Origin of the sequence: Pantoea sp. S62 (assembly GCF_016658625.1) — a bacterium.
Classification (GTDB): Bacteria; Pseudomonadota; Gammaproteobacteria; order Enterobacterales; family Enterobacteriaceae; genus Pantoea; species Pantoea vagans.
This window is the reverse complement of the sequence record NZ_JACVVI010000012.1, coordinates 57672-115342: the sequence shown is the minus strand read 5'-3', so window position 1 is coordinate 115342 and position 57671 is coordinate 57672. Positions and strand designations below refer to the sequence as shown.

Below are 57671 nucleotides of genomic sequence, written 5' to 3'. Positions count from 1 at the left end.
TTTCAGGTTCGCATCAGAAATCGGCTTTCAGAACCACACGGTAATTGGCTTTACCGGCGCGGACGTGATCCAGCGCTTTATTGATGTCTGACATCGGGAAGAACTCAACCTGTGGCGCAATATCTGCACGCGAAGCGAGTCGCAGCAGCGAACGCAGCTGGCCTGGTGAGCCGGTTGATGAACCGGTTACCGCTTTGTCACCCAGGATCAGATCAAACGCGCTGACTTCAATCGGCTTCATCACGGCACCCACGGTGTGGAATTTACCCTGAGGCGCCAGCGCGGCGAAATAAGGTTTCCAGTCCAGGTCGACTGCCACGGTGCTCAGGATCAGATCAAAACGACCCGCCTGCTTCTTCAGAGCTTCAGGATCACGGCTGTTAACCACTTCATCCGCACCCATATCCAGAATCGACTGCTTCTTATCCGGCGTTGAGCTGAAGGCCACGACTTCGGCACCCATCGCGTGCAGGAGTTTGATCGCGATATGGCCCAGACCGCCGATACCGATCACGCCAACACGGCTGGTCGCCGTAATGTTGCTCATCAGCAGCGGTTTAAATACGGTAATACCGCCGCACAGCAGCGGACCGGCGCTGGCCGCATCCAGTTTTTCCGGCAGCGGGATAACCCATTGCCAGTCGGCGCGCAGCTTCTCGGCAAAACCACCCTTATTCATGATGGTTGGGATGCTGCCCTGCTGACAGTTAACCTGCTCGCCGTTGATACAGGCATCGCAGTGCTGACAGCTTTTTGCTGTCCAGCCGATTCCTACACGCTGGCCGATTGAGAGACCTTTGCTTTTAGCCGCTTCGCCAAGGGCAGAGATGCGGCCGATCACTTCATGTCCTGCAATCACCGGGAACTGAGAGATGCCCCACTCGTTATCGATCATCGACAGATCTGAGTGGCAGACGCCACAATATTCGACCTGGACTTCGACTTCTTCGGCTGCCAGTTCGGCGGCATCGTACTCATAGAGTTCAAGGGCCTGGCCAGCCTGCATGGCTGCATAACTTTTGATTTTCATTAGTACCTCTGCGTGGTTAATCACCGACAAGTGTAACAACTGAAAGCCTGCCTTGCCTGGCCGTTACGCTTACACCGCACTTTTTTGTCTTTTATGCTGATAAATCAGCCTTTAACCTGCGCCCCGGAAAGCGTTTGTAACACTTTGAGCTGCGCGACCGCTTCCTGCATCGCATCCATTCCCTGCGTCAGTTCACGCAGGCTGCCGAGATGCTTCGCAATGTCGGCGCGCTCATGTCGGGTCTGCTGATTCATGGCCGCCAGCGTATCGGCCGCGCTGATACTGCGCTCCGCCATCTGTGCAGCCGTCTGCGCCGAGTCACTCGCCACCAGCCGGATACGTGAGATGGTGGTGACCGCCTCGCCAATGTTACTCGCCGTGGCTTCGGCCTGCTCTTTCGACGAATGTGCCAGACGACGAACTTCACCCGCGACTACCGCAAAGCCGCGGCCAGCCTCGCCTGCGCGTGCTGCTTCGACGGCGGCATTCAACGCCAGGATGTTGGTCTGGAAAGCAATATTGCTGATGCCATGTGTAATCTCATTAATGCCATTCGAGATTTTTTCCAGATCGTCCAGCCCTTCATCCAGCCGGCCCTGCGCCTGCTGACTCTCAGTGGCGATGTTGCTGATGTTACGGATACTGCTTTCTGCAAGGCTCAGCGTTTCTCCCTGGCTGTGCGTCGCCGTTTCGAGTACCGGTAGCGCCTCCATCAGCGGCGTCAGCGCCTGCTGATAGTTGATAACCCGATCCAGCACCCGCGTCTGAATGGTGTTCAACGCTTCCCAGCGGCGTAACGCGCGCTGCGCGTAATGGGCCGCATAGCCGGCATACTCCACCGGGAACTGGCTCATCGCTTTGACGTCATGATTGAAAAACACCAGCGCAGAAAGCGTCTGGTTGATAGGCACGCCCAGGATTTCACCAAAGCTGGAAAAACCGGCGGCGGCAATCCCTTTGAAGAAATGAGCATTGTGCAGCTTATCGGCATTACCGACACGACGCAGGATACAGTCGTTCATCAGAATCGCCGCGGGTTTGCCGTGCCGGGCGGTAAAAGCCTGCCATTCCTGCTGTGTCGCCTGTTTAAAGTCTTTTTCTTCCATCAGGAACAGCCGATCGCCAAACTCAAGGTCACAGAAAAACTGCACGCCACCCGATTCAATTTTGGCGATTGAGCGAATAAAGTATTCGCCGCCGACTTTGACACCAAAGGTCAGCCCCTTCAGGCGTTCAGTCAGCTGCGCCTCGGTGCAGTTAAGATGCTCACACAGCGACGCCACAAACGGCTGCTGCTGTCCCTGGCGGTTAAACACGGAAGTGACCGTACGCGCAATCGGATCGGCTTCAGCAATCAGCCAGCTCTGCTCGCGTGGCGTGAAGTTCTGGCTTTTGAACGGTGCAAAGGATTTTCCTGCTGCTATCTGGCAGAACACGATGACGGCCTTGCCCTGCAGCACCCTGCCACCCGCACCAATCCAGGTGCCATCAAAGGTAATTTTGCCACCGGCTGAACCGCCAATCGCCAGGCACGGGAAGCGCCCGCTGTTATACCAGGCCTGCATCAGAAAGCCTTCTGACGCCGACAGGCCGTCGCAGTAAATCATCGCAAAAGTCCGATCGGCCGAGAGCGGCATCCGCACCTGTAACCGCATCAGCTCCTGCTGGATGGCGGTGATACGCTGACTGGCGGTCTGCGTATCGGCAACATGCAGATCGACAATGTGCGTTTCATGGCTGGCGATCAACGTGTCGGGCAGCCAGAGATAGCTTCCTTCCGGGCCATTGCCATCACAGTAGGTGCTTTGCGATCGGCTGCTGCTCAGCGCACCATTGGAGCAAAGCGTCAGTACCGTCAGATCGGGGGTGTTAAAGCGCTGCCAGGCCTGGCTGACCCGCTGAAAATCGGCTTCAGGCGGAACAAATGTCATCAGAATGCCGCCCGCGCGCGAGCTTAAACCAATGGAGGAGAGTGACTCTGGCAATGCACGACAATCCCAGGTGCCATTCGCTGGCTGGCTGCTACGCCTAAGACGGGCAACAGGCAGGCGTCTTTTGATCGTCTTAATGATCGACATATTATTATTTTCACTTTTATATGAGTAACTTGCGCTTAAATTCGCGCTTTCTGGTGTGTAGAAGGAGGGCTAAATGCAGGTCCGTTCGCGTTCAGAACTCGGCGCTGAGTGCCGGGTTCATCATTGAGTGGCGCGCTCAACGCCATTGGGTTATCGCCACCAGCGGGAAAACCTTTAGCGATTGCTGCAGTTGGTTTAATGAATGAAGTTGTTACATTTTAGTAGCATAAAATAAGCCGGGACAGGATTCTGGCGGGCAGATGTAAAGCTGTGCTGGTGACTGATGATTACTTTTTGCGATGCAGACTCATCCGTTTTTAAGGACCTGGGTCTCTTTTATTGTGGCTGTCGGAAAAAGAGAGCGCTTAGAGGTTTATTCTGCCGCCTCCACGCATCTCTCTTCATCGGGCGACTTCACCACTAAAAAATGAGCAGCGCTCTAATCATTATGCACTCTGCTCCTGCCAGTGCCGCTCGCAGCGCTCCCGTGCTTCCGCAGGCAAATCGCGTAAATCGGGCAGCGTATCGCCGGAACCGTAGCCCATTGATCCCGTCGCTTCCTGCTGTTCATCCTGCGCGGCGAAGCTGATTTTTTCCTCCAGTTTCTGCCAGCCATCGCCCTGCTGTCGTGAGATCACAGCAAAAGTGGGCGTCTGTGCATCATCGCCGTAGATTTCATATTTCTGCTTCTGCTCGTCAGAACCAAACTCAAGCGTGTCGATTAATGTCGCGTCGCTCATAGCATTCTCCTTTTTCGTCAGGCCTTTAAGCGTAGTTCATCGGTCTTTGCCCTGCTGCGGCGAACGGGCAGCCGAAGTTTAATCTCTGACTTATCAAGGTATTAACGCTGTGCATTTGCATAAACGAAGCGGTCGACTAAGCTTCCTGGTGTGACTAGCTAGTCCTTTTTATCTAATGGAACATTGATATGAGGTCTTCCTATGACACAACAGAAATACAGAGGTGGTGCCGGTAATTTTGCCAACGATCCAGAACGTGCGAGTGAAGCTGGCAGTGCAGGAGGCAAGGTCAGTGGGGGCAATTTCAAAAACGATCATGAAAAAGCCAGGGAAGCCGGTCGGAAAGGAGGCAAGATTAGTCGCCGTCCTTCTAAGTAATTCTGAATAAAGCGCTTTAGGACGTTTTACGCCATGGAGTGGCATCTCTTCTGAATGAATTCACGACGATGTTCATCCCTTATCTCTCTCAGCCATTAAATACTTTTACGCTATTTCACCTCTCCGTTATTCGTGACCCGAATAGCAGGTCTGACGGAACGCTTTATTTTCAGTCGCAGGAGCCGTAATTTCAGCCCGCCGGTCCTGTCCGACAGACGAGCTGAGAGGGTTATTTTGCGTCACGATGCCGGGTCAGGTAGTGCTTCACCAGCACAAAGAACAGCGGAACGAAAAACAGAGCCAGCACGGTACCCGCTAGCGTGCCGCCAATGATACCGGTACCGATGGCGATGCGGCTGTTGGCACCGGCACCGGTCGCCACCGCCAGCGGGATCACCCCGGCGATAAAGGCCAGTGAGGTCATCATAATCGGTCGCAGGCGGGTTCGCGCCGCCAGCAACGCCGCAGCACTCAGCGAACTGCCCCGACGCACCGCATTCTCGGCAAATTCGATAATCAGTATCGCATTTTTGGACGTCAGCCCGACCGTGGTCAGTAACGCCACCTGGAAGTAGATATCGTTGCTTAATCCGCGCAGCGCCACGGCCAGCACCGTACCCAGTACACCGAGTGGCACCGCTAACAGCACGGAGAACGGCACCGTCCAGCTCTCATACAGCGCCGCCAGACAGAGGAAAACCACCAGAATCGAGATCGCATAAAGCGTGGTCGACTGCCCGCCGGCCTGCTTCTCCTGCAGCGAAAGTCCGCTCCACGCACCCGTCGTGCCTGCCGGTAGTTCATTCGCCAGCCGCTCAATGGTGTTCATGGCATCACCAGAGCTGAAGCCTTCGGCGTTCTGTCCCTGGATTTCATAGGAGGCAGAACCGTTGTAGCGGTTAAGACTTTCCGGCCCCATGGTCCAGCGGGTCGAAGCAAATGCGGAGAACGGCGTCATGGTGCCTTCACTGTTACGGATGTACCACTTATCCAGATCCGATGGCGCAGAGCGATACTGACCATCGCCCTGCAGATAAACGCGTTTCACCCGGCCACGATCGATAAAGTCATTAATGTAGGCTCCGCCCCAGGCGCTGGTCAGCGTGTCGGTCACATCATCCAGCTGAAGTCCAAGCGCCACCGCTTTGCTGGTATCGATATCAATCTGCAGCTGCGGTGTCTGTGGCAGGATATTCGCCCGCACACCGATCAGATCCGGGCTTTGTGCGGCGCTCTGTAACAGCTGATCGCGCAGGCTGCCCAGCTGCTCACGCGTAGTGCCACCACTGGCCAGCAGCTCATAGGTGAAACCATTATTCTGCCCCAGCCCCGGCACCGACGGCGGCGTCAGCGCAAAGATCTGTGCATCCCGAATCGATGCAAGCGCATAGGTGGCGCGTCCGGCAATCGCTTCAGCAGAGTTCTCACTGCCGGGTCGCTGGTCCCAGTTTTTAAGCTTGATAAACGCCATACCGGCATTCTGCGCTGCGCCGCTGAAGTTAAAGCCGTTGATGGTAAAGACCACATCAATGTTCTGTTTCTCCTCCGTCAGAAACCAGTCAACGATCTGCTTATTGACGGCCTCGGTGCGGCTGGCCGTAGCGCCCGCCGGCAACGTCGCCTGAAGCATAATGCTGCCCTGATCTTCAGTCGGCAGGAAACTACCCGGCAGTCGGGTGAACATGACAAACAGTACCACGCCCATTGCGGCGTAGAGTGACACCATGATGAGCGGACGACGCAACGTTCTCACCACTTTGTGACGATACTGACGCTCGGTGGCAGCATAAAAGCGGTTAAATCCGCCAAAGAAGCCTTTGCGATGGGGTGCTGTTGGCCGCAGCAGCATGCCACATAGCGCAGGCGTCAGGGTCAGCGCCACCACCACAGAGAAGGTCATGGCGGCTATGATAGTCACGGAGAACTGCCGGTAGATCACGCCAGTTGAGCCTGCGAAAAAGGCCATAGGCAGAAAGACAGCGGAAAGCACCAGCGCAATAGCCACCAGCGCACCGGAGATCTCTTTCATCGACTTTTCCGTTGCCTCACGCGCCAGCAGACCTTCGTCATGCATAATGCGCTCGACGTTTTCCACCACCACGATCGCATCATCCACCAGCAGGCCGATGGCCAGCACCATCGCAAACAGCGTCAGAGTATTGATGGTATAGCCGCACAGCGCCAGCACGCCAAAGGTGCCAAGCAGAACGACCGGCACCGCCAGCGCCGGTATCAGCGTGGCGCGGATGTTTTGCAGAAACAGGTACATCACCACCACCACCAGTGCGATCGCCTCGATCAGGGTGATGACCACATCCTCAACGGAGATTTTGATGAAATCGGTGCTATCGAGGGCATAGGCCACTTCGTAACCTTCCGGCATAGAATGGCGATATTCTTCAACTTTGTTTTTGACCAGCGTCGCCGTGGCCAGCGCATTCGCACCCGGAGCCAGCATTACGCCGACCCCCGCCGCAGGATGCCCGTTGAGTCGGGTGGTCATGTCATAAGATTCGCCGCCCAGCTCCACCCGCGCCACATCCCCTACCCGCACGATGGCACCGCTTTTATCACTTTTAACAATGATGTTGCGGAATTGCTCAGGTGTCTGAAGTCGCGACTGCGCTCTGACCGTGGCGGTAAGTTGCTGATTGTCAGGCGATGGCAGGCCACCAATTTTACCGGCTGAAACCTGAATGTTCTGCGAGCGTATCGCCGCAGACACGTCGGAGGGCTGCAACGCAAAGGCGTTAAGTTTGAAGGGATCGAGCCAGATGCGCATCGCATACTGGCCGCCGAACACCTGGATGTCACCGACGCCTTCGGTCCTGGCCAGCGGCTCCTGCATATTGCTGACCAGCCAGTCGCCGATATCGGTGCTGTTGCTTTTGCCTGTCGTGTCATACAGCCCCATCACCAACAGGAAGTTCGACTGCGATTTGGTCACGGTGACGCCAAGCTGCTGCACCTCGCTGGGCAGACGGGAGAGCGCCTGCTGTACCTTGTTCTGCACCTGCACCTGCGCGGTGTCCGGATCGGTGCCCTGACTGAAGGTGACGGTGACCGACACATTCCCCTGCGAGCTGCTGCTGGAGGTAAAATAGAGCAGATTATCCAGCCCGGTCAGCTGCTGCTCAATCACCTGAGTGACGCTGTTCTCCAGCGTCTCCGCAGAGGCACCGGTGTAAGTTGCACTAATATTCACCGAGGGCGGTGCAACATCGGGATATTGTTCAACCGGCAGCAGCGTAATAGAGAGCGCGCCAAGCAACATAATTAAAATGGCAACAACCCATGCGAAGACGGGGCGATAAATAAAAAAACGAGAAAACATCAGCGGGATCTCTTCCTTTGGGGCGGGAGCAAGACCTGCATTCCTGCAGGTCAACAAACTGCGTTCATTATAGGTTGTAACATCCGGTTAAACATCCTGACGTTATCTTTTCCTGTACCGGGCCGATTGCGACGCTGTGCCGCCAGTTCGCTTTGTAGCAGCCAGAACGGGTCACTTCCGGCGTAGTTGCCAAAAGCCTCGGTGTGGAACGCATCTGATGATGCAATGAGCAAAATGGTCATCCCTGACTATCCTGAAATAAAGGATATTAACCAGGAGAGAACAATGAAATTTTTCTACTTCGTTTCGCTTATCGCCTCTGCTCTCTATTTACTGATCTTCCTGCCCAAACTCCGCACCCGCCGTGAACCTATTGCCTACTGGGGATGCTGGATTTATCTGGGAGCTAACGCGATTTTCTGGGCGGTTTATGTCGTGCGGCACTACATTTAGCGTGGAATTTAAAGCAAAGCGGTAAATAATCATGTTTCTTACGCCATGCTGCTGATAGGTAAGGCTGGCGCGGGCAACAGGATAAGTTTTCAGTCGCAGGTAGTTGCCGGTGATCGCTTTAAGCTTGTCAGCCTTTCTTCCCACGTAACAGGAGAATTTCTCCTCGGGTTCCGTTGTGGGATATAGTGGCTGCACTATCGTGAACACACCTCTGCAAAACAGGTAATAACGGCAATGGCTCTGATCCCCAAAAACTATTCGCGGCTGGAAAGCGGCTACCGTGAGAAAGCACTTAAAATCTATCCGTGGGTGTGTGGGCGCTGCTCACGAGAATTTGTTTATTCAAATCTGCGCGAGCTGACGGTTCACCATATCGATCACGACCACACTAATAATCCGGAAGATGGCAGCAACTGGGAATTGTTGTGTCTCTATTGTCACGATCACGAGCACTCAAAGTACACTGAGGCTGACCAGTATGGCACCCGCGTGGTGGCTGGCGAGGATGCACAAAAAGATGTGGGTGAAGCGACCTACAATCCGTTTGCTGACCTGAAGTCGATGCTGAATAAGAAGAAGTAACCGCTGAATGTTGAGCCTGTCAGGACAACAACGAGCTGACAGGCTCAGCCCCGTTCCGGACCTGCCGCATAAAAATCGCCCTGCAACTGGCAGGCCCGCGTTGCGCTATCCAGATCCAGACAGAGATCGACATCCTCCTGAAATCCGCGCTGTTGAAGTTCCAGGGCTGAAGCGCATTCGCGAAGAGATAACAGATTCAGCTGCCGCCAGGCGGCAACCGCGCCTGCTGCTTCAGGGGAGCAACGGTCACGCCCGATGGCTGCAATAATGCCACCGGCTGCAGCATAGTCCTCTATGGCCGGGCGAAGCGTGCCATCGGGCCAGCGCTCTCCACAGGGGATAACCAGAATACGCCCGAAGTTGCGACAGGCCTTTGCTGTCTGCGTGAGATTCCTGAAACAGCCGCTGAATACAGTGACGCCCGCAACCCTATCACGGGCCAGGAATGAAATCGCTGATCCATTGGGAGACGGCAGAACCAGCTTCTCGCCCTGTTCTATTTTCTGAATCGAGGCCGGAGAGAGACTAAAACCGCCTGCGTCAGACAGTCTGTCGTAGCTGGCGAGTCGTGCGCCGATGTTGTTTGCAAAACCGATGGCAGATGCATCTTTCCATGGATAAGGATAAACCTGTGCTCCGTTATCGACCGCCAGGCTGACACAGGTAGAGAAGGACATCACATCGACGATAATGATGCACTCCACGTCTTTTGCCGCGTAGCGGACAGCAGCATCGCCCCACTCAAGACGAACGTTAAATCTCTCCTGATCCCACCATTGCATATCTCATCCTCCGTTACAGCCAGTCAGGTGTGCGCCGCTCAATCCACGACACGCCATTGGCGGGTCATCCCCAGTTAAGTTATCAGCAGAGTTAAAGTACATTGAAGTTATTACCGACACTAAAAATTGAGGGCCAGTAACCTGGCCTTGTATAGTTAGTCAGGGCTTCAGACTTTTCAATAATAACCAGAGCGCAGAATGATGATTTCAAAAGAGAATGCAGAACACTATAGCTGGGGGGACGGGTGTGATGGCTGGTATCTGATGAACCGCAAAGATATGTTAGTCATTCATGAAAAAATGCCGCCCGGCACCCGTGAAAAAAGACACTATCATGCTTCATCCCGGCAGTTTTTCTTTGTTCTTCAGGGCGTGCTGTCGATGGAACTGGAGGGCGAAGTGCATGATATCAGTGCGCAACAGGGAATCGAAATTCCGCCACACGCTAAACACCAGGCCAGAAATAACAGCGATGCGCCAGTAGAATTTATTGTAATTTCTCATCCGACAACACGAGGCGATCGTACTGACCTCTCCTGATCGGCCAGCAGCGCCGGGCAATGGCGCTGTCTCATGATGTGTACAGATACCGGCTGAACGATAGTTTAAATACCAGAACGGCTTATTAATTTGTGCGGTAATAACGACCCGTTATATTTACCCAACTCCCGCTACGCTAATAATGCCGTTGTGAATATTCTTTTTTTTAGCGTACAGATGGAAATATTAACCGTAATGACTTTACCTGCAAGAAATCAAATTATTTAGATACCACAGAATCGCCACCGCATTATTATTCTTTTATAACAATACGTTACTTAAAATCCATTTATTGCCAGTCATAACAGCTTTGCTGTTCCTGATAAATTTCCCAGGGGATCGCACACGGCCGTCTCGTTTATTATTGCGTGACCCTCACGCTTATTTCATACCAGAAAAACAGAGCGCACGGCCACACCGAAACATTTTGAGAAAAAATTTCGCTGAATAATAGCCAGAATCCACGTTGCTGTTCCTTTTTATGTACCAGGCTTAGCCAATAACAATAGAGACAATGTGGAGCATTATGAAAGAGCAAAATCGCACAAATGGCATCGCCCCTTATGGTGGTGCCGCCGGTGGCTGGGGCGCACTAAAGGCGGTTGCCGATGCGATCCGTGGCCAGATGTCAGTAAAGCAGGATGTGATTGCCCTGTTTAAAGTTAATCAGCCGCAGGGCTTTGACTGTCCGGGCTGTGCCTGGCCCGACCCGCAGCATGCCTCATCCTTTGAGTTCTGCGAAAACGGCGCAAAAGCCGTCTCGTGGGAAGCCACCAGCAAGCGCACCACTCCGGAATTTTTTGCTGCTCATACCGTGACCGAACTGTGGGAGCGCAGCGCACTGCATCTGGAGGGCGAGGGACGGCTGACCCATCCCATGAAGTACGATCCCACTACCGACACCTATCAGCCCATCGAGTGGGAGACGGCGTTCCAGGAGATTGGTGAGCATCTGCGTAGCTATGAGGATCCCGATAGCGTGGAGTTTTATACGTCGGGCCGCGCCTCAAATGAAGCGGCGTTTCTGTGGCAGCTCTTCGCCCGCGAATATGGCACCAACAATTTCCCCGACTGCTCAAACATGTGTCATGAACCGACCAGCGTCGGACTGCCGGAGTCGATTGGCGTCGGCAAAGGTACGGTAGAGCTGGAGGATTTTGACCACTGCGATCTGGTGCTCTGCATCGGTCATAACCCTGGCACCAACCATCCACGCATGCTCGGCACGCTGCGGGAAGTCTCTAAGCGCGGTGCCACCATTGTGGCGATCAACCCGCTGCGTGAGCGCGGGCTGGAACGCTTTACCTCGCCGCAGAGTCCGATTGAGATGCTCTCAATGAGCTCTACTGAGCTGGCTTCGACCTATTACAAAGTGCGGGTGGGCGGCGACGCGGCGATGCTCAAAGGCGTGATGAAGATCCTGCTCACCCTGCACGAGGAGGCATTGAGCCATGGCAAACCCGGCGTCATCGATGAAGCGTTTATTAACGAGCACACCGAAGGCTTTGATGCCCTGAAAGCTGACCTGGAAAGCACCGACTGGGCGCACATCCTCAAAGTCTCCGGCATGGCGCGTGAGGAGATCCAGCATATCGCCCGGCTCTACGCCAGCGCTGAACGGACCATCATCTGTTATGGAATGGGCATTACCCAGCATCAGTACGGCACGCAGAACGTCCAGCAAATCGCGAACCTGCTGCTGATGCGCGGCAACATCGGTAAGCCGGGTGCGGGGATCTGTCCGTTACGCGGTCACTCCAATGTTCAGGGTGACCGCACAGTGGGCATCACTGAGATCCCGCCGCAGTCGCTTCTGGATAGCATTGAAAAGGTCTTTGGTTTCCGTCCGCCACAGGAACATGGTCACGGCGCTGTCGAGGCGATCAAGGCGATGCGCGATGGTAAAGCCAAAGCGCTGCTCTGTCTGGGCGGTAACCTGGCAGAGGCAATCTCCGATCCACAGGTGACATTCCCGGCCATGCGTAATTTAGATCTGGTAGTGCATATGGCCACCAAGCTGAATCGCTCACACCTGTTACTCGGAAAACATAACTATCTGCTGCCGGTGCTGGGCCGGACTGAGACCGATGTTCAGGCGACCGGCGCGCAAAGTGTGACCGTTGAAGATTCCATGTCGATGGTACACGCCTCGCGCGGTTCGCTGAACCCGGCTTCACCCCATCTGAAATCTGAACCGGCGCTGGTCGCCTCACTCGCTAAGGCAACCCTGCCAGACAGCGTGGTTGACTGGTCAGCCATGGTCGCCGATTACAGCCGTATCCGTGATGCCATTGAAGCCGTGTTCCCGGCTTTCGAAAACTTCAACGAGCGGATTAAGCATCCGGGTGGTTTCCGGCTCCATAACGCCGCATCAGAACGCGTCTGGCTCACGCCTTCCGGTCGTGCGCAATTTAAAGTAATGCAGGGCATCAACGAAGATCCCCGCTCGCTGAAGTGCCATGATCTGGTGCTCACCACCCTGCGCAGTCACGATCAGTACAACACCACGCTGTACGGACTGAATGACCGCTATCGTGGCGTGACGGGCCGCCGCGATGTGCTGTTTATCAATGCGGAAGAGGCGGAGAAACGAGAGCTGCGGGTGGGTGACCGTGTCGATCTCATGGCGCTGGATCCGGAGGGTAATCCCACCTCGCGTCAGATGAAAAACCTGACCATCGTGATTATTGATATGGCACCTGGTTCAGTCGGCGCTTACTACCCGGAGGCCAATGTGATGGTTCCGCTCGATAGCCACGATACCAAAAGCGGCATTCCCGCCTATAAAAGTATTCCGATTGCTATGACGCGCGTAACCGACGAGACGCACACCACCTCAGGTATTCTTCGCTAGTCTGACTTGCAAGAGAGTTAATATTGCCAGCGTGGCCGGTGTTCCGGTCACGCTGTTTTTGCTTGTCGGCCTGCCGGCACCCTTTTTTCGGCCCTCCAGCTGTTTTATCACCCGTAAAGCACCCCGCGCGAAGTAACCCGAACGGCAGCATCGTATACACTGATGTGCTGAAAACAGCTCTATAAACGATCGTCTCTTTTTTGCCTGCGCTGACGTTCAGCGCCCTACCGGAAGACTGCCATGTTTCACCTGATTTTCAGCTTACCCAGCTGGTATGTTATTGCGCGCGTCATCATTCCCTTATCCCTGCCACTGGCCATCAAGATCCTGCTCTCCGCACTGGTTTTACTGGCCTCACAATATCTGCTGGTAAGCCGCTTTACGTCGGGCGGTATTTTCTCCGCCGAAATGCCCCGCATTATTATCATCCTGTTTAACTGGGCGTACAGCACCGTGCTGCTGCTGGCGCTGCTCCAGATGCTGATGGATGCGGTCATGCTGATCGCGCTGCTGTTGCGGCATCCGCTGGAGCTGGTGCCCGGTGTTCGCTATCTGGCTGTGGTGCTGGCGATGGTGCTGGCTGCCGTTGGGGTACAGCAGGCGATACGCGTGCCGCCAGTCAAAGAGGTAACACTGGTCCTGCCCAACCTGCCCGCTGAGTTCGAGGGCTATCAGTTGTTGCAGCTGACTGACCTGCATATCACCCGGTTGTTTAATGCGGCCTGGACCGCCGCGATGGTTGAGCGCGCGATGTCTCTCAACGCCGATCTGATTGTGGTAACGGGCGATGTGATCGATGGCAGCCTGGAACACAGGCGGCATGACGTCGCGCCGCTGCGTGGGCTGGCAGCCCGTGATGGCGTATGGGCGATTACCGGTAACCACGAATATTTCTTCCATCAGACAGTCTGGACGGCCCACCTGGCGTCACTGGGGCTGCAGCCGCTGCTCAACAGCCATACCGTCATCCAGCGCGGTGCGGAAAAGCTGGTGATTGCCGGTCTGCCAGATGCCTCCGCACCCGGCAGAAATGCAACCGGCCCCGACCTGGCCCGCGCGCTGGCGCAGGCACCTGAAAACGCACCGGTGATCCTGCTGGATCATCAGCCGCGCAATGCCCGTCAGAACGCGGCGCAGGGCGTGGATGTGCAGCTTTCAGGACATACGCATGGCGGGCTGATTATCGGACTGGACCGGCTGTTTGCTAAACCCAACGCCGGGTTTGTGTCCGGGCTTTATCAGGTTGGCGGAATGCAGCTCTATGTGAATAACGGCACGGCACTCTGGCCGGGCATGGCGGTCAGGCTGGGCCGCCCCTCCGAACTGACGCGGATTACGCTGCGCCGCCAGCGGTAATCGCGTGACGAAATTACGTCAGGAAAGTGCGGTTTTCGCAGGTGTGCATAAGCTTGAGTGAGACAAAGGAGATCACCATGACGATGTTATGTACCGCCTGCGGGACGGCTTATCCCTCTGATGCCCCGAATCAGCACTGTAAAATCTGTGAGGATGAACGTCAGTACGTTCCGGCTGCGGGTCAGGGCTGGATCGCGTTTGACGCGCTGCGCACCAGCCACGCGAATAAGTGGACGGCCCACAGCGATGCGTTGTTAAGTCTTAAAACGGTGCCTGAATTTGCCATTAATCAGCGTGCCTTTTTGCTGCGTACGCCGCACGGCAACGTGCTCTGGGATTGCATCGCTAACCTTGATGACGCCACGTACACGCTAATCGCGGCGCTGGGCGGCATTGATGCTATCGCAATTTCTCATCCGCACTACTACACCACCATGCAGGAGTGGGCAGAGGCGTTTAATGCGCCCCTGCATCTGCATGCCCGAGATCGACAATGGATTGTCCGGGAAAGCCCGTATATCCGGTTCTGGGAGGGGGATTCACTGGCGCTGATGCCGGGTGTAACGTTGTTACGGCTGGGCGGCCACTTTCCAGGTGGCAGCGTGCTGCACTGGGACGAGGGCGAAGGGGTGATGCTGGCGGGTGATATCATTCAGGTCACGCCGGGTGCGCATGGCGTGTCGTTTATGTGGAGCTACCCAAATATGCTGCCACTGTCAGCCGCCACAGTAGGCGACATCCTGCATCGACTTGATGACGTAACATTCAGTCAGCTTTATGGCGCGTTTGAAGGTCAGGAAATTCGTGAGCAGGCGAAAGAGAAAGTGATGCGGTCGGGAGAAACCTATCTGGCCTGTCTGCAGGATCATCAGGCGTAGCAGGCGTTGAGAGAATAACAGCCGCCCACAGGTGGCGGCTGTTTTAACACTATTATGCTGTCTGGAACACCGCAACCATGGTACGTAACTGTCCTGCGCGTGCGGCAAGCTCATCAGCAGAGGAGGCCGACTCTTCCACCAGCACGGCGTTCTGCTGCGTCACCTGATCCATCTGGTTCACCGCAATATTGACCTGCGAAATGCCACTGCTCTGCTCCTCAGATGAAGAAGAGATATCACGCATCAGCTGAGAGGTCTGTTCAATGGCACTGACGCTCTGCTTCACTTTGTCGCCTGCGTTCTGCGCCATCGCAATCCCTTCCTGCGCGTGACAGACCGACTGCTCAATCAGGCTCTTGATCTCTTTTGCTGCACTGGCTGAACGCTGGGCCAGCGCCCGCACTTCGGATGCGACAACCGCAAAACCTTTGCCCTGCTCACCGGCGCGCGCTGCTTCAACCGCTGCGTTTAGTGCCAGAATATTGGTCTGGAAAGCGATGCTGTCGATCACGGAGGTGATCTCTTCAATCTGACCCGAACTGCCGCGGATTTTGTGCATGGTCTGCATTACGGAATCCATCGCCGCGCCGCTTAACAGTGCCGCCTGCGTCGCTGATTCTGCGCGATCAGAAGCAAAGCGGGTGTTATCCGCATTCTGCTGAATAATTGATGCCAGCTGTTCCATACTGGCCGCTGTTTCAGCCAGTGAAGCCGCCTGCTGTTCAGTGCGCGACGAAAGATCACCATTGCCTCGGGCAATCTCTTCTGAAGAGTTGGCAATGGTGGCGGCGTTAACTTTGATATCCGAAACCAGCTGGGCAAGACGCTGCTGCATCCGCATCAGCGCATTCAGCAGTTCAGCCATTTCATTACTGCCGGAAATCGTCAGCTGTGCTGTCAGATCGCCCGCCGCGACGCGACTGGCCACTTCGACCGCTTCTTTGACCGGGCGGGTCACAGAGCGGGTGATCATAGCTGCCAGCAGGATGGACAGCACGGCAATCGCCAGCAAACCCGCCAGCAGCAGATACTGTGCCTGACGACGCGTATCAATCTGCGATTGCAGTAACGCCTGCAAACGGGCGCTGCTCTGGGTACTCAGCATGCCGTAGCGGTTGATCGCCTCAGTTAAGACCCGTACATATTCAACCGGGGTAATGCTGACCTGTCCGGTTACAATGGCACCCTCAGCCAGCTGTAATGCACTCAGGGCCTGCTGTTTCGCATTCTCCGCCAGGTCACCAAAGGTCGTCTTAAGATCGGGTTCAATCATGAACACCTTATCCATATTGCCGCTGAACTGTGATAAGGCCGTTTTGCCATTATCTATCTGAAATGCCAGACGACTGCGATCGGCATCCGATGCTTTACCGCTGGCAATTAGCGAAGCACCATTGCCGCGAATCTGACCCAGGGTTTCAGTGAGCAGCGGCAGACGGCTGTAAATACTGACGATCAACTGATAGGTGTTTAAATCGGCATCCAGCGAGAGCTGATAAAAATCCAGTACATCCTGACTGGTGTCCAGGAGCACCTGGATCAGATGAGTATGCCGCGTCAGGCTGCTCGCCAGGGTCAGCCGGCCGCCATTGAGATCTTCCTGCAGTTGACGCCACTCCTGATTAACCTGCTCAAGGCGCTTTAATGGCTGAGCCTGCTCATCGCTCTGACGCAAATCGGCAGCAATGCTGTCAGATAAGCTATTGATCTGTGAGACCAGGGCCAGGCGCGGCGGATTATCCATTTTGTTCTGGCCAATCGCTATAGCGCTTTCCGCCCGATGGCGCTGCAGCAGGTTCAGCAACTGCAGGACTTTTTTCTCAACCGGAATACCGGTGAGTTCGACTTTTTTGGTATCAATAAGCTGGTTGCCTGTCTGAATAAACAGAAAGGTAGGTAAAATAAATAACACCAGTGCAAAGGCTCCCAGTAACAGGAATTTTGCTGGCAAATTAATCCGGTCGAGTATTTTTTTCATTCTTTTCCGCTCTGATGTGTGGGGCGTGCAGGTGAGTAGTGCACAAAATTTCTCGTGTCATATTATTTTTACCCTTTCTTTGACATAGCCAGAGACGCCTCATGCAGCGCAATAACGCTATGAAGAAAGGGGTTTGGTATGAAATTTCAGAAATGCATATCGCAGCAGAAAGGAGTATAGATTGCGGTGCGTTATTTTACAGTGAATAAAATGACGATATTTACTGCAAGTTTCACCTAAGCTAAATCTCAAGATATTTATAAATATCAATAACATAAAATAATAATTCACATATCAGCATTTTTAGTCGTAAGCCTGACTTCAGCATCACCGTTATGAAAATAAAGAAATTCAAGTTAATGCATCTATCGCCGATAACAGACATCCGCACTGTATCGAATCAATCTCCATTACGCTATTAACCCTGACGAACTCTTTTCTTGTATATATCGATACAGTCTCACCTCACTCTAAAGAGTTAATTTGATCAGCATATTTTAAAAATGAAATCGATTTCATTTCATTTTTATTTAAATAAAAATTATTCTTATTTCGCTCATAAAAGATAAAAAAAAGCCCCCACAGTGTGGAGGCCAGGATTTTACTGCTCAGCGATTAGAAACTTTCCCAGTTCGCCTGAGTCATGTCGACGGTGTGGCGATCAGGCTGCTTCGCCTGCAATACCGGACGGCGTACACCAGCGGGCTGTTGCGACTGCGCGGCACGCTGGTTGCTCTCCAGTGTAAAGGTCGCTACCAGCCCTGACAGCGTCTCTGCCTGCTCCTGCAGGGATTTAGAGGCGGATGAAGCCTCTTCTACCAGTGAGGCGTTCTGTTGCGTCACCTCATCCATCTGGCCAATCGCCTGATGAACCTGCTCAATGCCTTTGCTCTGCTCAGACGTCGCCGCGGCGATTTCATTGACCAGATCGGCTACCTGCTGAATCGCCTGACGGACATTTTCACTGTTTGATCCCACGCCGCTGGCCTGCTCTAAACCGTGCTCCACCTGTGAAACAGACGTTGAAATAAGGTCTTTGATTTCACGTGCGGCAGATGAGGAACGCTGCGCCAGATTACGCACTTCAGACGCGACCACAGCAAAGCCGCGACCATGTTCACCTGCACGTGCTGCTTCGACTGCCGCATTCAGTGCCAGGATATTGGTCTGGAAGGCGATGCCTTCGATCAGCCCGGTAATCTCAGAAATTTTGGCAGAGCTGGCACGGATTTCATCCATGGTGTTGAGCATCTGCTTCACTGACGTGCCATTCTGGATCGACATGTCATTGGCGTTATTCGCCAGGCTGCTGGCCTGATGCGCGCCTTCTGAGTTCTGACGAACCGTTTCGCTCAGCGTCGCCATGCTGGCTGCTGTCTGCTCCAGTGATGCCGCCTGCTCTTCAGTACGCGCAGAAAGATCTTCGTTACCTGCAGCAATCTGCGTGGATCCGGCACTGACCGATTGCGCGGCGTGACTGACCGAAAGCAGCGTGCCGGAAACGCGTGACAGCAACTGGTTAAACGCCATCGCCGTTTTGCCGATCTCATCCTTACTGCTGACTTCCGCGGTATGGGTCAGGTCAAGCGTATGACTCACCTGCGTCATGGTGTTGACGATGCCTGAGAGGCTCCTTTTAATGCCAAGGATCACCTTAGCGGAGAAACCGGCCAGCAGCAGAACAAGCAGCAGCGAACCACCAGACATCGCCCACAGCGTCTGCGAATAAATGCGCTTGTTCTCAGCCCTGAGCTGTTCGCCAATATCAATATTCAGCTGAATCTGACGGGTGAAATCCGCTTCCATTTTACGGGCAGCAGCACCCACACCATTATCACTCTGGAGTAACGGAAGCGTGACAGCATCATTATGGGCGCGTGATGCGGCAAGAAATTCCGGTAATGCGCTGCGAACCGCATCCAGATTTTTATAGGCCTGCTCGGTCATCGCCTTATCTTCATCACTGGAGATGTCATTCGCCATGTAATAATCATTCAATGACTTAACCTGCTGAAGCAGATTTTCAATGCGCTCTTCCGCAGCAGGGAGTTTTGTCGCATCGTTAGTGCTCTGGTGGCGATAAAGAGCAATCCCTATCTGATTAGTCACACTGATCGATTTGTTGAGATCGCGAATGCTGGGTATCGCATTCACCTGTACGTATTCAAAACGGGATTGAAAGCCCGAAATCACTGATAAAGAAATAATCACCAGTGCAATCAGTGACATTGCAAGCAGTGAGAAAATCAATACCAGACGCTGTGTAATAGTCATAAACGTCCCCTGGAGAGAAAATAAGTGTGAACCTGGTTTGAACTGGATTATTTTTATCGGCTTTCGTCTGCAGGGCTTTAATCGATCGTGGAGGATATATTTTTTTATTTTTTCTTGCGTCTGTAACAGAGTGAACTACCTCACGATGTTCTCTGTTATCGATCCCCTTTCATCTTTCCCCTTTCATCTTTCCCCTTTAACAATGCATGCCGACAAAAATCTGCCTGCCTGCTTACACGCTGTTTACACAACCCGATGGTCAGGATCAGGCTTGAAATGCTGTCAGTTGGGATCTGATGATTAGCCTGCTAATTCAACAGGATCGCTGACGATAATTATTGTTAAGAGGCACATTAACACCATGAGAGAGGGCAACAGATCCTGCAAAATCAGTGCTGCGAATAACAGGCGTTGCCGGGGACGAAAATTCGAAATGTGGGCGTGTCATCAGATTAACTGATACGTGTGAACGTAGCCGGATGAACCCTGGCGGTACATCTCTGAGATTTTAGCCATTTGTGTCAGGGCCAGATTAAATCAGGGAATTCACTGGCGGAATGCTGATTCTGGTCTATGCTCACTGGCCCGACCAGGCTTAAGTCTGTCGCGCAGCAATAATGCTTACAATAAAAAGGTAGTTCTCATGGATTTAGCCACATTTGAAACCAGAACCGGTCTTTGGCCACACATGCAGTTTACGGATGTTGAATATGAAGAGTGCAGTGCTGGCTTTGAAATCTACGCCATTGATGTCAGCCGCCAGACGAAGAGCAAGCTGTTTATCTGTCGCGTCACAACTGAACAGCAGGCAGCGTCGCTGACGGCGCAGTTCAAAGAGTGGCTGCCAAAGTTAAAGCTTAAAAAGCGTAAAGTTGCGCTCAACCTGGCACGCATGGCCTGCGAGAAGAGCTATCCCACTAATCCTAACTATCAGGATCGGTCAGATATGGGTCGTCATTCGCCCAGGCTCTGAAGCCATTCAGTCAGCATCTGCCAGAGCAACGTGTCTGAAATACCTGCACTGTGGTGTTATTTCCGTTCTGCGGCGCGTGTTAACCGCGCGCCGCAGGCATCTGAAACAGGCGACACTCTCCAGGCTCAACAGAGATATCACTGAAGGTTGTGATATGCATCTCGATCCAGGTATTTGCGGCTCGCAGTGTATGTGGTGCGTTGCGCTGTTGCAGCTCCGCCACAAAATCCCGGGTGCTGACGGTAAACTGACCGGCATCATCCTGTCTTGTCGCCTCTCTGAACGCCTGCCAGATCTCATCATCCTGTGACATCACATTGACTCCACAACGGCTTTTTTTTGAAATAGCACTGTATTTATGAACAGTATAATTAATCCGTCAGGCGGTCAAGTCTGCATTCACATGCTTTGGATGCCGGAATTATGGCCATTAATAGCCGTAGCCGCAGGCAGATCAGGACTTTAATCCTAATCTTAGTAATCGTTTTCATATCCAATTAACTGACTGATACTGCTCATTATTTTATATTATAAGCATTTTAATTATTTGATATCTAACTAAAAAAAGCGTTAACCGCAGCGGAAATAACAGCGGTTTTGCCCTATCTTTAAATGGCTCTGCAACGAAATCCACTTCTGTTCCAGAGTGATCTGACTCCTACCCTTGCCCCCTTTTACAGGGGGCACTTTTTCAGATACCGCAGATGTCGACACGCAGTTAACTCTGCAGGCGGGTAATGTTTACGCGTACCAGTTAAACCTGCTGAAGACGTTAAGATTGCGACTGGAAAAGTGGTGGATTTGTAACCTGATAATTCAATGGCTGTGCTGATATTATCAAAAGCCCAAACCAGTTGATTGAATATCAGGACAATTTTCTGAAATATCAGAGAAACTGATTTTTACCCGCTTAATAATCCCGCCAGAACAACATGGTAAGGAGAATATAAAGCGCGTAATAATCAGGCACAACCCGAATGACCGGCGCCTCACCAGGGATGTCGTGACGTTAAAATAATGCGCTATATCCGCTCTTCGCCCCCGCTTTTGCGGGGGCTTTTCTTTTATCTCAGCTTATTCGCCGGTTTATTATTGAGACGCCATCTGACATGTGTGTGCTTAATGCCTGAAGTATTACCCTGCCCTATGCCCGGTTTGATGCCGCAAGCAGAACGATATATTGGCCGCAGTTATGCCCTTAACCATCAATATTTATGTGGTATGGTTAATCAGTAACTTCCTGTCATGTGAGTCTGCTTATGCTCTCCACCCTGATTTACCGTAGCCAGCTTGCGGGTTCGGTCTCGCCAGAGAAGCTTAAAGCGCTGGTGGAGCGCGCCAGTATTAAAAACGCTGAAGCTGAAGTCACCGGGATACTGCTCTATGACGGGCAGCACTTTTTTCAGGTGCTTGAAGGGAGCGTTGAGAATGTTCACACGGTTTTTCAGCGTATTAGTCGGGATGATCGGCATTATAATCTGATTGAACTGATGCGAGATTACGCCCCTGCACGTCGCTTTGGTCATGCCGGTATGGCCTTGTTTGATTTACGTGACTATCAGAAACATACCGTTGTAGAAGCCCTGCTTAAACGGGTCACCCTGACTGATGAGCGAATCAGACATGACCGGGTAGTGAAGTTTTTGCGTTCTTTTGTCGAAGGCAGAGATAAAGAAACGTTTATCGGGATTGCCCCTGCCAGCGAGTGGACACTGACTGCGCCTCTTACCGTCAGTGCCCGGCCACCCCTGCAGCCTGCAGCGGATCAGCGCTGTGAATTTGCGCTTCAGCCTATCGTAGACGCTGCGAATCGCCGGATTGTCTCCTGCGAAGCCCTGATACGCGGTCTTCAGGGCGCACCACCCGCAGACTACTTTTCACAGCTGCCGGAAGGCGAGCGTTATCAGGCGGATCTCCATTCCAAAACCTATGCGTTTCAGCTGGCCAGACATCTCGGTCTGCGGGAGCAGACGATCTCCGTCAACCTGCTGCCTATGTCGCTGGTGGTGATCGACGATGCGGTTGAACATCTCATTCAGCAGATCAGGCAACAGGGATTGCGCCCTGAGCAGGTGGTGGTTGAGGTGACTGAAGATGAGGTCATCTCCCGCTTCGATGCCTTTCAGTTTGCTGTGCGCCAGCTGAAAGCAGCCGGAATCAGCCTGGCCCTTGATGATTTCGGTGCCGGTTTCGCAGGCCTGTCGCTGCTGGCCGATTTCCAGCCTGACAAAGTTAAGATCGATCGCAAGCTGATTACCGATATTCATCGCAGCGGCCCGCGTCAGGCGATTGTGCTGGCCATCCTTAAATGCTGTCAGGCGCTGGAAATCACGGTCATTGCGGAAGGCGTCGAGAAAATTGAAGAGTGGCTCTGGCTGGAAGGTGCCGGGGTCCGTTATTACCAAGGCTTTCTGTTTGCCCGCCCTGCCCTTAATGCTCTGCCTGCTGTTAGCTGGCCTGCACGACGCCCGTGATTTCCCCGGCAGAAATACCTCCCTGCCTGCCCTTTTGCTCATAGTTTGAAGCGGCTCACACCGCTTCGCTGCAAAAAGCAAAAGCTGTGCCATGCTTGATCCATCTGACAGCCTTCTGGCAGGACAGATATTCATCAGGTCCCTGGATAACAACCGGAATTGGGAGAATCACCATGAACGAAGATCGCATTGGCGGCAACTGGAAGCAGTTCAAAGGTAAGGTCAAGGAAAAATGGGGTGATCTTACGGATGATGATATGACCGTTGTAGAAGGGAAGCGCGATCAGCTGGTCGGTAAAATTCAGGAACGCTACGGCTACGAGAAAGACCGTGCCGAAAAAGAAGTAAAAGAGTGGGAAGATTCCAACAAGTACCACTGGTAAAGCGTTCTTAATCGCCGGGCGTCTCTGCGCCCGGCACCTGCCCGTCAGCCCTTCTCTCCGTCTGTTCATTTACTCTCTGACACCTCTGTACCTGTTGCAGGGACAGATTATGGAAATGATTGTTTCTTTATTTATTCCTGGCGCGCATAATGCGGCCATCTTTCCCGATCATGGGATTGCAACACTTCCCGGATATCAACTATGCCTCACCACTCTACCGACACCGTATGTGGTCTCGTCGGTGTTCTTCCTGAAACCCTGCGTCGCTGGCGCCGGGCCGGGCTGATCACACCGCCTGGCCCTGCTGGCTATTCAGATCAGCAGCTCACGCGCGCGCTCTGCGTTCGTGAAATGACATCAGGAGGCCATACGCTGTTTGATATCCATGCTGCCCTTAACTGGCCCAGCGTCACGCTGCCCGGCGGCTGGGCCTGCCGGGAAGAGGATATGTTGCAACTGCTGGCGAACAATCCGGACGCAGATGTTGAACGTGAACTGCAGATGATGAATACCGACTACTGTGGTGATGACTATGTTAATCGCTATCTGCGGCCGCTCAACCTCTGGCTGCGTTCTGACCTCAGCGAAGGAGCAGCCCAGCGTCAGCAGCGTTTTCATAGTGCCATCATCGGCCAGTGGGAGCGCCTGTCGCTGGCCGCACGGCGACGCAGCACCGTACCACTGTTTCTTGAAGCGGTCAGCGTAACGGATGAAACCGAGATCTGGATGGAGGCGATACGGCTCAACGGACAGGGCTTTCGGGTTGAAGTCGCAGCGGCCGCATGCGGTGTTCCCGCTGTAGCGCATCGCCGCTTTGAGCATCATCTGATGTGGTGTGGCGATGGTATCAGTGCATCGATGAAGGCGGCATTTCACGCCAGCCTGGAGGCGGGTGATCCTGTTATGCTGACCGGAACAAATACTGGCGTGCAATCGCCCATCTGCCCGATGTCTGCCAGCGCCTGACGCGGTTGACCTTCTTCCCTGCCAGCTAGTTAAAAGGGCGGAAACAGCCTTAGCCGCTTCCGCCTTGTTCACATTACTGATGTTCCAGCGTTCGTGGTCCGCCGATCGCAATCGGGATACGACGCGGTTTCTCGCTCTCCGGTATTTCCTGGATCAAATCAATGCTGAGTAAACCGTCCGCCAGGCTGGCGCCGGTCACCTTCATGTGCTCCGGAATCGAAAAGCTTAGCTGGAAATCGTGCCGGGAAATGCCGCGATGGATCCAGCTGCTGTTCTCCTGCCGAGCTTCGCCGGACGACTCCCCGGATGCATCATCCCGTTGACCTGCCACGGAAAGCCGGCCGCCACGTAGTTCTATCTCCAGCTCATGCTCTTTCCAGCCGGGTACGCTGACGGTCAGCGCGTAGCGGTTATCCTCAACCCGCTGCAGATCGTAAGCGGGAACTGACGTCACCGGCTTGTCGCCAGTCAGCTGGCTGAACAATTTATCGATACGGCTAAAACGGTCTGAAAAGACAGAATCCGTCAGCGAAGGAAAAACAGAAAACTGTTGTACAGACATGGTGATAATCTCCTGAACAGGTTCATCCAAAAGTTCATCTGACCGGTATGATATTCCCGATCATCGCTAAAATAGGGATCGGTTGTCCGCTTTCAAGTAGCTTAATAGATTTTTTTTAACGTGACTATACGGCCGGTTATCACAGAAATACATTTCAGGGTATTAACTGAGCCGTTACTTTTTGCTCTGAGGCGCAAGAGTGAAATGCGGATGGCAACCCGCCAGTAATAACAGCAGTTCATATTCACCCTGACTGAGTAGCGTCGGATTACCTGCCGCTTCTTTGGTTTGCCAGACTCTCAGGCTAAGATCAAAACGCTCAGCGGCGCTCTGTTGTGAGAGGCCAGCGGCAAGACGAAGTTCACGTACATTACTCTGGACAACCACAGGCGGCTTGGGGGGACGATTAACCAAACAAACACTCCTTCAACATGATTAAAAACGCAAAAGCACAGCGCTTCGCCAGCAATTAAAGCGAAGCGGCCTGAAAGCGCTCACAGCGAAAAGACCAGAGAATAATTGACTATTTTGCTTAAATGTCAAATTTCAGATTCAACAATTAAGCGAAATTTTTCTGTAAGCGAAGCGGCATATTTCGTCCTCGCAGTACTTTTCCTATTTCCTTAGAATGCTTTATTTCTTCCGCCAGGAATTATCCTGTTATTTGACTTAAGGACCATTCAGGGATTAATCCGCTACCTCAATGCCGCTTTCTTCATCAGGATAGATGTTTAGCCTGAGGTTCCTGTTCAGGCTGCATCATTGAAACCAGAGGAGGATAATAAATGAAAAATCCCATCCAGCGTCGCTCACCCGACGATCTGTCGCATGTGGAAATTCGTGAGCAGTGGCAAATCACCTACTGGACTCAGGAGCTGAGGACAACCCAGGAAAGGCTGACACGCGCGATCCGAGAAAGCGGCGCGCGGACCGAACAGGTGCGTGACTGGCTGGAACAGAACCCGCCCCCACGCCGCCCGGCTCAATCTCTGAATGGCATCAAACGTTAAGCTGATTGCTGACAGAAACGCTGTGTTAACGCCGGCCTTGCGGTGGATTGGCCTGCATCAGCCGGGAGCACGCTGACAGGTCATCTCTGCCGGTCCGGGTTTCTGCCCGGCTTTTGCGTTGTGTTTGAAGAGGTTATCCCGCTGAGTAGTCTGCGCATACCGATCCTGCCTCCGGCATCATGACTGTTCCCCCTGAAAACCAACTTAGAAATAATAGTAACCATCCTGAATGCTTATTGATTTTCTGCCCGGGAATAAACCTTAACAGCGCTGCTGCGCCGGGCTGAAAATATAAAAGGTAAATAATCAGGCACCGCTTCGATTAAATTTTCGAATCGTAAATATCGCCTTTATGCGTTAAAGAAAATATTAAGAGACACCCGCCGCATAGTCCCTTATCATCAGGATGAAAATAAAAAAATACGCTATATTTCCTGCCGCCCGAATGAAATTTCGCTCCGGACAGTTTTCTTTTTTCGCTCCGTAATCAGCCGGTGCGGAGGTTACACACACATGCTCAAGAATCTAAACGGCGACAATGAACGCCGAAGTCGTGCTTTGCAGGCACTGCGTGACCCTGACGAAAGTCGCGATGACGTTCTGCGAAAATTTGTCCGGTTAGCCAGTCAGGCCCTGGGCATCCCGGGAAGCTTTATCTCTGTGCTGGATGACGAGTTCCAGACCGTACGGGCGTCACATAACTTTGATCTGCAACGTTCAACGCGTGGGGATTCACTCTGCCGTCATGTGGTAGACAGCGACAGCGCAGTGATCGTCCCGGATACCTATCACGATGCGCGTTTCGTGACGCATCCGCTGATCACCGGCTCACCTTTTATTCGCTTTTATGCCGGTGTGCCTCTGAAAACCCGCGACGGCATTATTCTGGGCACGCTCTGTGTTACCGACACCGAGCCGCATGCTTTTGCCGTTGAGCAGGTGACGACATTAACGCTGCTCTCCACGCTGGTCATGTCCTTTCTTGAAGCCTGGCATTCCGCTGGTTTTTGCGATCCGGTGACCGGATTGCCTAACCGTCAGCGCCTGATACGTGATTTACAATATCTGGCCGTGGCTGGTGACACCACGCCACGCCGTCTGGTGCTGATTGATTGCATCGACATGTCACGTGCTTATGAACTGGCCCGCACCATGGGAATGAATCCGGTTGAAAGCCTGCTGAAGGATATGGCTACCCTGCTGCCGCTGCGCCTGCGCCCGGCGGTGGGTGAAATGATCTACACCGTGGCCACAGGGCGGTTTGCCATTCTGACCCGTGCTGATAGCAGACTGAGTGCAGCCTGGGTCGCCGGTCGCCTGGAGGGTATCAGTGCAGACATGGATGAGGGGCTGTCAGTTGCACTGACGCCTCATACCGGTGAGGCGGCCTTTGTTGCCGGCAGCATGTCAGCGTCGGAAGTGTTACGCCGCGCGGTCAGCGCGCTGAATGAAGCTGTCGGGCGCGGACTGCCCTCTCAGCGTTTTGATATTGAGGCGGAAACACAGCGCTCAGAAGATTTCCTGCTGATGACCGATCTGAAAACCGCTTTGCGCGATAACATCGGGCTTTATATGGTCTATCAGCCTAAGATTTGCCTGCAGAGTGGCAAACCGGTGGGCCTGGAAGCGCTCATCCGCTGGCGACATCCCAGCAGAGGGGAACTTTCACCTGCCGCCTTTATTCCACTGGCTGAGCAGACCGATCTGCTCTCGGTGCTCACCGCCTGGATTATCGATCAGGCCGTTGAACGTCTCAGACGACTGCGTAATAACTGTATTCAGTTGCCACTGACCATCAACGTCAGCGTACGCGATTTTGCATGCGAGGGATTTGCATCCGCGCTGGAAAGCAAAATGCTGAAGTCTAAGCTTCCGACTTCGCTGCTGGGCATCGAATGCCTGGAGACAGAACGTATCCTGGAAAGCCCCACCGCCCTTCGCGGACTGGAGATGCTCAGAGAACGGGGATTCACGATTTCACTCGATGATTTTGGCGCAGGCTACAGCAATATCAGCTATCTGCGCCGTATGCCGCTCGATGTTATCAAGCTGGATCGCTCTCTGATCAGTGAACTCTCTTCAGATACGGCTTCACGCATTATTGCCCGCAGCATTATCGCCATGCTCAAAGAGCTGGACTATACGGTGGTGGCAGAAGGCGTTGAGTGTCCTGACGCCGTGACATCCCTGACAGAATATGGCTGCGATCAGGCTCAGGGCTATTTCTATTCCAGGCCATTAAACGAAGAGGCGCTGGATCACTGGCTTCACTGGAAATTGCGTGGTGAGTGTCATTAAACCTGCAGGCTATACCTGTGTTGAACATTGCGCTTATGTCACTGCTGAGCTGCGGATTAACTTTCCGCTAAAGCCACAAGGCCGCCCTGATGGCGGTCTTATTTATGATGCACTGAAATGAGCTTCTCTGCGGAGATCCAGCAGCATTATTACCATTAAGGTAACTGAATTCAGATCTGCCAATTTGCCGCTTCGCTTAGTGCCACCTGCTCTGGTGCAGTCTGTGCGACAGTAACCAAGTAAAGGTGAAACATTTTTTGAACAATGTTAGCGTGTCCGCAACAATCACGTAAAACGGAGCTGCACATGCTTACCACCATAATCTATCGCAGCCATATTTCAGATGACTTTCCGGTCAGAACCCTTCCGGAAATGGTCGACAACGCCAGCAAAATCAATACTACCCACGATGTAACCGGTATCCTGTTATTCAACGGCACCCATTTCTTCCAGTTACTTGAAGGCCCGGAAGCGGGCATTCAGGCCGTTTATCAGCGAATCTGTGCCGATCGCCGGCATCATAATGTGGTGGAGTTAATGCGCGACTATGCGCCTTCCCGACGTTTTGGTAATGCGGGCATGTCGCTGTTTGATCTGCGCGAACACGATCGCTCATCACTGCTGCAGGCGGTCCTGGACAAAGGTACGTCTAAATATCGCCTGACCTATGATGATCGGGCACTGCAATTCCTGCGTACTTTTGTTGAGTCACGCGAGAAAGAAAACTACTACGAGGTTCTGCCGCCAGGTTATTGGGAGTTTATTTCAGAGCACACTAATGTGCCGGATTCCCGTCCGGAGACAGAAGGGGTGAGCTTCCGGCCGGTGGTCGATCCACTGGCGCGTCAGGTGACCGCCATTGAAGCTGTCACCCTGCGTCCGGCGCTGACCGGTGAAATTTCCGGCGACCGGCTTTATGTTGACGATCTGGAAACCGTGAAGAAAACCTTTGCCCACGCTGGCCTGGTTTGTCCCGATGGTATGACGCTCTACGTGAGTCTGCTGCCAATGACGCTGGTTGTCATACCCGACGCCGTTGAGCACATTGTGGCAGCCATTCAGCAGGCGGGTCTGGTGCCGGAGCAGGTGGTTATTGGTGTGAGTGAAACCGGCGTGATTTCACAGCTGGATGCGTTCTCTGAAGCCGTACGCGCGTTAAAAGCGTTCGGGATCAGCCTGTCTATCGACAATTTTGGAGACGGCTCCGCGGGATTGTCATTGCTGACTCATATTCAGCCCGACCGTATCCGTATCGATGCCGGTATCACCCGCGACGTTCATCGCAGTGGGCCAAAGCAGGCGGTGGTGCAGGCAATCATCAAGTGCTGCTCAGCGCTGGAGATCACCGTTATCGCGGCTGGGATCGTACAGGCTGAAGAGTGGATGTGGCTGGAAGCTGCAGGTGTGATCAATTTCCAGGGTACGCTGTTCGCATCTGCGGGCCGCTATGAGGCCCAATCGGTCGCCTGGCCGGAATATCGCGAAGCGATGTAACCGTACGCGGTCTTAATAATTTTAAAGCGGTACGCCAGCGAGCGGCCGCTTTTTTCATTTATGGCCGTGCCGACTCTCAGGAAAAGGCATGATTAACAGGCCCTCCCTACTCCCCTTTATTTATCTGCGCATTCTAAGCTTCTTTTGTAAATCCTAGACGCGATACTGCATTTTTGAATGAGCTTCTGACGCATTTCCGGCATACATTTTCTGATAACCACTATAGCGAGTAACGCTTACAGGTTAACCACTATAGGAAGTAAATCTGAGACTGAACTGCACTATCAGGGTATAGAATGTGACAAATATCCACTATAGCGAGCAAAGGTGCGCCCGAAGCGTTTATGACAACCACTGTAGCCAGTATGTTGCGCAATATTCATCCGGATTATGCCGATAAATCACTCAGGCAGACGATAAACGCTCAGATAACCACTGTAGCGAGTACCTGCTCACCTCTGTTCTCACATGATAACCACTGTATCGAGTAAGTGATCCAGAAAGAGGAGCCTAAGATTATCTATGCTCAACAGTGCACCACGCACGATTTCCATGCGGCATAACCACTATAGCGAGTAAAAAGGTCGTGTGAGGAGTTGCATGTAGCAGGAACGGAGTGATAGCCCTGCCCTGTTTTGCGCTGTTATTCGCTAAAATAGCTTTGTTCTGTTGACGAAATCATTCTGCTCATCCTGTAACACAACCACTGTAGCGAGTGCCTGGCTGACCTTACCTGCTATGCTAATTTTTTGTTCTCATCATGCTATGAGAGATAAATATTGATAGTAAGCACTCACTTTAACTAGCTAAATGTCATTAACAGGTAGAGTAAAATGATACTGCTAACCACTATAGCGAGTAATATCGCCCCTCAATCCAAAAAAATAACCACTGTAGCGAGAATGTTGTAAGAACTGGGTCTGTCACCTGATCATTATCTGAACGCATCAGCCAATAAATCTCCAGAAAACCACTGTAGCGTGTAAATCTTTTGGGCAGAATGAGGCAAACCAGCATGAGATAGCCATTTCAGAATGGCGATAACCACTGTAGCGAGTAAAACCGAAGAGCTGAATATCGCCTGCGGAACACGTCAGATGGCATTGGGAGGAGAATCCGCATTCTGTTAACCAGACCTGACTAACCACTATAGAGAGTGATAAACACGATAACGCCTTATTGCAGCGTTTACAGTGAAGCCACGTACTGGCTAACCACTACGGGAAGTAGATCTCTTGTGAAGTCCAATGCACCCTCTGGGTCCGGGAGGCGGAATGGAAGACCACAGCAAATTGCAGGATGTTTTCAGGCAGGCGCATCTGGATATTGATGCTCTTTCGGAAAGGGGCTAACCACTATAGCGAGTAATCTAACTCGCTATAGTGGTTAGGGCTGTCAGATACCCTTAAACAGCCCATCTCTCGCTATAGTGGTTAGCAGGCTGCAGGATGGGTCAGCCATGAACTGTGTGGTGAACAGGCATCTAACGCTTTTTCTGTTTCCTGATTTTATTCAGTAACTCTTTTTCCTCACGCGATACCATGACAAGTTCACTGCTTTCATCTTCACCCACCGGTTCAGGCAGATTGACATCAATAATAGTGAGATCGTTGTCCATATCGTCAAACTCGTCCATCTCATCATCGATCAGGTCTGCCTTGCTGAGCGGCAGTTCGGCCGGGCGCAGCTTGGGGTGACGATAATGGACCCAGAAGTACACGGAAGAGCCGCGGCGGGTCTCGGTATAATCGAGATAACCAATCTCTTTTAACTGCTCCATCGCTTTCCTGACTGTCGCATTCTGGGTGATCACGCGCGACGTAAGGTTAAGCCTTGCACGCAGGCGTGCCATGGATATTGGTGCAGGTTTAGGCGGAAGGCTTTCAATGAACGTATAAAGCGCTTGAGCGGACTCTTTGCGTGCCAGCTCGTTAATAGCCTTAAGCTGCAGCAGAACCTTTCTGTCGAACTGATATAGCTCAAAGATTTTGGGATCGGCCTGTAAGGTCACCGTGTCCTTTTTGACGCTGTATTTGGCGGACTGCACCAGATGCGTTGTGTAGTTCTCTCCGCCCTTGCTGGTAAAAGTCAGGGTATTAGACGCAATCCGCGTCAGCGAAGCGTCCAGACGGCTCCTGAGCTTCGATGAGAGGCGCGCAGAAGGTATGCCGCAGAGTTTTGCAAATTCTACGAACGAGAGCGTTACCGTGTCTCCCAGACACTCATGCGTGGCGAATGCGCGAATGATCCCAACCCAGGTCTTAAAATCATTATCCATATCCAGCCGGGCACCCAGAATCTTGATGTTGTCATACCCTTCCGATCTGACCAGAGATAACTGTTTCAGATCCTGAGTCACATCCATCGCATTCATCTGGTTTTTCTGACTGCGCGCTGTGGATTTCAGCGTTGGAACAAACAAGCCGAGACGCATCAACGCGACTGGCTGCACGGTGTTATTACTGTTGGGCGTTAGAGTAACAACTTCGCCTGTACGCTTGTCTGTTTCGCTAAACGCATCAGCTATGTTCAGGATATCTGGTTCTTTTCTTGGCATTAGGAAGATCCGTAATGTGAACAGGCGAGAGCCGCTGTTACTCAATACAGTGGATACTAGCACTCACTATAGCGGTTAATCTACTTGCCATAGTGGTTATTTATCTCGATACAGTGGTTGTTTTACTCGCTACAGTGGTTAGCTAACCTTCTTTATCGCAGTGATACCAGGGGCTGAGGCTCTACGGGGATCTTTAAGGAACTTAAAAAGGATCTTATGTGGATCTGTTATTGGATCTGCTCGGTGGATAACCCGTTAAAAAAGCCTACCCCCCGGTTAATCAGAATCTCCGTTTTTATCCTGTTTCCTTGCCAAAGACTCTAAAACTGCAGCGGGTGTGCTCAATCGGGGGTTATGCACATGAAAAAGTGTTATCTACTCGCTACAGTGGTTGTTGAGTACTCGCCAGCGCAGTTGCTTTACTCGCTATAGTGGTTATTGTGCTCTCTGCAGTGGTTGTTCTTCTCGCTACAGTGGATACCAACACCCTTTCAGACCTTGTGCTGCGTGGCTTCAAAGCCTGTTGGGATCTGTTAAGGATCTCAATTTGATCTATTGAGGATCGACCAATTGGATCTGGCCTGTGAATAACGGGGATAAAACAGACACGATTCAGCAATAACCAAAGCTGAGATCAAACGGGTTTTCAACTGCAGATACGAGATGAAGAATTCTATAAGCAGGTTCTGAGCGAGTTATTAGGTGTGGGAGCAATCTGTTGCTGACAGGGCAAAGCATTTAATCGGGTATGTGCCAATAACCATAAAGAGATTAAGGTTTAAAGCCCAGAGTGAATATCTCCAAGCTCTTCAAATAAACGCTCATGAGTAAAGAACAGATTTTCACCATGAATTTAATGATTTATCTATCTGATAAACAAGTAGTTTTTCCATATTTTCATAGTGAAAACACCCTGCTTATGATCTCAGAAATAACGTTTCAAGAGGTTGAAGATGGACTCATTAAGTCCAACTGGCTCCTGAATGAATTCAGACAGCGATAAGTTAGCGTAGCAATTGATACTTTTCCCCAACCTGATAAATCCAGCTCATAAAGAAATTTGTTATGCATAGTCTCATCATCAGGTAACTGCATACGATCGTTTATCACGAGGGAAAAAGAAAGTTGGTTGTCATACCCGTACACATACCGAACAGACGATGTTTAAATTATGCGGATTTCCTTTTGCTGCTTATGCGGCGTGTTACTGGTTATTACTATCTGGCCTGTTACTCTCAATCCCCTGCCCTATTCACAGATCTCAATGTTTCATCACAGTATTCATGAAACCGCTAAAGCTAACACTATAAATAAAACATCTTTATGGGGATCAAAGTCTGTCAGCGATAAGAATAGAATCTCTGTCAGATGCAGTGACAAATGCTGCAGGACTCTGTGAGAAGCATCCACACAGACTATAAACAAATCGTAATTGAAAGTTATAAGAGGATATGAATTTCTGACAAGCTTACGACCAGCACCATTTCTTAGAGGAACAGACAGATTCTGTCCTGCCTATACAGGAGTTGTAACTCCAATACGCATATAACCATTTTTCGTGTAGAAGTTCACAGCCCGATAGTTGATGTATAGGGTTTCAGCCTGGCTCGATACATTTCCTCTCTTTTGCAGATTTATTAAGAAAGTGAGTAAAGCATCGCATCCTATAGCTTTGCCTTTATAGACTTTCTCGAAGAAGTCATGTCTACGCCTGGCTCTTAGCAAAGCTTACATTGCTGACAGATCGGCTCCGGGCCAGAAAAGAAATTCTTCGATTTCGATTGCGATGATCTTAAAAGTCAGAAAAGGTTAGTTTGGTAATGTATAAGGCTGATATCTATTTTTTTGAGGGAGCAAGGTTTTATTATCAAAAAGAGAGTACTGCCAGGGTGACCACTTAGACTTTCCACTAACGTTAAGCCACTATTTATAGTTAAAAGAATATTTTATAAAAACCCATTTTCGCTGCAGATTTTAACCAAGCAAATATTCTTGTAAGGTATTGATATAAATGGATATATAGAAAATTTTCATGATGAAAACACCATGATCAGCATCTGATATAAGGGCCACGATTGCCGACTGGGCATTTCTGCCATCACAAAAGTAAAACGAATATCGCGTACTACCCTCCGCCATCCATTATCACACTCCTCTCTGATGCCTGTTCAATATACTCAAACTGAATGGACTGCGGCCACAGAGCTCAAGAGATCCTCTTTTACAGCTGACCATAAATTTCCGAAAACCATTCCACCACCTGAGACAAAAAATCCAGGTTTTTGGCATTTTCCTAAAAAATTGGCAGGTATGCGCTTTTTGTGTAGTATGCAAAAAACATTAACGCAGAGGGGCTTATGAAGCGCGATTATGGTGGAGTGCTGGAGATGGCAACACGTGCCAACTCCATGTTACATGGACTCAGTGACCACATTGAGCAGCAGCGTCAGGAATTTAACCAGACAGGTTTTTACCAGACTTTCTCCCGCAATGCTGTTGCTAATATGCCACTGCTGAGTAAGCACGCTGTCGTCGCTGCAATTAGTGATATGGAAGCAGCAGGATACCAGTTTGGTAAAAAGCAAACCGGCAGTACATCGCAATATGCCCTGACCATTCAGAACGTCGTCGACATTTATCAGCATCGTAAAGTACCAAAATATCGCGATCGGCATGATGGCCCCTTTGTCGTGTTTGTTGTCAGCCTTAAAGGCGGTGTCTCTAAAACCGTCAGCACCGTGACGCTGGCTCACGGTATGCGCGCCCATCCTTCAATGCTGCACAATGACCTGCGCATACTGGTTATTGACCTGGATCCCCAGGCATCAAGCACGATGTTCCTGAGCCATACCAACAGTGTCGGTTCTGTACTGGAAACAGCAGCGCAGGCTATGCTCAACGATCTGGATGCAGACCAGCTTCGCGAGCAGTTTATTAAACCTACCGTCATGCCCGGCGTTGACGTTATCCCGGCCTCAATCGACGATGGCTTCGTTGCCAGCGACTGGGAAGAACTGGTTGCTGAACATCTGCCCGGCGTTGCCCCCTCAGAAGTCCTTCGCCGTAATGTGATCGACCGTCTGGCAGGTGACTACGATTTTATCTTCCTTGATACCGGCCCTCATCTTGATTCCTTTATGCTGAATGCGATCGCGGCCAGCGATGTGCTGCTGACACCGACGCCGCCGGCACAGGTCGATTTCCACTCCACCATGAAGTACCTGACGCGCCTGCCAGAAATGCTGGAGCGTATTGAGGCTGAAGGTATCGAACCGCGGCTCAAAGCTAATATTGGCTTTATGTCTAAAATGACCTCCAAGCATGATCACCTGACGTCACAAAGTTATGCCCGTGAGGTATTTACCAAATCCATGCTGGACTGCGGCTTACCGCGTCTTGATGGATTTGAGCGTTGTGGCGAATCCTTTGACACGGTGATCAGTGCCAACCCCGCTTCCTATCCGGGCAGTGCAGACGCCCTGCGAAAAGCCAAATATGAAGCCGAGCAGTTCTCAAGGGCTGTGTTTGATCGCATCGAATATATCAGGAGTACCCTGTGAGCAAACCGATACAGCGCATTGGCCGCAAGTTCGGCGATTCTGCTATTGCGAACATGATCGACAGCAGCAGCCAGTCGCGCACTTTTACGCTGAAGTCAGGTGCGAAGGCGACCTTTGTACGCCAGCTGATCCTGCATGACGATATTGAAACCCGAACCAGCGTTGACCCGAAAATCAATGGACGTGATCAGAGCACGCTGACGCCTGAATCGCTGCAGGAAATCACGCGTACGATTACACTGCAGCAATTTTTCCCGGCCATAGGTCGCGTGAACGGTGACCGAATTGAGATCATGGATGGCTCGCGCCGTCGCGCTGCCTGTATTCTTTCCGGGGCCAGTCTGGAAGTGCTGGTCACCGCGGATGAACTGAGCCTTAGCGATGCGCGTCAGCTCGCTGCTGATATTCAGACGGCGAAAGAGCATAACCTGCGTGAATTAGGGCTGCGCTTTATGCTGATGAATGAAAGTGGCATGAGCAAATCAGACATTGCTAAAGCGGAAGGTATGTCAAATGCTAAGGTCTCCCGTGCATTTCAGGCCGCATCCGTACCCGCTGAGTTTATCGAACTCTTCCCGGTCGTTTCTGAGCTGACCCTTCAGGATTATCAGTTGCTGCTTGATGTCTGGGAGGAGGCGAAAGCGGAAGCGATTGATGTCGCCGGACTGGTCAGCGAAATTCAGCAAAAGCTGGAGGCAGATGATGCACTGCAAAACGCTAATGCAGACGAGAAGAAGAGCGCAATCCTGAATGGCTTCAAAAGCGCGCGTCGTCAGTTAAAAAAACCTGCACCGGTTAGTAAAACGGTGACGGAAAAGCTGGCAACGTTTACTACGGCCAATACCTATGCGCGTCGTAAAACCAATGATGAGAAGCGCACCGTGCAGTATGAATTCAGTCGTCTGCCGAAAGAGATTGCTGAACAGATTGATGCGTCGATCAGACAGATACTCTCTACGCTTAAATAATCTTCATCACACATTACTGACAATGGAACCGGCCGCTGCGCCGGTTTTTTTATTCCTGCTCTCTAATCATAAAACTCCTCTGCTAATCACATATCACTTAAACATGTTAACGCTTGAACCTGACGCCATTTAGCGTTATAGCTAAAACGGTTTAGCTTTCAGGTTTAATCAGAGGAGTTTTTTATGTCTGTTCGCGTATGGTGCCTCGGGGATGCCGTGGTCGATTTGCTACCCGAAATGCCGGGTAGCCTGATGCAGTGTCCGGGCGGAGCACCCGCTAATGTCGCCGTTGGCATTGCCCGCCTGCATGGAAACAGCGGTTTTATCGGACGGGTGGGTGCCGATCCGTTTGGTGAGTTTATGCGGCAGACGCTCAGTGAAGAAAATGTTGATACGGCCTGCATGATTGCCGATTCACAGCATCGCACATCAACCGTGGTGGTCGGGCTGGATGAGCAGGGCGAGCGCTCCTTTACCTTTATGGTTCGGCCCAGTGCCGACCTGTTTCTTGAACCGTCAGATCTGCCCGAGTTTCATCGCGGGGAATGGCTGCACTGCTGTTCCATTGCCTTAGCGGCGGAACCCTCTCGTACGGCGACGCTGACCGCCATGAAACAAATCCGCGCGGCAGGCGGCCATGTCAGCTTCGATTTAAATCTGCGGGAAGATCTCTGGCCCGACACGGCACTCCTCCATGCGGTGGTGAACGACGCCCTCAGTCATACGGACGTGGTGAAACTCTCTGACGAAGAGCTCGATTTTCTTAGTCCGGGTCAGGAAGCAGCTGTCAGCATGCCTCAACTGGCCGCCAAATTCAGCATTCGCCTGTTACTGGTGACGCGGGGCAGGGAAGGGGTGATGGCCTGTTATCAGGGCCAGATAACCCACCATGCCACCACGCCCATTGACAGCGTCGATACTACCGGTGCAGGTGATGCCTTTGTAGCCGGGTTACTCTGGGAGCTGGCGAAGTCAGGTCTGCCTGTAAACGAATCACAACTTGCCAGCTATCTGGTGACTGCGCAGCGCTGTGGCGCACTTGCAACCACGGCGAAAGGAGCCATGACAGCACTTCCCTGGCGCCACCAGCTGGACGATCTGGCCGGCTAATCATCCTGTAATGCCCCTGTTTTGGGAGCTATCTCACAATCACTAAACCGGTTTAGCTATTTTCATTGCAGAGGGAAATTACCCGTGGCTATGATTTGCGCCTAAACCGGTTTAGCAAAAAATACCGGTGATGATAGCTTCTCCTCAGGGATATAAAAAAATGAAAAAAAGCACGTTAGCCGTCGCCCTCTCTGCAATATTCCTTTCCACATCCGTCTGGGCCGATCCCAGCATGAGCAGCATCGAAGCCCGCCTTGCGGCGATGGAGCAGCGCCTGCAGGCTGCCGAGCAGCGGGCGAATGCCGCTGAAAGCCGCGCAGAGGTCGCCGAAAAACAGGCTCAGATGGCTGAAAGGCAAGCTCATCAGCTGGCAGCGGTGCAGCAGCAGACCCAGACCTCTGCCGCTGAGGTCGCGCAGCGCACTGCGAAACCGGAACAAAAATCTGCCGATGAAGGTGGCTTTGAGTTCCACGGTTATGCCCGCTCAGGATTATTGATGAACAGCTCTGCCGCCAGAACTCAGGGTGGCCCGACCGTAACTCCGGCTGGAGAAACCGGCGGTCACGTTGGGCGTCTGGGTAATGAGCCGGATACCTACGTTGAGCTCAACCTTGAACATAAGCAGACGCTGGACAATGGCGCCACCACCCGCTTCAAAGCGATGCTGGCCGATGGACAGCGCACTTATAACGACTGGACGGCCGCCAGCAGCGATCTCAACCTGCGTCAGGCGTTTGTCGAGCTGGGACAGCTTCCCACTTTCAGCGGTGCGTTCGATAACGCAACGGTCTGGGCCGGTAAGCGTTTTGATCGTGATAACTTCGATATTCACTGGATCGACTCCGATGTGGTCTTCCTTGCCGGAACCGGTGCCGGTATCTACGACATGACATGGAGCGATCAGGCACGCAGCAACATCTCGCTTTATGGCCGTACCTTTGGTGACATCGAAAACAATGAAAACACCGCACAGAACTACATCCTGTCGCTGAATAACTTTGTCGGCCCGGTGCAGATGATGGTCAGCGGTATGCGGGCGAAAGATAACGACGAACGCCGGGATATTGACGGTCTCCGTGTCAAAAGCGATGCGGCCGAAACCGGCGTCCATGCGCTGCTGGGCCTGCATAACGACAGCTTTTATGGGCTGACAGAAGGCACGTCGAAAACGGCCCTGCTCTACGGTCATGGCCTGGGCGCTGAGGTGAAGTCGATTGGTTCTGACGGCGCACTGCTACCGGAAGCGGATACCTGGCGGCTGGCGAGTTACGGTACGACGCCTCTTGGCGGTGGCTGGCACATTGCGCCCGCCTTACTGGCACAGCGCAGTGACGATCGCTATGTCAAAGGTGACAGCTATGACTGGGCGACAGTCAACCTCCGGCTGATTCAGGAAATCACGCAGAACTTCGAGATGCAGTATGAAGGCTCTTATCAGTACATGGATCTGCGTCCGGAAGGCTACAACAACCGTAACGCGGTCAGCGGCAGCTTCACCAAACTCACCGTTGCGCCAACCCTGAAAGCCGGTGATGTCGGCGACTTCCTTAAACGTCCGGAGATTCGTCTGTTTGCCACCTGGATGAACTGGGATCACCGGCTGGATAACTATGCCAGTGACGACGCGTTCGGCAGCAAAGGCTTCGATGCCGGCGGCGAATGGAACTTCGGCGTACAGATGGAAACCTGGTTCTGATCGGGCGGCCCCGGCTGCCGGGGCCTGAACGTCACGCGGATAAAAACATAACAAGAGTGAGGTATGTATGGACTATGTAAAAATATCGCGGGCCCTGCTGCCCCTGCTGGGTGGCAAAGAGAACATTGCCAGTGCGGCTCACTGTGCGACGCGGCTACGGCTGGTGCTGGCAGATGATGAAAAAGCGGACACTACCGCGATTGGCCGGATTGAGGGCGTTAAAGGCTGCTTCCGCAACGCCGGACAGCTTCAGGTTATCTTCGGTACCGGTGTGGTAAACAAGGTCTACGCCGCTTTTATCGCCGAAGCTGGCATTAGCGAATCGAGCAAGTCTGAGGCTGCTGATATTGCCGCCCGCAAGCTCAATCCTTTCCAGCGTATCGCTCGTCTGCTGTCGAACATTTTTGTGCCGATCATTCCGGCGATTGTGGCGTCGGGTCTGTTGATGGGCTTGCTGGGGATGGTTAAAACCTACGGCTGGGTCAATCCGGAAAATGCGCTCTACATCATGCTGGATATGTGCAGCTCAGCGGCCTTTATTATCCTGCCGATCCTGATTGGTTTTACGGCGGCCCGCGAGTTTGGCGGCAACCCATTTCTGGGCGCGACGCTGGGCGGCATTCTGACGCACCCGGCGCTGACCAACGCCTGGGGCGTCGCCGCCGGTTTCCACACCATGAACTTCTTCGGCATTGAAGTGGCGATGATTGGCTATCAGGGTACGGTATTCCCGGTGCTGCTGGCGGTATGGTTTATGAGCATGCTGGAAAAGCAGCTGCGTCGGGTGATCCCGGATGCGCTCGATCTTATTCTGACCCCGTTCCTGACGGTGATTATCTCAGGCTTCATTGCGCTGCTGATTATCGGTCCGGCGGGCCGTATGCTGGGCGATGGGATCTCTTTTGTGCTCAGCACCCTGATTGCTCACGCTGGCTGGCTGGCGGGACTGGTATTTGGCGGGCTCTACTCGGTGATTGTTATTACCGGCGTGCATCACAGCTTCCATGCGATTGAGGCGGGACTGCTGGGTAACCCGTCTATCGGGGTTAACTTTCTGCTGCCTATCTGGGCGATGGCGAACGTTGCTCAGGGCGGGGCCTGTCTGGCGGTGTGGTTTAAAACCCGCGATGCGAAGATCAAAGCAATTTCGCTGCCCTCGGCGTTTTCAGCACTGCTGGGGATCACCGAGGCGGCTATCTTTGGTATCAACCTGCGGTTTATGAAACCCTTTATCGCGGGTCTGGTGGGCGGCGCGCTGGGCGGTGCCTGGGTGGTATCGGTCCATGTCTATATGACGGCGGTCGGGCTGACCGGTCTGCCGGGCATGGCGATTGTTAAGGCGGGTTCTCTGCTCAATTATGTCATCGGCGTCGCCATCGCGTTCACCACCGCGTTTGTGATCTCTTATCTGCTCAAATACAAAACGGACTCTGAATAATGGCCTCATCAACACGTCTTGCCGCCATTCTGCAGGCGGTGATGCAGGGGATGCCAAAGGCGCTCAGCGACAGCCACTATCCCGGCTGGCATCTGGCACCGGTTACCGGACTGCTTAACGATCCCAACGGCTTCATCCATTTCGACGGTCACTATCATCTCTTCTACCAGTGGAACGCGCTGGGCTGTGCGCATCAGCATAAATGCTGGGGGCACTGGCGCTCAGCCGATCTGCTGCACTGGGAGCATCAGCCCATCGCGCTGATGCCGGATGAGGAGTATGACCGCAGTGGCTGCTACTCCGGCAGCGCGGTCGACGATAACGGCGTACTGACACTGGTCTACACCGGCAACGTAAAATTCGATGATGGCTCGCGCACGGCGTGGCAGTGCCTGGCGCAGCAGAACAGTGCGGGCGGTTTTGACAAGCTCGGCCCGGTCATCGCCGTGCCGGAGGGTTATACCGGCCACGTTCGCGATCCCAAAGTGTGGCGTCACGACGATCGCTGGTACATGGTGCTGGCGGCGCAGAATACGCAGCGGCAGGGCAGGGTGCTGCTGCTGCGTTCTGACAATCTGCGGGAGTGGCAGAATCCCGGCGAGATTGCGGGCAGCGGACTGGGCGGGCTGGATGCCGCAGGTTATATGTGGGAGTGCCCGGACATGTTCACGCTCGGAGACAGCACCTATCTGATCTGCTGTCCGCAGGGTGTTGCGCCCGAAGAGAAGCGCTTTCTGAACAGTCACGCCTGTGCCTGGCTGAGTGGCGACCTGGATTATCAGCAGCCTGCATACCAGCACGGCCCGCTGAACGAAATGGATGCCGGCTTTGAATTTTATGCTCCGCAAACCACGCTGACCGCGGATGGCCGGCGGCTGCTGGTGGGCTGGATGGGGACGCCAGACGGTGAAGAGATGGCCCAGCCAACCGTGGCGCAGGGCTGGATCCACCAGATGACCTGTCTGCGCGAGCTGAGCTCACGTAACGGGCGGCTCTGTCAGCAGCCCATCGCGGAACTGCAGGCGTTGCGCGAGCACGAGCAGCACTATCAGGGCCGTGCTGATGATACGCCAGCGATCGGCGCACAGCGGCTGGAGCTTAAGCTTGAGAGCCAGGGCGACATCGAACTCAATTTCGCCGATACCCTGATCCTGACGTGGCAGCACAACGAACTGCGGCTTGCCCGTCGCAGCCTGGTGTCGGGTGAATGGACGTATCGTTACTGGACCGGGGCAGCCCGCCGGTTACAGATTCTGTGTGACCACTCCAGCGTTGAGATCTTCATCAACGACGGGGAAGGGGTGATGAGCAGCCGCTATTTTCCGGACCAGCCCGCGCTGCTGACTCTGCGCGGGCGCGCAGAACTGCAGGCCCGCTACTGGTCGTTACGTCGCTGCATGGTAGAATAAGCCCTTGTTTCCCTAACCGATGTCTTGCCGTGAGAAAAACAAAACGCGTTACCATCAGTGATATCGCCGGGCTGGCCGGGGTTTCAAAAGCCACTGCCAGCCTGGTGCTCAACGGCCGTGGCGAAGAGTTACGGGTCGCGAAGGAGACGCGTGAGCGGGTGCTGAGGCTGGCCCGCGAACACCATTATCAGCCCAGTATCCATGCGCGGATGTTGCACGACGCCCGCAGTCATACGCTGGGGCTGGTAGTACCGGAGATCACCAACCACGGTTTCGCAGCTTTCTCCCATGCGCTGGAAAATCTCTGCCGTGCGGCGGGTCTGCAGTTGCTGATCGCCTGTACCGACGAAAATGCCGGTCAGGAACGGGTCGTGGTCAACAATCTGGTGGCGCGTCAGGTCGACGGCCTGATTGTTGCCTCCAGTATGCTGACTGACAGCGACTATGTCAGCCTCAGCGAACAGCTGCCGGTGCTGCTGTTTGACCGCCACATGAACAACACGACGCTGCCCTGGGTCATCACCGACTCCGTGACGCCCACCGCTGAGCTGGTTGAAAAGCTGGCGCGCGCCTGTCCGGAGGAGATCTACTTTATGGGCGGACAGTCCGATCTTTCTCCGACTCAGGATCGTCTGGCGGGATTCAGAGAGGGGCTGGCGCGGGCCGGTGTAACGCTGCAGCCGGAGTGGGTAATCCAGGGGAACTACCATCCCGGCAGCGGTTACGAGATGTTTGCCGCACTATGTCAGCGGCTGGGGCGTCCACCTAAAGCAATTTTCACTGCTGCCTGCGGCCTGCTGGAAGGGGTACTGCGCTACATGAGTGAGCATCACCTGCTGACCGGCGATATCTGCATCGCCAGTTTTGATGACCACTATCTCTATGATTCACTCTCGATTCCTGTCGACACCGTAGAGCAGAATGTTCCGGCGCTCGCGCAGGCCTGTTTTTCTATGCTGACCACGATGATCGCCGGAAATGATCCAGCAGACAGCCAGCTGGTGCTGCCCGCCACGTTGCGCCTGCGCGGCTAATCGCCGGGCGCTTCTGGCCCCGGCGGCTTCACCACTTGACCGGCAGGGCGCTGACACCACGCAGGTTGGCTCTGTGATTGCGGCGAACCCCGGCGGTTACCGGCCGCATTGCTGGCAGTCGGGTCAGCAATACCTCTAGCGCCACCTCCATTTCCGCCAGTGCCAGCCGGTAGCCCATACAGTGATGTATCCCGCCACCAAATGCCAGGTTGCGTCCCTCATGTCGCCGGATATTGACCCGCTCCGGCGAGGTAAAGACAAGCGGGTCGTGATTGGCTGCGCCCAGACTCAGAAAAAAGCGTATTCCTGGCGGAATGAGCTGGCCTGCCACCTCAATTTCTTCCAGCGTCGTGCGGTACAGCATCTGGACCGAACTGTCGTAACGCAGACACTCCGCTATGGCATCAGGTATCAGCGCATGATTCTGTTTCAGGCAAGCCAGTTCCTGCGGATGGTCATGCAGAGCCAGGAGAGTATTGCAGAGCATATTTGAGGTGGTCTCATGGCCGGCAATAAACAGCAGTATCACATTGGCGATGATCTCATCGTGACTTAGCCGGTCGCCATCGCTGCTGCTGCGCAGAAAAAGGGACACCAGATCGCTGGCCGTGCTGTCACGCCGGGCGACGATCATTGCGCTGAAGTAACGCTCCAGTACGGCAAACGCATCGGCGGCTTCCAGTAGATCCGACTGGCTGATTTGCGGGTCGAACACTTTGACCAGTACAGATGTGAGCCGACCCAGTTCAGGCGCGTCAGACTCAGCAAGATCCAGCATCCCGCAGATAATGCGTACCGGTAACGGAAAAGCGAATGCCTGGGCCAGATCGCAGTCGCGATGACCTGCCAGCGCATCAACCAGGTCATGAGCGACACTCAGCGCCATCTCCCGGAGTGGTTTAATTTCCCGGGCGCTGAATGCCTTCATAACCAGTCCTCTTAATCGGTTATGATCCGGCGGATTCAGCACCAGAAACATTCTGCTGATGCCCTGAAACAGCGGCATGTCGGCGGCAGCATCACCAAACCTTAACCTGACACTTTCCATATAATTCTTGCCGACCCGCCGATCGTTCAGCAGTGCCTCCACCACCGCGTGACTCCCGCTGATGATGATCTTATCCCCGGCAGGAATAAGCGGGCCCTGCCGATGCAGTTTCCGATAAAGGGGAAACGGATTGTCAGTGTATTCGGGGTTCATCAGTTCATGAAGCTGCATAGCTCACTCCACGGCTTAAGGATTAATGCGAGCGCTGAATGCGGGCGAGAGAAGCGAAAAGGTTGTTTTTATCACTTTCGCTGAGGTGGGATGCCGTGAGCTGTGACATCAGATACGCTTTGTCCTCCTGCGAGAAGCTGCCGGTCATCAGGCGCTGGCTGATCGCAGCCAGGAGCTGGGTATCCAGCCGTTCAATCTGCTGCCGGGTCCCGGCCAGATCGGTGACGGGTACGTCACTTTCCGGTGCTGAGAGCCAGTCAGCCCGATAGCGATACTGAATCGCTTTGCTTGCGTTCATCAGAGCATGGACAAAAGGCTCAACCGATTGAGGTTCAAGTCCTGCCTGCTGCGCGTTTTGCAGCATCTTTTCCAGAACAACCTGCTCACGAGGCAGATCCTCAACGGGTAAATGATGCTGCGCTTTATAACCCGCCACAGCCTTCATGACCTGCATGCGTTCATTTAATGCGGTGGAAAGCGCGTCGAGTGATACGGAAGAAACCGAACCTGCGAAAACGTTGCTGCACATGAACAGTGAAGAGAGAAAAACTGCCACATATTGCGTCATTGGCCTGCTCCATAAATGAAAACTGGCACTAATTTACACATGAAAAAATAACTTATTGTGATTATTTTGTTTTCAAAATGTGAACAGGCAGAGGTGTCTGCTTAGCGTTTACAGGGATCTGATTCTGATGTGTTTTTTTCACTTTACGTTCATAAAAAATTCATATCAACATGGAATTATGGCGGGTTAATTCAGGTTCAGCTTTACGGTGACAGGCGCTTATCATCAGTGTTCCAGCGTCCGGGAATAAGTGGGATTTTTGCCAGAATTCAGGAAAGGTCCCGCCGGGCGGCAGCGCCGCCCGAATCGGTTTATGTGTTTTCAGGGCACGAACACGGCGCGAACGCAGCCATCTTCTTTGTGTTTAAACATCTCATAGCCTCGCGGGGCCTCTTCCAGTGGAAAACGATGTGTCGCCATAAAAGCCGGGTTCAGCTCATTTCTGGCAACATGCTCCAGCAGACGATGCATGTAGCGTTGCCCGTGCTGCTGGGCGGTACGGATGGTCAGGCTTTTATTAATCATCAGCCCCAGCGGGAACTTATCCATCACGCCATATACCCCCAGAATCGCGATGTTGCCGCCTTTACGGCAGGCATATAACGCCTGGCGCAAGGCTGCACCGACATCCGTTTCCAGATGCAGCATCTGTTTGGTCTTGTCATAGACCTGACTTAATCCTTCACCGCGGGCTTCCATGCCGACAGCATCAATACAGCTGTCCGGGCCGCGCCCGCCGGTTAACTCCAGCAGCGCTTCGTTGACGTCCACCTCGGTGTAATCCAGCGTTATGCTGCCTGCGAAGTCGCGTGCCATGGCCAGCCGTTCAGGATAGCGATCGATACCGATGACCTGATGCGCGCCCATCAGCCAGGCGCTTTGCTGTGCCATCAGTCCGACACCGCCACAGCCCCAGACCACCACGGTGTCACCGGGATGAATATTACAGAAGTCGGCACCCATATAACCGGTCGGCGTCGCATCGGAGAGGAACAGCGCCTGCTCATCGGTTACGCCTTCGGGCACGACGAAGCAATCATTGTCGGCAAAGGGCACACGAACATACTCTGCGTGTGAGCCTGCATAACCGCCAAACGCGTGGCTGTAAGCGTAAATGCCGCCCGTGGCATGACCGAGCACCGTTTCACCTTTCTCCCACTGCGGATGCGTATTGTCACAGCAGGAGGGCAACTGATGCTGGCAATACCAGCAGGAACCACAGGAGATGAAAGAGGGCACTACGACCCGATCGCCACGCCGGATATTTTTTATCGCACGGCCAACTTCAACTACCTCACCCATGAATTCATGACCCAGAATATCGCCTTCACGCATACTCGGGATCAGGCCGTCAATGACGTGCAGATCGGAGCCGCAGGTGGTGGTGAGCCTGACGCGAATAATGGCATCATGAGGATTGAGCAGACCGGGGTCGGCTACGGTTTCAACACTTAAATCGTTGACGCCATTCCAGCAGAGTGCGCGCATTTATTTCTCCTTATCCTGACGTCCGGCATGACGACCCGCAGGCTGCCCGTGCAGAGTAGGAATTTCACCGGTTTCAGCCAGGCTTTTAAAGCGATGTAACGCTTTGCTGGCCACCTCTTTTGGCAGCAGATCAAATAACGTCGTTACCTTTTTTCCCAGTGCGCCACCCGGCGGCGTGAACTGCAGAGTCAGAGCCAACTCGGTGCCCCATTCCCCCGGTGCCGGGCGAAGGCGCAGTTCACCTTCGTTAGGAATGTCTGCATCCTCAAGCGAGCGCCAGGCAATCACTTCGCCTGGCTGCGCTTCGACAATGCGGGTATCCCAGCGGTAGTGCTTACCCAGTGGGCCCTCAATCTGCCAGTGTGCATCGCTTTTATTGACCGGCGTCACGCTGGCAAAGTGGCTCATAATGCGGGGCAGGGTATCGGGCTCAAGCCATAGGTTAAAAAGCTCGGTAGCGGGCAGGCCCACAGTAATCCAGCGCCGTAGCGTGAGGGTATTGTCACTGGCGGTAGTCAGAGATGTTGTCGTCAAAACGTCCTCCGATAGTTCTCTCAGTGGCACAAAATCACTGATTTTGAGTTAAGAACAGCTGGCGGAATTTTGCGAGCGAAGCCGCGCCCTGCAGGTCATCTCTGCAAGGCTATAAAGCTTCTGCGATGCATGCCGGGTTATGCGCACAGTAAGCCGTCATGCCTGTCGGATAATCGGTATAATACGTGCCGCCGGTTTCATCATTTTTAGCAGCAAAAAGAGGCAGATATGTCTGTAACTGAAACGTCAGCCAGTGGTAAAAATGTCGCGGAACTCGTCGGGATTCTGGAAAAACAGGCGTCAAACCGTGCGGATGCCAACTGGCACAATGGTCTGAAAAGCAGCACCAGAATCGCACTGGAAAAAATTAATCATGCGGTTGAGGCAAAGTGGATCGGCGCAGAAGAGGGTCTGAACCTGAAGCTGCGCGTTTACAGCATTCAGGATGAATTGATTGAGCTGGCGCTGTGGTGATTTAAATGGCCCGGCGCTCCGCCCGTAAATCAGCGGGGGTAAAAAAGTGATATTTCAGCACGCAGCGCCGTCCGGCATTTTGCGCGCTTCGCAGAGACGGCGTATTGCCGGGCAGAATGGTGCCGGTCAGCATCGCATCATGACCGCAGTAATGGTGAAGCTGCTGCAGCAAACGCTGCTGAGCGCGTGCAGCGAGTCCACGGCCCTGATACGCCGGCAGAATCACCTCATCCATGATCTGAAATCCTTCAATAAAGGCCAGTTGTCGCGGCACACAAATCATCAGCCCCGCCACCATGCCCTGCCAGAGGATCAGAAACACATGCCCCCCGGCAATATCGTCCCGTAATTCCTGCCTGCTGGTGGCCAGCAGCTGATTCCGCAGATGCGGCAGCGTGTGCCAGCTGGCATGATAAGCGCGGTTAATGGCGGAGCTACAGAGGGGATAATCTTTCCGGCAGGCCGTAATCAGCGAAATCTCGTCATCGTCAGACGCGGAGTGTGAGCCTGGAACGCTGAGGTAAATCAGCTGATCGGTTATACCAATATCAGGATCCGTGGCCGGCAGCAGAATACGCATCTTCAGCGGCCTGATCGTTTGCCACTCACGCATGATGGCGGCTGCGGCTGCGTAATCCAGTACGCCATCACGGGCCACGATCTCAATAAAAGGCTGAGCGGGGTCGCCCCCCAGATAGCGCGGGCCGGTGAGAAAACGCTGGCCGTTAATCGTCAGTTCGCGCTGCAAAAACGTGTGCTGGGGCAGGCCGGTTTCACGCCAGGGAAAGGCGGCGGAGAAGTGATGATCGTGGCAACGGGCCTGCTGCTGCGCCAGCCAGCGGGTAAGCCAGTCGCTGAGACATTCAGATGAGACAGGCACATTACGGTAGAGCGATACCATATAATTCAGCATAAGATTCCTTATTGCCCGCCGTCAGTAATCTCCTGCCTCTCTGCGTACACGACAGAATCGTGCCGATAAGGCTGCTGAGAGTGTAAACGATGCGTTCGCTTTATGACCATCACCATCGCATCGGTCAGCACGAATATTTTAACGTTTCATAAAGATTCCGGTCCTGCCGCACACACGTTCTCATGCCTAAAATGCAGTCAGATAAACGTCATCCTCCTGTGCGCTTATTATCTTCGCCGGCTTGCTGATTAAAAAAACAAAGCGCATTTTCCCGGCTTTTGGCACGTTACGCAAACATGGTCAAATTAATTGATGCAATAGGGCTAAGTTGCCCGAAAGTTAAATGAAAAATAAAATATTCCTTTTTTACGAAAATATTACGGAATCAGATAATCGGCGGCCGGTAAATGTATTATGCTAAACAGGCTGTTCAATAATTATAAAATGCACGATCTTTTTTTAACACCCGGGGGTCACATGGTCCATATTGATTTATGTACCAAAGAGGGCGTGATGAAGGCTTATGCTTTCCAGACGCCCATGCAGGCGATGAGTCTGCTGGATAAAATTAAAGATGACGAATTTCAGTGGTTTAATCTGGAGTGGGAAGGGTGTCGCTTTACCTGCCCGCATCAGTTTATTAAAAGACTCAGCAGCCGTTCTTATATTAAGTCGTTCTGGCGTTAATCCGACCGCAATGATTAATCCTGTGCCTGACTGCGTATTCACGACGCGGATTTAATTTAACTGTTTTACGGGCATTTCATTCATGATGATAAACGGGGCAGATTCTGCCCCGTTATTTTTCGTGCCTGCAGCACCTCATGCTGGCGCTTGGCGATAATAAGGCGTCTCACCTGAGCCGGTCGCGGCTTAATCCGTTTCATTATTACAGCTTAATTATTTTCGGCTGCTGTTTATCCGTGCCTGAGAGATGCTCAACAAGGCCTTATGCCAGCCTGTACGGATTTGTCCTGCGCCCGGCAATGCAGCGTGATCCACTGTAAATCCTCTTCTGTTCTTCCCTTGACGTTAAGCATCAACTGTTACACTCAGGTGATACTTCATCCGGATCCCGATTGCAATGTTCCATGAAAAAATGCGCCTTCGTTCGCTGCTGATTTTGCTTTCCATTGGGGGCGTCATTCTGACCTCCGGTCTGCTGCTGAGTGCGCTGCTGCTGTTTCAGAAGGCCAATATTGAAGACAGCCTGCTTGAAGGAAACATTGCCTATGCCCGCAAACTGGCCGATACCACCGATCGTTACCTGACGACAGCACAACGGGAGCTGGCCTGGAGCGCATCGCAGATCAAAGGCCTTAGCGATCTGAAACAGCTAAAAGCAGAGACCGATCGTCTGCGCATGCAGTCTGGCTTTTTCAACTCGGTGGTGGTGGTTAACCACGATGCCATTATTGCAGCAACTTCACCGGATAGCCTGAATCTGATAGGCGTGAAACTTCACTCAGCAGCCAGTCTGCAGGCTATTGCCACCCGTAAGCCCTTTATCTCCGCGCCCTTTACCTCTGCCGCCGGAAACTATGTGGTGTTTTTATCTCAGCCGCTGTTCAGCGAAAAAGGGGGCTATCTGGGCTATATTGGCGGCACCATTTATCTTAAAAAACAGAGCATGCTGAGCGAAATCCTGAGCCAGCATTTTTATACCAAAGGCTCGACGGTCAGCGTGGTCAGCAATGAGGGGCTGATTATTTTCAGTCACGATCCGGCGCTCGTCGGAACGAAGATGCTGCTGAGCCTGGCGCTGCAGAAGCGTCTGTCCACTACGGAAAGTGGACATTTTACCCTGGAAAATGGGGGGCAAAACTTTCTGACCGGCTATGGCACGCTGCATAAAACCGGCTGGAATGTGTTTATTACCGGCACCTCTGAAACGGTCAGGCATATTCTGCTGCGCACGGCAGAAAGCGCCATCTGGTTCGTTCTGGGCATTATTCTTGTAACAGCCGGCGTGATTGCTTTTATGGCCGGACGGATTGCTTCGCCACTGGAAAAGCTGGCGGACAGGGTTCGGGATGGCGGCAGCGAAGCACAGGCGGAGTCACTCGCCACCGTCAAAACCTGGTATTACGAGGCTGACCGGCTCAAAGAAGCGGTGCAGGAGCATCGCCATGCCGTGGCAGGCCATCTGGCTGCGCTTAACGATGAAGCGATGACCGATCCGCTGACCGGGCTCTGCAACCGTCGCGGATTTACGGCGCTGGCGGCGCAGGCAGACAGTGAGCATGAACAGTGTGTCATCGCGATTGATATTGACCATTTCAAAAAGATCAATGACTGGTATGGGCATGACGCGGGCGATGCGGTCCTGGTGAGCCTGGCGGCGTTGCTGCGTCAGGCCTGCCGAACCGGCGATATCGTCAGCCGGTTTGGTGGCGAGGAGTTTATACTGCTGCTGCCGGACACGACGCTGGCCGATGCTGCCCGCACCGCGGAACGCATCCGCGAGACCGTCTGCGCCACCACCTTCCCGTTCGCCGGTACGATGACCATATCAGCAGGCGTGGCTTCACGGGATGACCAGAGTCGCGATCGCGATGCGCTGTTGCGCCGGGCGGATGAAGCGCTTTATGAGGCGAAAGCGGCCGGGCGCAATACGGTTATCATTGCCGGGCCGGACGGATTCAGTACGCCTGAGTCTGCCAGATAAGATTACGGGGCAGGGAAGACAGAATCAGCACTTACTGCGTAATCGCCAGCCGAGCCACTCATCCAGCGCCGCTTCTGGCAGCGGCCTGGAGTAGAAAAATCCCTGAGCCTGGTCGCAGCCGAACTCGGTCAGCGCCGTAACGGTTTCCGCATTCTCAACGCCTTCAGCCAGCACCATGTAATCAAGGTCCTTGAGCATCGCAATGATACTGCGGGCAATGACGCGCGATGCGGTGTCAGACGAAATTTCACTGATCAGCGAGCGGTCCAGCTTGATCACATCCAGCGGCATGCGCCGCAGATAACTGATGTTACTGTAGCCGGTCCCGAAGTCATCCAGTGAAATACCAAATCCCCGTAGCTTCAGCATCTCAAGCCCCTGCATCGCGGTGGGGCTTTCCAGAATCCGTTCCGTTTCCAGACACTCAATGCCCAGCAGCGAAACCGGCAGCTTCGCTCTTAGCATCTTTTCTTCCAGTTCATCAGCAAAACCGTCACGGGAAAAATCGCTGCTGCTGACGTTAATGGTGATGGGCAGCTGAATATAGCTGTCGCGAAGACGGGACAAACGGGAGATGGCGTGCTCTGTGACCCAGGCGGTCAGCTCGGTAAGCAGTTGGGTTTGCCCGGCAACGGGCAAAAACTGCGCAGGTGAAAGCTCGCCGCGCTGCGGATGCTGCCAGCGGATCAGCGCTTCCAGTCCTATCGGCTTACCGCTGTGAAGGCAGATTTTCGGCTGCCAGGCGAGCCATAACCCTTTATCCTGGCGTATTGCAGTGGCCAGGTCATGCATCAGGGTGAAATCCTGGGTATGGCGCGTATCAGTGGCTTCACTGAACGGCATTGAGGCAACGTTGCGGGTAATGGCTTCATGCAGGGCGCTGACTGCCCGGCGCAGGATCTCCTGAGCAGGCATCTCACCCGTATTGAAACTTGCCTCACCGGTGTGGGTCATCAGCGCAACCGACAGCCCATCCCCCAGATCGGCGCTGATCCCAGCCAGCTTATTGGCCACCCAGCTGGCAGTGAGTCTGCTCTCCTGCCGTGTCAGCAGGGCAAAGCGTCCGGTTGCTACGGTGTAAAGCATTTCTCCCGGGGCAGGACGCAGACGCAGCGGCAGCAGTGTTGCCACATCCTTCAGCAGACTTTCAACCGGCCCCATGCCCATTGAGCGCGCCAGCTCGTAAGCACGCGGCATATCAATACAGTCAATCAGCACCAGCCGCCGTGGCGTGGTGTCGCCGGAGGCGGCAAGGAACTGCAGGTCGCGGATCAGACGCTGACGATTGGGCAGGCCGGTTACCGGGTCAGCAAAGCCAGCCGAGTACCAGGCGTCAAGAAAAGACATCACCAGCGCGGCCAGCATTTTCAGCATCGTCACCTGATCGTCACTGAAGCGATGAGGTGCCGTGTCGGTCACGCAGAGTGTACCCAGAATCAGACCGGTACTGCTTTTAAGCGGCACGCCAGCATAGAAACGGATAAAAGGCGCGCCTGTAATCAGCTTATGGGCAGCAAAACGGCTATCCAGCAGGGTATCGGGCACCACTACCGTACTGTCACTGTCCACGGCATGCCGGCAGAGCGAGTCCTGTCGCGTGGATTGAGTCAGTGTGAAATTGTGCGCTGCCTTGACGTGCTGCATCTCATCATCCAGAACGGAGATAAAGCTGCCGGGAATGCCAATGGCCTGGCTGGCCAGCCGGACGAACTGTCGCAACACATCGTCACGACTCTCGTCGTTACTGCGCAGCGCGTGCAGGGTTCGCGTACGGCAATCGTCGCCGCCGCTGAAGCTCATAAGCATGGATTCCTCCGCACCGGCTGGTTACGGAGCGAAATTAAACAGAAAAATTGAAGGTTATAGCGTCATGACTACAGGCTATTTCTGTAAAAAGAAAGAGCCATGACGATTTATTTTTTATTACGTTGCCTGCCAGGCCTGAGCAGAATAGCAAATCCTTTTTCTTTAACGAAATATTTTATGAATGACGATTCTATTATTTTGTCGTTAAAAACTTTTAATTTCTGAAATATCCTGCCAGGATAGTAAGCATAAACATAGCGCGCTATATAATAACGCATTAAAGTAGATGGCATAACTTATTTTTGTTTAATTTTAACTACACCAATGACAACATCGGGGAAAACCTCATGAACTCACTCAGGCATTTCACTATTCGCCGCGTTGTGCTGTGGATAATGATCGTCTCACTGGGCGTGGTCGCGCTGGCAGGTGGCTACAGCAGTCAGATTGTGCGGGATATTTATCGTCAGGCCGATCGCTCAGCTGTTCTGACGCAGCAGCTGAGTTTTCTGACGCACAGCGCTCTTGTTATGCAGGGCGGAACAGCCGCAGACAAAAACGCCCTCGTCGCCTTAACGCCGGCTAGTGCTGACTGGGATAGCTTTCGCGCAGCACTTACGACCTCACCCTCAGAGTATGCAACGGTTACCCGCGCGAAGCTGGATAGCGTGACGCAGCAGCTGGCGCAAAATCAGGCCGCTCTTAACGCTGACCGGCGTCAGCTTGAGCACGTATTGCTGGCGGCACTGCTGGCAGCCTTCGCGTTGCTGCTGTTTTGCGACCGCTATCTGGTTGTCCATCTGGTGCGTCCGGTAGGTAAAATCCGCGGGCATTTAAAAATTATTGCCGGAGGTGACCTGACGTGCGAGCCGGAGGATCTGGGTCGCAACTGCGTCGGGCAACTGGTGCCGCTGGTTAAAGAGATGCAGCACAGTCTGTTGCAGACGGTCAGCGCTATCCACGACAACGCAGCCATTCTTCATCGTGAGGCTGGCGACATCGCAGCAGGTAACGCCGATCTCTCCGACCGGACCTCCACTCAGGCCGCTGCGCTGGAGCAGACCGCTGCCAGCATGGAGGAGATTACGGTTACCGTGCGTCACAATGCACAGAATGCCCGTGAAGCGCGTGAACTGGCCGCCAGCACCACGGATACGACCCATCAGGGCGTGGAGCTGGTTCAGCGGGTGTCGGCAGCCATCACCAGCATCGCGCAGGGATCAGAGAAAATCCGGCAGTTCACCGCCACCATCAATGGCATCGCATTTCAGACCAATATTCTGGCGCTCAACGCCGCCGTAGAAGCCGCGCGTGCGGGCGAGCAGGGCCGCGGTTTCGCGGTGGTTGCCAGTGAGGTACGTTCACTGGCCCAGCGAAGTGCTGCGGCCTCCAGAGAGATCGAAGAGCTGATAGCCGATACTGTGGCACGCGTGGATGATGGCCGACGGGCGGCAGAGAGTGCCGGAACGACTATGGAAGCCGTGCTGCGCGGTGTCGGCGGCGTCAATGAACTGATTGGACAGATTGCGCTGGCCTCGGATGAGCAGAGCAAAGGGATTGCCCAGGTCACCGTGGCGGTGGCTGAACTTGACCGCGTTACGCAGCAGAACGCGACGCTGGTCCAGCAGGTTTCGGCAACGGCAGGCAGCCTTAGCGGACAGACTGAAACGCTGGGCAGCGTCATTACCCGCTTTACCCTGCCACCGCAGGTTGTCGGGATAGTGAACTGACATTTGCATCGATTAAACACACGCGGCCGTGTGGATTCCGGTCAGGCATAGCCTGACCGGCTATTTTATTCATCTGCAGATAACGGCTCTGTAAAGTAAAATAACGGTTAATAATTGCGCTCTTTTATTTCTGAATGAAAAAAGTCATCTTTTTCAGGCGGTGATGAATGTTAATCATTACCTGATCATAATCACTATTCAGAAGGGCGAGGGTTATTCTCAGCGGTGCAATAATTATCCGTTTCACGAATTGAATATAATTACAGTTAATCTCTGTGGTTTTACCTGAGCTTTACGCTTTCCTGACGATTACGGATCGCTGCGCATTTAAAACTTAACTCAAATTTATGTATTGGATGCAGGCGGATTCGGTTGCCTGACCATCTCACCGGGGCACCGTATGCGGAGCGTTTCATATGGGAAATCAGATTTTACAGCGGCCTGTTGCCGTCCAGCATAACGTGCGTGAGCTGCGCCTTGCGGCGGGTCTTTCGCAGGAGATTGCAGCCGAACGTTTCGACCTTAGCCAGCGCGTCTGGCAGACTAAAGAAGCATCCAAAAACCCTGCGCTGCTCAGCCAGGGAGAATATGAACTGCTGATGCTGCTGGCGGGAGAGCATCCGCACTACGAACTGGTTCCAAAGCTTAAAAAGTAAGGCGTTCTGCCGCTTTTTCCCCTGAAGTTAACGTATTTCAGGCCGATATAAAGAGCTAAGCGAAGCGCATTAATTCGCGCATCTTATCTGCTCTGGCAGGATTGTCCTGGCACGGTCCGCTATTAACCGCCGAACCGTCACGACCGCACTGCCCGGCATAATGTATTAACCGGCATCTCGCTGCCTGCGATGCCGGTATTATCGGACTCGTTGCAGCTGGTTTTTGCTGCAGAGTTCACTGACGGGCCTTTCTTCCGGTAGCGGGTCGGCAGCCAGTTCTGCGCGTCCTGTCTGATTGAACGTGTCCTCTTCATGCTGCGTCATGCCGGCCACAGCAGATAACATCAGAGGGGATTTACGCTGAAACGCCCAGTTTATCATGATGCCGAGGCGGCTCGCCTTGATGCACTTAAGCAGTATCATCTGATGGATTCACCGCCGACCGATGCGCTGGATCGCCTTACCACGCTTGCTGCGCGACTGTTCCGTGTACCGGTGGCGTTTGTATCGCTTATTGATGAGAAACGACAGTTTTTCGCTTCCCGTTACGGTCTGAACATTTCCGGTACGTCGCGCAACGTCGCCTTCTGCCACCATACGCTGGCGCAGGGCGATATCCTCTGCGTGCCCGATACGCTGAAAGATCCCCGCTTCCGCGACAGTCCGCTGGTTCATGGCTACCCCTTTATCCGCTTTTATGCCGGGATCCCGCTCTCGACGCCGGATGGTCATCACATTGGCACCGTCTGCCTGACCGACAGTCATCCGCGCGAGCCGCTGACTGCAGAGGATCGGACGCATCTGACCGATATTGCTGCGCTGGTGATGGATCGCATGGAGATGCATCGTCTGGAGTTACTGCGCTACACCAGTCAGCAGCGTCTTCAGGCAATCTCATCCACCTCACCCGACGCCATTGTCTGTACCGACCTGCGGCGCGGCATCACCTTCTGGAATCCGGCCGCCACTGCTCTCTTCGGCTACAGCGCAGAGGAGATGAGAGGACAGTATGTCAGCGAGCTGATCCCGGCGCGCTGCCAGACTGATTACCGTAACGAGCTGGCCCGGATTACCTCAGACGAAGCAGCTATCTCTCATCCTCGTTCTTTGCAGATATGGGGCGTCACGCGTGACGGCCGTGAATTCCCGGCAGAAGTCTCATTTTCGGGCTGGCGTGAAGAGGGCGAGCGGCTGGTGGGCATGATCATCCGCGACGTTACGGCCCGCTATGAAAGTGAGGCGCGGCTCTGTGAGCTGGCTTCTCTGGATATGCTGACGCGACTCGCCAGCCGTAGCGCGTTCATGGATCAGGTCGGGCAGCTGACTAAAGCGGGTGTTCCCTATACGTTACTGATGACCGATCTCGATGGTTTTAAAGAGGTGAACGATACGCTGGGACATGCAGCTGGCGATGCGTTGCTGTGTCACGTGGCCGAGCAGATTCGTGCAGTGTGCGCCGGTGCCGTGACGGCTGCGCGGCTGGGCGGCGATGAATTTGTGATCCTGCTGGCGGGCGGCAGCGCTGAGGCAGCGATTACGGCGGAAAAACTGATTGCAGCCGTACAGACGCCGTTCCGCTACCACGACTCGCCGGTTGTGGTTGGTGCCAGTACCGGCATCGCTTCCTACCCGGAGCACGGTCGCGATCCCTCTGCGGTGATGTCCGCTGCTGATCTGGCACTCTACCGTGCCAAAGCCTCAGGCAAAGGCTGCAGTATCCTGTTTATGCCTGCGTTTCGTGAAGCGGAGCAGCAGCGCCGCCGTTTTGAACGCGAACTGGAAACGGCAGTGCGGCAGCAGCAGTTCACGCTTTACTATCAGCCCCGCTTCGACGTGGAAAGCGGAAAACTGGCTGGCTGCGAGACGCTGGTACGCTGGCAGCACCCGACACGCGGATTGCTGTTGCCTGCCGACTTCATCGGCATGCTGGTTAAAAGCCCGCTTTCCGTAACGCTGGGGGAATGGATCATCCGCAGTGCTCTGGCACAGGTCCGGCAGTGGCAGGTGCGATCGCCTGAGCTTCGTGTCAGCATCAATCTGTTTCCGCGTCAGCTGACAGGGAACAGCCTGGAAAACGTTATACGCGAGAGTGCCGGCGGCGATGCGGGTTTTGTTGAGCTGGAGGTGGATGAGCCTCTGCTGGCTGTGCTGGTGCAGGATATGCCGGTTCAGGTTGAAGCGGTGCGCCGGACCGGTGCCTCATTCATCATCGATCATTACGGACGCACGCTGGGGGCCATTAATCTGCTGCGCCACAGTTTTGTGGCAGGTTTCAAAATCGACAAGTCGCTGACGCACGAGCTGAACTCCAGCATGCGGGTGCGAATGATGTACCGATCTATCGCGGCACTCGGCAAAAGTCTGGGTATTCGGGTGGCTGCTGAAGGGGTTGAAGACAAAGAGCAGATCGCTTTTGTCACGTCAGC

45 protein-coding genes (1 of these 45 only partly in view) are annotated in these 57671 nt (G+C 53.5%); 27 read left to right on the top strand and 18 right to left on the bottom strand.

Annotation, left to right across the window (positions count from 1 at the left end):
• Window positions 1-13: 13 nt before the first annotated feature.
• The 3 genes from IBT54_RS17095 to IBT54_RS17085 all read right to left on the bottom strand — a co-directional run bounded on the left by IBT54_RS17095 (window position 14) and on the right by IBT54_RS17085 (window position 3848).
• Window positions 14-1030 carry an NAD(P)-dependent alcohol dehydrogenase gene (locus tag IBT54_RS17095; protein WP_013356519.1) on the bottom strand — a complete coding sequence of 339 codons (1017 nt, stop codon included), beginning with the start codon at window positions 1028-1030 and terminating at the stop codon, window positions 14-16.
• A 104-nt stretch (window positions 1031-1134) separates the two neighbouring features.
• Window positions 1135-3108: a methyl-accepting chemotaxis protein gene (locus IBT54_RS17090; protein WP_201252530.1), complete on the bottom strand. Its 1974-nt coding sequence runs from the start codon at window positions 3106-3108 to the stop codon at window positions 1135-1137.
• Between the two features lie 446 nt (window positions 3109-3554).
• Window positions 3555-3848, bottom strand: coding sequence for a hypothetical protein (locus tag IBT54_RS17085; protein WP_013356516.1), 294 nt, complete (start codon window positions 3846-3848; stop codon window positions 3555-3557).
• Between the two features lie 201 nt (window positions 3849-4049).
• Between IBT54_RS17085 and IBT54_RS17080 the strand changes: the two genes are divergently transcribed.
• The gene (locus IBT54_RS17080) at window positions 4050-4226 is read left to right on the top strand and encodes a general stress protein (protein WP_009093122.1); all 177 of its coding nucleotides are present in this window, start codon (window positions 4050-4052) and stop codon (window positions 4224-4226) included.
• 229 nt (window positions 4227-4455) lie between these two features.
• Here IBT54_RS17080 and IBT54_RS17075 read toward each other — a convergent pair whose 3' ends face one another.
• Window positions 4456-7560 (bottom strand): efflux RND transporter permease subunit, encoded by a 3105-nt coding sequence (locus IBT54_RS17075; RefSeq protein ID WP_201252529.1) that lies wholly within the window; start codon window positions 7558-7560, stop codon window positions 4456-4458.
• Window positions 7561-7610: 50 nt separating this feature from the next.
• Window positions 7611-7802 carry a hypothetical protein gene (locus IBT54_RS17070; protein ID WP_201252528.1) on the bottom strand — a complete coding sequence of 64 codons (192 nt, stop codon included), beginning with the start codon at window positions 7800-7802 and terminating at the stop codon, window positions 7611-7613.
• A gap of 43 nt (window positions 7803-7845) precedes the next feature.
• On the opposite strand from IBT54_RS17070, the gene IBT54_RS17065 reads away from it, so the two are divergent.
• Together IBT54_RS17065 and yajD are read left to right on the top strand one after the other, a co-directional pair.
• A complete protein-coding gene (locus IBT54_RS17065; RefSeq protein ID WP_187266259.1) occupies window positions 7846-8013 on the top strand; it encodes a hypothetical protein in 168 nt (55 codons plus the stop codon).
• A 234-nt stretch (window positions 8014-8247) separates the two neighbouring features.
• On the top strand, window positions 8248-8595 hold the full coding sequence (yajD, locus tag IBT54_RS17060) for an HNH nuclease YajD (RefSeq protein WP_013356513.1): 348 nt from the start codon (window positions 8248-8250) through the stop codon (window positions 8593-8595).
• Between the two features lie 44 nt (window positions 8596-8639).
• On the opposite strand, the gene IBT54_RS17055 is transcribed toward yajD, so the two are convergent.
• Window positions 8640-9377: a 2-phosphosulfolactate phosphatase gene (locus tag IBT54_RS17055; RefSeq protein ID WP_201252527.1), complete on the bottom strand. Its 738-nt coding sequence runs from the start codon at window positions 9375-9377 to the stop codon at window positions 8640-8642.
• Window positions 9378-9578: 201 nt separating this feature from the next.
• Between IBT54_RS17055 and IBT54_RS17050 the strand changes: the two genes are divergently transcribed.
• The 4 genes from IBT54_RS17050 to IBT54_RS17035 all read left to right on the top strand — a co-directional run bounded on the left by IBT54_RS17050 (window position 9579) and on the right by IBT54_RS17035 (window position 15005).
• Window positions 9579-9917, top strand: a complete 339-nt coding sequence (locus tag IBT54_RS17050) for a cupin domain-containing protein (RefSeq protein ID WP_033785317.1) — start codon at window positions 9579-9581, stop codon at window positions 9915-9917.
• Window positions 9918-10443: 526 nt separating this feature from the next.
• Entirely contained in the window at window positions 10444-12771 is a 2328-nt protein-coding gene (locus IBT54_RS17045) for an FdhF/YdeP family oxidoreductase (protein ID WP_033785298.1), read from the top strand.
• Window positions 12772-13011: 240 nt separating this feature from the next.
• Window positions 13012-14127: a metallophosphoesterase gene (locus tag IBT54_RS17040; RefSeq protein ID WP_201252526.1), complete on the top strand. Its 1116-nt coding sequence runs from the start codon at window positions 13012-13014 to the stop codon at window positions 14125-14127.
• A gap of 77 nt (window positions 14128-14204) precedes the next feature.
• Complete coding sequence (locus IBT54_RS17035; RefSeq protein ID WP_013356507.1) at window positions 14205-15005, top strand: MBL fold metallo-hydrolase; 801 nt, start codon at window positions 14205-14207, stop codon at window positions 15003-15005.
• Window positions 15006-15057: 52 nt separating this feature from the next.
• Here IBT54_RS17035 and IBT54_RS17030 read toward each other — a convergent pair whose 3' ends face one another.
• On the bottom strand, window positions 15058-16983 hold the full coding sequence (locus IBT54_RS17030) for a methyl-accepting chemotaxis protein (protein ID WP_201252525.1): 1926 nt from the start codon (window positions 16981-16983) through the stop codon (window positions 15058-15060).
• Window positions 16984-17598: 615 nt separating this feature from the next.
• Window positions 17599-19257, bottom strand: coding sequence for a methyl-accepting chemotaxis protein (locus tag IBT54_RS17025; RefSeq protein ID WP_095708321.1), 1659 nt, complete (start codon window positions 19255-19257; stop codon window positions 17599-17601).
• Window positions 19258-19900: 643 nt separating this feature from the next.
• Between IBT54_RS17025 and IBT54_RS17020 the strand changes: the two genes are divergently transcribed.
• The gene (locus tag IBT54_RS17020; protein ID WP_201252524.1) at window positions 19901-20230 is read left to right on the top strand and encodes a hypothetical protein; all 330 of its coding nucleotides are present in this window, start codon (window positions 19901-19903) and stop codon (window positions 20228-20230) included.
• 79 nt (window positions 20231-20309) lie between these two features.
• On the opposite strand, the gene IBT54_RS17015 is transcribed toward IBT54_RS17020, so the two are convergent.
• The gene (locus IBT54_RS17015; RefSeq protein ID WP_147789859.1) at window positions 20310-20543 is read right to left on the bottom strand and encodes a DNA polymerase V subunit; all 234 of its coding nucleotides are present in this window, start codon (window positions 20541-20543) and stop codon (window positions 20310-20312) included.
• Window positions 20544-21489: 946 nt separating this feature from the next.
• Here IBT54_RS17015 and IBT54_RS17010 point away from each other — a divergent pair.
• The 3 genes from IBT54_RS17010 (at window position 21490) to IBT54_RS17000 (ending at window position 24053) form a co-directional block, all read left to right on the top strand.
• Window positions 21490-22704, top strand: a complete 1215-nt coding sequence (locus tag IBT54_RS17010) for a diguanylate phosphodiesterase (RefSeq protein WP_201252523.1) — start codon at window positions 21490-21492, stop codon at window positions 22702-22704.
• 173 nt (window positions 22705-22877) lie between these two features.
• Window positions 22878-23087: a CsbD family protein gene (locus IBT54_RS17005; protein WP_010256969.1), complete on the top strand. Its 210-nt coding sequence runs from the start codon at window positions 22878-22880 to the stop codon at window positions 23085-23087.
• A gap of 201 nt (window positions 23088-23288) precedes the next feature.
• Complete coding sequence (locus tag IBT54_RS17000) at window positions 23289-24053, top strand: MerR family transcriptional regulator (RefSeq protein WP_201252522.1); 765 nt, start codon at window positions 23289-23291, stop codon at window positions 24051-24053.
• Window positions 24054-24126: 73 nt separating this feature from the next.
• Here the strand turns inward: IBT54_RS17000 and IBT54_RS16995 are convergent, their stop codons facing one another.
• Both IBT54_RS16995 and IBT54_RS16990 read right to left on the bottom strand, forming a co-directional pair.
• Complete coding sequence (locus IBT54_RS16995; protein WP_201252521.1) at window positions 24127-24615, bottom strand: Hsp20 family protein; 489 nt, start codon at window positions 24613-24615, stop codon at window positions 24127-24129.
• 174 nt (window positions 24616-24789) lie between these two features.
• Window positions 24790-25029, bottom strand: a complete 240-nt coding sequence (locus IBT54_RS16990) for a hypothetical protein (RefSeq protein ID WP_013356499.1) — start codon at window positions 25027-25029, stop codon at window positions 24790-24792.
• Between the two features lie 371 nt (window positions 25030-25400).
• On the opposite strand from IBT54_RS16990, the gene IBT54_RS16985 reads away from it, so the two are divergent.
• The 3 genes from IBT54_RS16985 (at window position 25401) to IBT54_RS16975 (ending at window position 29417) form a co-directional block, all read left to right on the top strand.
• Window positions 25401-25625 carry a DUF3606 domain-containing protein gene (locus IBT54_RS16985; RefSeq protein ID WP_013356498.1) on the top strand — a complete coding sequence of 75 codons (225 nt, stop codon included), beginning with the start codon at window positions 25401-25403 and terminating at the stop codon, window positions 25623-25625.
• Window positions 25626-26138: 513 nt separating this feature from the next.
• A complete protein-coding gene (locus tag IBT54_RS16980) occupies window positions 26139-27923 on the top strand; it encodes a GGDEF domain-containing phosphodiesterase (RefSeq protein ID WP_013356496.1) in 1785 nt (594 codons plus the stop codon).
• Window positions 27924-28229: 306 nt separating this feature from the next.
• Window positions 28230-29417: a diguanylate phosphodiesterase gene (locus IBT54_RS16975; RefSeq protein WP_041456342.1), complete on the top strand. Its 1188-nt coding sequence runs from the start codon at window positions 28230-28232 to the stop codon at window positions 29415-29417.
• 1483 nt (window positions 29418-30900) lie between these two features.
• Here IBT54_RS16975 and IBT54_RS16970 read toward each other — a convergent pair.
• Window positions 30901-31974: a RepB family plasmid replication initiator protein gene (locus IBT54_RS16970; protein WP_013356653.1), complete on the bottom strand. Its 1074-nt coding sequence runs from the start codon at window positions 31972-31974 to the stop codon at window positions 30901-30903.
• A 2357-nt stretch (window positions 31975-34331) separates the two neighbouring features.
• On the opposite strand from IBT54_RS16970, the gene IBT54_RS16965 reads away from it, so the two are divergent.
• From IBT54_RS16965 to IBT54_RS16935, 7 genes are all read left to right on the top strand, one after another.
• Complete coding sequence (locus tag IBT54_RS16965; RefSeq protein ID WP_013356650.1) at window positions 34332-35534, top strand: AAA family ATPase; 1203 nt, start codon at window positions 34332-34334, stop codon at window positions 35532-35534.
• Window positions 35531-36502 (top strand): ParB family protein, encoded by a 972-nt coding sequence (locus IBT54_RS16960; RefSeq protein WP_201252520.1) that lies wholly within the window; start codon window positions 35531-35533, stop codon window positions 36500-36502. Before IBT54_RS16965 ends, IBT54_RS16960 begins: the two co-directional genes overlap by 4 nt.
• 183 nt (window positions 36503-36685) lie before the next feature.
• Window positions 36686-37612 carry an aminoimidazole riboside kinase gene (locus IBT54_RS16955; protein ID WP_201252519.1) on the top strand — a complete coding sequence of 309 codons (927 nt, stop codon included), beginning with the start codon at window positions 36686-36688 and terminating at the stop codon, window positions 37610-37612.
• A 160-nt stretch (window positions 37613-37772) separates the two neighbouring features.
• Entirely contained in the window at window positions 37773-39308 is a 1536-nt protein-coding gene (locus IBT54_RS16950; RefSeq protein ID WP_201252518.1) for a carbohydrate porin, read from the top strand.
• A 67-nt stretch (window positions 39309-39375) separates the two neighbouring features.
• Window positions 39376-40746, top strand: a complete 1371-nt coding sequence (locus IBT54_RS16945) for a sucrose-specific PTS transporter subunit IIBC (protein WP_013356646.1) — start codon at window positions 39376-39378, stop codon at window positions 40744-40746.
• The gene (locus IBT54_RS16940) at window positions 40746-42155 is read left to right on the top strand and encodes a sucrose-6-phosphate hydrolase (RefSeq protein WP_201252517.1); all 1410 of its coding nucleotides are present in this window, start codon (window positions 40746-40748) and stop codon (window positions 42153-42155) included. Before IBT54_RS16945 ends, IBT54_RS16940 begins: the two co-directional genes overlap by 1 nt.
• 29 nt (window positions 42156-42184) lie before the next feature.
• Window positions 42185-43189 carry a substrate-binding domain-containing protein gene (locus tag IBT54_RS16935; protein WP_201252516.1) on the top strand — a complete coding sequence of 335 codons (1005 nt, stop codon included), beginning with the start codon at window positions 42185-42187 and terminating at the stop codon, window positions 43187-43189.
• A gap of 28 nt (window positions 43190-43217) precedes the next feature.
• On the opposite strand, the gene IBT54_RS16930 is transcribed toward IBT54_RS16935, so the two are convergent.
• The 4 genes from IBT54_RS16930 to IBT54_RS16915 all read right to left on the bottom strand — a co-directional run bounded on the left by IBT54_RS16930 (window position 43218) and on the right by IBT54_RS16915 (window position 46998).
• Window positions 43218-44408, bottom strand: a complete 1191-nt coding sequence (locus IBT54_RS16930) for a cytochrome P450 (RefSeq protein WP_201252514.1) — start codon at window positions 44406-44408, stop codon at window positions 43218-43220.
• Between the two features lie 22 nt (window positions 44409-44430).
• Window positions 44431-44976, bottom strand: a complete 546-nt coding sequence (locus IBT54_RS16925; protein WP_147789851.1) for a chorismate mutase — start codon at window positions 44974-44976, stop codon at window positions 44431-44433.
• Window positions 44977-45297: 321 nt separating this feature from the next.
• Window positions 45298-46464, bottom strand: coding sequence for a zinc-dependent alcohol dehydrogenase (locus IBT54_RS16920; RefSeq protein ID WP_033785209.1), 1167 nt, complete (start codon window positions 46462-46464; stop codon window positions 45298-45300).
• Window positions 46465-46998 carry an SRPBCC family protein gene (locus IBT54_RS16915; protein WP_049788844.1) on the bottom strand — a complete coding sequence of 178 codons (534 nt, stop codon included), beginning with the start codon at window positions 46996-46998 and terminating at the stop codon, window positions 46465-46467.
• Between the two features lie 228 nt (window positions 46999-47226).
• Between IBT54_RS16915 and IBT54_RS16910 the strand changes: the two genes are divergently transcribed.
• Window positions 47227-47472 carry a hypothetical protein gene (locus IBT54_RS16910; RefSeq protein WP_201252513.1) on the top strand — a complete coding sequence of 82 codons (246 nt, stop codon included), beginning with the start codon at window positions 47227-47229 and terminating at the stop codon, window positions 47470-47472.
• A gap of 1 nt (window position 47473) precedes the next feature.
• Here IBT54_RS16910 and IBT54_RS16905 read toward each other — a convergent pair whose 3' ends face one another.
• Window positions 47474-48385, bottom strand: a complete 912-nt coding sequence (locus tag IBT54_RS16905) for a GNAT family N-acetyltransferase (protein WP_201252512.1) — start codon at window positions 48383-48385, stop codon at window positions 47474-47476.
• A gap of 477 nt (window positions 48386-48862) precedes the next feature.
• Here IBT54_RS16905 and IBT54_RS16900 point away from each other — a divergent pair, with 477 nt between their 5' ends.
• Entirely contained in the window at window positions 48863-49072 is a 210-nt protein-coding gene (locus tag IBT54_RS16900; protein ID WP_033735123.1) for a hypothetical protein, read from the top strand.
• A gap of 397 nt (window positions 49073-49469) precedes the next feature.
• Window positions 49470-51053 carry a diguanylate cyclase gene (locus IBT54_RS16895; protein WP_147789924.1) on the top strand — a complete coding sequence of 528 codons (1584 nt, stop codon included), beginning with the start codon at window positions 49470-49472 and terminating at the stop codon, window positions 51051-51053.
• Window positions 51054-51077: 24 nt separating this feature from the next.
• On the opposite strand, the gene IBT54_RS16890 is transcribed toward IBT54_RS16895, so the two are convergent.
• On the bottom strand, window positions 51078-52859 hold the full coding sequence (locus tag IBT54_RS16890) for a GGDEF and EAL domain-containing protein (protein ID WP_201252511.1): 1782 nt from the start codon (window positions 52857-52859) through the stop codon (window positions 51078-51080).
• Window positions 52860-53206: 347 nt separating this feature from the next.
• On the opposite strand from IBT54_RS16890, the gene IBT54_RS16885 reads away from it, so the two are divergent.
• The 3 genes from IBT54_RS16885 to IBT54_RS16875 all read left to right on the top strand — a co-directional run.
• Window positions 53207-54589 (top strand): methyl-accepting chemotaxis protein, encoded by a 1383-nt coding sequence (locus tag IBT54_RS16885; RefSeq protein ID WP_147789922.1) that lies wholly within the window; start codon window positions 53207-53209, stop codon window positions 54587-54589.
• 416 nt (window positions 54590-55005) lie between these two features.
• Complete coding sequence (locus tag IBT54_RS16880; protein WP_013356627.1) at window positions 55006-55245, top strand: hypothetical protein; 240 nt, start codon at window positions 55006-55008, stop codon at window positions 55243-55245.
• Window positions 55246-55671: 426 nt separating this feature from the next.
• Window positions 55672-57671: the 5' portion of a bifunctional diguanylate cyclase/phosphodiesterase gene (locus IBT54_RS16875; RefSeq protein ID WP_201252510.1), read on the top strand. It continues 130 nt past the right edge of the window; only the first 2000 of its 2130 coding nucleotides appear in the window; it begins with the start codon at window positions 55672-55674; the stop codon falls past the right edge of the window.

What these genes read in the sequence shown, in the direction of transcription:
- IBT54_RS17035 (WP_013356507.1), top strand. Translation starts at nt 14,205, where the DNA reads ATGACGATGTTATGTACCGCCTGCGGGACGGCTTATCCCTCTGATGCC.
- IBT54_RS17030 (WP_201252525.1), bottom strand. Translation starts at nt 16,983, where the DNA reads ATGAAAAAAATACTCGACCGGATTAATTTGCCAGCAAAATTCCTGTTA.
- IBT54_RS16975 (WP_041456342.1), top strand. Translation starts at nt 28,230, where the DNA reads ATGCTTACCACCATAATCTATCGCAGCCATATTTCAGATGACTTTCCG.
- IBT54_RS17000 (WP_201252522.1), top strand. Translation starts at nt 23,289, where the DNA reads ATGCCTCACCACTCTACCGACACCGTATGTGGTCTCGTCGGTGTTCTT.
- IBT54_RS17055 (WP_201252527.1), bottom strand. Translation starts at nt 9,377, where the DNA reads ATGCAATGGTGGGATCAGGAGAGATTTAACGTTCGTCTTGAGTGGGGC.
- IBT54_RS16895 (WP_147789924.1), top strand. Translation starts at nt 49,470, where the DNA reads ATGTTCCATGAAAAAATGCGCCTTCGTTCGCTGCTGATTTTGCTTTCC.
- IBT54_RS17080 (WP_009093122.1), top strand. Translation starts at nt 4,050, where the DNA reads ATGACACAACAGAAATACAGAGGTGGTGCCGGTAATTTTGCCAACGAT.
- IBT54_RS17045 (WP_033785298.1), top strand. Translation starts at nt 10,444, where the DNA reads ATGAAAGAGCAAAATCGCACAAATGGCATCGCCCCTTATGGTGGTGCC.
- IBT54_RS17050 (WP_033785317.1), top strand. Translation starts at nt 9,579, where the DNA reads ATGATTTCAAAAGAGAATGCAGAACACTATAGCTGGGGGGACGGGTGT.
- IBT54_RS16940 (WP_201252517.1), top strand. Translation starts at nt 40,746, where the DNA reads ATGGCCTCATCAACACGTCTTGCCGCCATTCTGCAGGCGGTGATGCAG.
- IBT54_RS17020 (WP_201252524.1), top strand. Translation starts at nt 19,901, where the DNA reads ATGGATTTAGCCACATTTGAAACCAGAACCGGTCTTTGGCCACACATG.
- IBT54_RS17070 (WP_201252528.1), bottom strand. Translation starts at nt 7,802, where the DNA reads ATGACCATTTTGCTCATTGCATCATCAGATGCGTTCCACACCGAGGCT.
- IBT54_RS17090 (WP_201252530.1), bottom strand. Translation starts at nt 3,108, where the DNA reads ATGTCGATCATTAAGACGATCAAAAGACGCCTGCCTGTTGCCCGTCTT.
- IBT54_RS16955 (WP_201252519.1), top strand. Translation starts at nt 36,686, where the DNA reads ATGTCTGTTCGCGTATGGTGCCTCGGGGATGCCGTGGTCGATTTGCTA.
- IBT54_RS16925 (WP_147789851.1), bottom strand. Translation starts at nt 44,976, where the DNA reads ATGACGCAATATGTGGCAGTTTTTCTCTCTTCACTGTTCATGTGCAGC.
- IBT54_RS17075 (WP_201252529.1), bottom strand. Translation starts at nt 7,560, where the DNA reads ATGTTTTCTCGTTTTTTTATTTATCGCCCCGTCTTCGCATGGGTTGTT.
- IBT54_RS16945 (WP_013356646.1), top strand. Translation starts at nt 39,376, where the DNA reads ATGGACTATGTAAAAATATCGCGGGCCCTGCTGCCCCTGCTGGGTGGC.
- yajD (WP_013356513.1), top strand. Translation starts at nt 8,248, where the DNA reads ATGGCTCTGATCCCCAAAAACTATTCGCGGCTGGAAAGCGGCTACCGT.
- IBT54_RS17005 (WP_010256969.1), top strand. Translation starts at nt 22,878, where the DNA reads ATGAACGAAGATCGCATTGGCGGCAACTGGAAGCAGTTCAAAGGTAAG.
- IBT54_RS17025 (WP_095708321.1), bottom strand. Translation starts at nt 19,257, where the DNA reads ATGACTATTACACAGCGTCTGGTATTGATTTTCTCACTGCTTGCAATG.
- IBT54_RS17040 (WP_201252526.1), top strand. Translation starts at nt 13,012, where the DNA reads ATGTTTCACCTGATTTTCAGCTTACCCAGCTGGTATGTTATTGCGCGC.
- IBT54_RS17085 (WP_013356516.1), bottom strand. Translation starts at nt 3,848, where the DNA reads ATGAGCGACGCGACATTAATCGACACGCTTGAGTTTGGTTCTGACGAG.
- IBT54_RS16920 (WP_033785209.1), bottom strand. Translation starts at nt 46,464, where the DNA reads ATGCGCGCACTCTGCTGGAATGGCGTCAACGATTTAAGTGTTGAAACC.
- IBT54_RS16900 (WP_033735123.1), top strand. Translation starts at nt 48,863, where the DNA reads ATGGTCCATATTGATTTATGTACCAAAGAGGGCGTGATGAAGGCTTAT.
- IBT54_RS16970 (WP_013356653.1), bottom strand. Translation starts at nt 31,974, where the DNA reads ATGCCAAGAAAAGAACCAGATATCCTGAACATAGCTGATGCGTTTAGC.
- IBT54_RS16885 (WP_147789922.1), top strand. Translation starts at nt 53,207, where the DNA reads ATGAACTCACTCAGGCATTTCACTATTCGCCGCGTTGTGCTGTGGATA.
- IBT54_RS16965 (WP_013356650.1), top strand. Translation starts at nt 34,332, where the DNA reads ATGAAGCGCGATTATGGTGGAGTGCTGGAGATGGCAACACGTGCCAAC.
- IBT54_RS16980 (WP_013356496.1), top strand. Translation starts at nt 26,139, where the DNA reads ATGCTCAAGAATCTAAACGGCGACAATGAACGCCGAAGTCGTGCTTTG.
- IBT54_RS17095 (WP_013356519.1), bottom strand. Translation starts at nt 1,030, where the DNA reads ATGAAAATCAAAAGTTATGCAGCCATGCAGGCTGGCCAGGCCCTTGAA.
- IBT54_RS16930 (WP_201252514.1), bottom strand. Translation starts at nt 44,408, where the DNA reads ATGCAGCTTCATGAACTGATGAACCCCGAATACACTGACAATCCGTTT.
- IBT54_RS17015 (WP_147789859.1), bottom strand. Translation starts at nt 20,543, where the DNA reads ATGTCACAGGATGATGAGATCTGGCAGGCGTTCAGAGAGGCGACAAGA.
- IBT54_RS17010 (WP_201252523.1), top strand. Translation starts at nt 21,490, where the DNA reads ATGCTCTCCACCCTGATTTACCGTAGCCAGCTTGCGGGTTCGGTCTCG.
- IBT54_RS16985 (WP_013356498.1), top strand. Translation starts at nt 25,401, where the DNA reads ATGAAAAATCCCATCCAGCGTCGCTCACCCGACGATCTGTCGCATGTG.
- IBT54_RS16880 (WP_013356627.1), top strand. Translation starts at nt 55,006, where the DNA reads ATGGGAAATCAGATTTTACAGCGGCCTGTTGCCGTCCAGCATAACGTG.
- IBT54_RS16905 (WP_201252512.1), bottom strand. Translation starts at nt 48,385, where the DNA reads ATGCTGAATTATATGGTATCGCTCTACCGTAATGTGCCTGTCTCATCT.
- IBT54_RS16950 (WP_201252518.1), top strand. Translation starts at nt 37,773, where the DNA reads ATGAAAAAAAGCACGTTAGCCGTCGCCCTCTCTGCAATATTCCTTTCC.
- IBT54_RS16995 (WP_201252521.1), bottom strand. Translation starts at nt 24,615, where the DNA reads ATGTCTGTACAACAGTTTTCTGTTTTTCCTTCGCTGACGGATTCTGTC.
- IBT54_RS16890 (WP_201252511.1), bottom strand. Translation starts at nt 52,859, where the DNA reads ATGCTTATGAGCTTCAGCGGCGGCGACGATTGCCGTACGCGAACCCTG.
- IBT54_RS16910 (WP_201252513.1), top strand. Translation starts at nt 47,227, where the DNA reads ATGTCTGTAACTGAAACGTCAGCCAGTGGTAAAAATGTCGCGGAACTC.
- IBT54_RS17065 (WP_187266259.1), top strand. Translation starts at nt 7,846, where the DNA reads ATGAAATTTTTCTACTTCGTTTCGCTTATCGCCTCTGCTCTCTATTTA.